The organism is Pseudonocardia sp. N23 (assembly GCF_002583555.1).
In the GTDB taxonomy this organism is placed as follows: Bacteria; Actinomycetota; Actinomycetes; order Mycobacteriales; family Pseudonocardiaceae; genus Pseudonocardia.
Genome location: NZ_BEGX01000114.1, coordinates 396,997 through 454,667, shown reverse-complemented (window position 1 = coordinate 454,667; position 57,671 = coordinate 396,997). Strand labels below are relative to the sequence as shown.

The 57,671-nt window shown below is 72.9% G+C and carries 50 protein-coding genes, 2 tRNA genes and 1 pseudogene (1 of these 53 running past the window's edge); 34 read left to right on the top strand and 19 right to left on the bottom strand.

What is annotated here, in order from left to right; translation table 11 throughout:
- Positions 1–635, top strand: the 3' portion of a protein-coding gene (locus TOK_RS26480) for a ferredoxin reductase (protein WP_098960665.1). Its footprint begins 430 nt before the window's first position; 635 of the gene's 1,065 nt are visible here — the last part of the coding sequence; its start codon lies beyond the left edge, outside the window; it ends in the stop codon at positions 633–635.
- A gap of 18 nt (positions 636–653) precedes the next feature.
- Positions 654–1,817 carry an acyl-CoA desaturase gene (locus TOK_RS26475; RefSeq protein ID WP_098960664.1) on the top strand — a complete coding sequence of 388 codons (1,164 nt, stop codon included), beginning with the start codon at positions 654–656 and terminating at the stop codon, positions 1,815–1,817.
- A 96-nt stretch (positions 1,818–1,913) separates the two neighbouring features.
- On the opposite strand, the gene TOK_RS26470 is transcribed toward TOK_RS26475, so the two are convergent.
- On the bottom strand, positions 1,914–3,065 hold the full coding sequence (locus TOK_RS26470; protein WP_098960663.1) for a helix-turn-helix domain-containing protein: 1,152 nt from the start codon (positions 3,063–3,065) through the stop codon (positions 1,914–1,916).
- A complete protein-coding gene (locus tag TOK_RS26465) occupies positions 3,066–3,725 on the bottom strand; it encodes an ACT domain-containing protein (protein WP_098960662.1) in 660 nt (219 codons plus the stop codon).
- A 347-nt stretch (positions 3,726–4,072) separates the two neighbouring features.
- On the opposite strand from TOK_RS26465, the gene gatC reads away from it, so the two are divergent.
- Genes gatC through gatB form a run of 3 tightly spaced genes read left to right on the top strand, consistent with a single transcriptional unit; the run spans position 4,073 to position 7,406 of the window.
- Positions 4,073–4,396 (top strand): Asp-tRNA(Asn)/Glu-tRNA(Gln) amidotransferase subunit GatC, encoded by a 324-nt coding sequence (gatC, locus tag TOK_RS26460; RefSeq protein ID WP_098960661.1) that lies wholly within the window; start codon positions 4,073–4,075, stop codon positions 4,394–4,396.
- Positions 4,393–5,907, top strand: a complete 1,515-nt coding sequence (gatA, locus tag TOK_RS26455; RefSeq protein WP_098960660.1) for an Asp-tRNA(Asn)/Glu-tRNA(Gln) amidotransferase subunit GatA — start codon at positions 4,393–4,395, stop codon at positions 5,905–5,907. The genes gatC and gatA overlap by 4 nt, the downstream gene beginning before the upstream one ends.
- Complete coding sequence (gene gatB / locus TOK_RS26450) at positions 5,904–7,406, top strand: Asp-tRNA(Asn)/Glu-tRNA(Gln) amidotransferase subunit GatB (protein ID WP_098960659.1); 1,503 nt, start codon at positions 5,904–5,906, stop codon at positions 7,404–7,406. Before gatA ends, gatB begins: the two co-directional genes overlap by 4 nt.
- 90 nt (positions 7,407–7,496) lie before the next feature.
- On the opposite strand, the pseudogene TOK_RS26445 reads toward gatB, so the two are convergent.
- From TOK_RS26445 to TOK_RS26435, 3 genes and pseudogenes are all read right to left on the bottom strand, one after another.
- Positions 7,497–7,655, bottom strand: a pseudogene (locus tag TOK_RS26445) (SDR family oxidoreductase); the annotation flags it as partial.
- Positions 7,656–7,688: 33 nt separating this feature from the next.
- Complete coding sequence (locus tag TOK_RS26440) at positions 7,689–8,516, bottom strand: hydroxypyruvate isomerase family protein (RefSeq protein WP_098960658.1); 828 nt, start codon at positions 8,514–8,516, stop codon at positions 7,689–7,691.
- A 33-nt stretch (positions 8,517–8,549) separates the two neighbouring features.
- The gene (locus TOK_RS26435) at positions 8,550–9,713 is read right to left on the bottom strand and encodes a sorbosone dehydrogenase family protein (protein WP_253258648.1); all 1,164 of its coding nucleotides are present in this window, start codon (positions 9,711–9,713) and stop codon (positions 8,550–8,552) included.
- An 89-nt stretch (positions 9,714–9,802) separates the two neighbouring features.
- Here TOK_RS26435 and TOK_RS26430 point away from each other — a divergent pair, with 89 nt between their 5' ends.
- Genes TOK_RS26430 through TOK_RS26420 form a run of 3 tightly spaced genes read left to right on the top strand, consistent with a single transcriptional unit; the run spans position 9,803 to position 12,144 of the window.
- Positions 9,803–10,720, top strand: coding sequence for a 2-hydroxyacid dehydrogenase (locus TOK_RS26430; RefSeq protein ID WP_098960657.1), 918 nt, complete (start codon positions 9,803–9,805; stop codon positions 10,718–10,720).
- Positions 10,721–10,774: 54 nt separating this feature from the next.
- Complete coding sequence (locus TOK_RS26425; protein ID WP_098960656.1) at positions 10,775–11,368, top strand: DoxX family protein; 594 nt, start codon at positions 10,775–10,777, stop codon at positions 11,366–11,368.
- Positions 11,365–12,144 carry a phosphotransferase gene (locus TOK_RS26420; RefSeq protein ID WP_172457795.1) on the top strand — a complete coding sequence of 260 codons (780 nt, stop codon included), beginning with the start codon at positions 11,365–11,367 and terminating at the stop codon, positions 12,142–12,144. The genes TOK_RS26425 and TOK_RS26420 overlap by 4 nt, the downstream gene beginning before the upstream one ends.
- Positions 12,145–12,176: 32 nt before the next feature.
- Here TOK_RS26420 and TOK_RS26415 read toward each other — a convergent pair whose 3' ends face one another.
- The 3 genes from TOK_RS26415 to TOK_RS26405 all read right to left on the bottom strand — a co-directional run bounded on the left by TOK_RS26415 (position 12,177) and on the right by TOK_RS26405 (position 15,249).
- Positions 12,177–12,830, bottom strand: a complete 654-nt coding sequence (locus TOK_RS26415) for a dihydrofolate reductase family protein (protein ID WP_098960655.1) — start codon at positions 12,828–12,830, stop codon at positions 12,177–12,179.
- A gap of 132 nt (positions 12,831–12,962) precedes the next feature.
- Positions 12,963–14,804 carry a dihydroxy-acid dehydratase gene (gene ilvD, locus TOK_RS26410; RefSeq protein WP_098960654.1) on the bottom strand — a complete coding sequence of 614 codons (1,842 nt, stop codon included), beginning with the start codon at positions 14,802–14,804 and terminating at the stop codon, positions 12,963–12,965.
- 4 nt (positions 14,805–14,808) lie between these two features.
- Positions 14,809–15,249, bottom strand: coding sequence for a PH domain-containing protein (locus tag TOK_RS26405; RefSeq protein ID WP_141566564.1), 441 nt, complete (start codon positions 15,247–15,249; stop codon positions 14,809–14,811).
- Between the two features lie 265 nt (positions 15,250–15,514).
- Here TOK_RS26405 and TOK_RS26400 point away from each other — a divergent pair, with 265 nt between their 5' ends.
- From TOK_RS26400 to TOK_RS26375, 6 genes are all read left to right on the top strand, one after another.
- Positions 15,515–17,452 carry an acetolactate synthase large subunit gene (locus tag TOK_RS26400; protein WP_098960652.1) on the top strand — a complete coding sequence of 646 codons (1,938 nt, stop codon included), beginning with the start codon at positions 15,515–15,517 and terminating at the stop codon, positions 17,450–17,452.
- A 7-nt stretch (positions 17,453–17,459) separates the two neighbouring features.
- The gene (ilvN, locus tag TOK_RS26395; protein ID WP_098960859.1) at positions 17,460–17,966 is read left to right on the top strand and encodes an acetolactate synthase small subunit; all 507 of its coding nucleotides are present in this window, start codon (positions 17,460–17,462) and stop codon (positions 17,964–17,966) included.
- 43 nt (positions 17,967–18,009) lie between these two features.
- A complete protein-coding gene (gene ilvC, locus TOK_RS26390) occupies positions 18,010–19,014 on the top strand; it encodes a ketol-acid reductoisomerase (RefSeq protein ID WP_098960651.1) in 1,005 nt (334 codons plus the stop codon).
- Between the two features lie 89 nt (positions 19,015–19,103).
- Positions 19,104–20,105, top strand: coding sequence for an LLM class flavin-dependent oxidoreductase (locus tag TOK_RS26385; protein ID WP_172457794.1), 1,002 nt, complete (start codon positions 19,104–19,106; stop codon positions 20,103–20,105).
- A 181-nt stretch (positions 20,106–20,286) separates the two neighbouring features.
- The gene (gene serA, locus TOK_RS26380) at positions 20,287–21,888 is read left to right on the top strand and encodes a phosphoglycerate dehydrogenase (RefSeq protein ID WP_098960650.1); all 1,602 of its coding nucleotides are present in this window, start codon (positions 20,287–20,289) and stop codon (positions 21,886–21,888) included.
- Positions 21,889–22,141: 253 nt separating this feature from the next.
- Positions 22,142–23,179 (top strand): 3-isopropylmalate dehydrogenase, encoded by a 1,038-nt coding sequence (locus TOK_RS26375; protein WP_098960649.1) that lies wholly within the window; start codon positions 22,142–22,144, stop codon positions 23,177–23,179.
- Positions 23,180–23,256: 77 nt separating this feature from the next.
- Here the strand turns inward: TOK_RS26375 and TOK_RS26370 are convergent, their stop codons facing one another.
- Both TOK_RS26370 and TOK_RS26365 read right to left on the bottom strand, forming a co-directional pair.
- A complete protein-coding gene (locus tag TOK_RS26370; protein ID WP_098960648.1) occupies positions 23,257–23,571 on the bottom strand; it encodes an EthD family reductase in 315 nt (104 codons plus the stop codon).
- Between the two features lie 170 nt (positions 23,572–23,741).
- Positions 23,742–25,025: an FAD-dependent oxidoreductase gene (locus TOK_RS26365; protein ID WP_098960647.1), complete on the bottom strand. Its 1,284-nt coding sequence runs from the start codon at positions 25,023–25,025 to the stop codon at positions 23,742–23,744.
- 57 nt (positions 25,026–25,082) lie between these two features.
- Here TOK_RS26365 and gltX point away from each other — a divergent pair, with 57 nt between their 5' ends.
- The 3 genes from gltX (at position 25,083) to TOK_RS26350 (ending at position 26,837) form a co-directional block, all read left to right on the top strand.
- Positions 25,083–26,576, top strand: coding sequence for a glutamate--tRNA ligase (gltX, locus tag TOK_RS26360; RefSeq protein WP_098960646.1), 1,494 nt, complete (start codon positions 25,083–25,085; stop codon positions 26,574–26,576).
- A gap of 69 nt (positions 26,577–26,645) precedes the next feature.
- A tRNA-Gln gene (locus tag TOK_RS26355) sits at positions 26,646–26,717 on the top strand.
- A gap of 47 nt (positions 26,718–26,764) precedes the next feature.
- A tRNA-Glu gene (locus tag TOK_RS26350) sits at positions 26,765–26,837 on the top strand.
- A 484-nt stretch (positions 26,838–27,321) separates the two neighbouring features.
- Here TOK_RS26350 and TOK_RS26345 read toward each other — a convergent pair.
- Together TOK_RS26345 and TOK_RS26340 are read right to left on the bottom strand one after the other, a co-directional pair.
- The gene (locus TOK_RS26345; RefSeq protein WP_098960857.1) at positions 27,322–29,070 is read right to left on the bottom strand and encodes an Hsp70 family protein; all 1,749 of its coding nucleotides are present in this window, start codon (positions 29,068–29,070) and stop codon (positions 27,322–27,324) included.
- Between the two features lie 263 nt (positions 29,071–29,333).
- Complete coding sequence (locus TOK_RS26340) at positions 29,334–30,035, bottom strand: IclR family transcriptional regulator (RefSeq protein WP_098960645.1); 702 nt, start codon at positions 30,033–30,035, stop codon at positions 29,334–29,336.
- 80 nt (positions 30,036–30,115) lie between these two features.
- Between TOK_RS26340 and leuC the strand changes: the two genes are divergently transcribed.
- The 3 genes from leuC to TOK_RS26325 all read left to right on the top strand — a co-directional run bounded on the left by leuC (position 30,116) and on the right by TOK_RS26325 (position 32,845).
- On the top strand, positions 30,116–31,534 hold the full coding sequence (leuC, locus tag TOK_RS26335) for a 3-isopropylmalate dehydratase large subunit (RefSeq protein WP_098960644.1): 1,419 nt from the start codon (positions 30,116–30,118) through the stop codon (positions 31,532–31,534).
- A complete protein-coding gene (leuD, locus tag TOK_RS26330) occupies positions 31,534–32,130 on the top strand; it encodes a 3-isopropylmalate dehydratase small subunit (protein WP_098960643.1) in 597 nt (198 codons plus the stop codon). Before leuC ends, leuD begins: the two co-directional genes overlap by 1 nt.
- Before the next feature lie 148 nt (positions 32,131–32,278).
- Entirely contained in the window at positions 32,279–32,845 is a 567-nt protein-coding gene (locus TOK_RS26325; protein ID WP_098960642.1) for an HU family DNA-binding protein, read from the top strand.
- A 3-nt stretch (positions 32,846–32,848) separates the two neighbouring features.
- Here TOK_RS26325 and TOK_RS26320 read toward each other — a convergent pair whose 3' ends face one another.
- The 3 genes from TOK_RS26320 to cofC form a co-directional block, all read right to left on the bottom strand.
- Positions 32,849–33,778: an NUDIX hydrolase gene (locus TOK_RS26320; RefSeq protein ID WP_253258647.1), complete on the bottom strand. Its 930-nt coding sequence runs from the start codon at positions 33,776–33,778 to the stop codon at positions 32,849–32,851.
- On the bottom strand, positions 33,775–36,246 hold the full coding sequence (locus tag TOK_RS26315) for an RNA degradosome polyphosphate kinase (RefSeq protein ID WP_098960641.1): 2,472 nt from the start codon (positions 36,244–36,246) through the stop codon (positions 33,775–33,777). The genes TOK_RS26320 and TOK_RS26315 overlap by 4 nt, the downstream gene beginning before the upstream one ends.
- A 128-nt stretch (positions 36,247–36,374) precedes the next feature.
- Positions 36,375–37,097, bottom strand: coding sequence for a 2-phospho-L-lactate guanylyltransferase (gene cofC / locus TOK_RS26310; RefSeq protein ID WP_098960640.1), 723 nt, complete (start codon positions 37,095–37,097; stop codon positions 36,375–36,377).
- Positions 37,098–37,180: 83 nt separating this feature from the next.
- Here cofC and TOK_RS26305 point away from each other — a divergent pair, with 83 nt between their 5' ends.
- Genes TOK_RS26305 through TOK_RS26295 form a run of 3 tightly spaced genes read left to right on the top strand, consistent with a single transcriptional unit; the run spans position 37,181 to position 39,986 of the window.
- Entirely contained in the window at positions 37,181–37,894 is a 714-nt protein-coding gene (locus tag TOK_RS26305) for a 1-acyl-sn-glycerol-3-phosphate acyltransferase (RefSeq protein WP_098960639.1), read from the top strand.
- On the top strand, positions 37,891–38,901 hold the full coding sequence (locus TOK_RS26300; RefSeq protein ID WP_098960638.1) for an NAD(P)H-dependent glycerol-3-phosphate dehydrogenase: 1,011 nt from the start codon (positions 37,891–37,893) through the stop codon (positions 38,899–38,901). The genes TOK_RS26305 and TOK_RS26300 overlap by 4 nt, the downstream gene beginning before the upstream one ends.
- Entirely contained in the window at positions 38,898–39,986 is a 1,089-nt protein-coding gene (locus tag TOK_RS26295; RefSeq protein ID WP_098960637.1) for a cystathionine gamma-lyase, read from the top strand. The genes TOK_RS26300 and TOK_RS26295 overlap by 4 nt, the downstream gene beginning before the upstream one ends.
- 84 nt (positions 39,987–40,070) lie before the next feature.
- Here TOK_RS26295 and TOK_RS32055 read toward each other — a convergent pair whose 3' ends face one another.
- Together TOK_RS32055 and TOK_RS26285 are read right to left on the bottom strand one after the other, a co-directional pair.
- Complete coding sequence (locus TOK_RS32055) at positions 40,071–40,622, bottom strand: hypothetical protein (RefSeq protein ID WP_141566563.1); 552 nt, start codon at positions 40,620–40,622, stop codon at positions 40,071–40,073.
- A 107-nt stretch (positions 40,623–40,729) separates the two neighbouring features.
- Entirely contained in the window at positions 40,730–40,945 is a 216-nt protein-coding gene (locus tag TOK_RS26285; protein ID WP_098960635.1) for a hypothetical protein, read from the bottom strand.
- Between the two features lie 211 nt (positions 40,946–41,156).
- On the opposite strand from TOK_RS26285, the gene TOK_RS26280 reads away from it, so the two are divergent.
- Complete coding sequence (locus TOK_RS26280) at positions 41,157–41,750, top strand: HNH endonuclease (RefSeq protein ID WP_098960634.1); 594 nt, start codon at positions 41,157–41,159, stop codon at positions 41,748–41,750.
- Between the two features lie 104 nt (positions 41,751–41,854).
- On the opposite strand, the gene TOK_RS32050 is transcribed toward TOK_RS26280, so the two are convergent.
- On the bottom strand, positions 41,855–42,073 hold the full coding sequence (locus tag TOK_RS32050) for a hypothetical protein (RefSeq protein WP_141566562.1): 219 nt from the start codon (positions 42,071–42,073) through the stop codon (positions 41,855–41,857).
- A 120-nt stretch (positions 42,074–42,193) separates the two neighbouring features.
- Here TOK_RS32050 and TOK_RS26275 point away from each other — a divergent pair, with 120 nt between their 5' ends.
- The 6 genes from TOK_RS26275 (at position 42,194) to TOK_RS26250 (ending at position 49,985) form a co-directional block, all read left to right on the top strand.
- Positions 42,194–43,591, top strand: coding sequence for a DUF2252 domain-containing protein (locus TOK_RS26275; protein ID WP_253258646.1), 1,398 nt, complete (start codon positions 42,194–42,196; stop codon positions 43,589–43,591).
- Between the two features lie 431 nt (positions 43,592–44,022).
- Entirely contained in the window at positions 44,023–45,153 is a 1,131-nt protein-coding gene (locus TOK_RS26270; RefSeq protein ID WP_141566561.1) for a phenylacetate--CoA ligase family protein, read from the top strand.
- Positions 45,154–45,174: 21 nt separating this feature from the next.
- On the top strand, positions 45,175–45,387 hold the full coding sequence (locus TOK_RS26265; protein WP_098960632.1) for a hypothetical protein: 213 nt from the start codon (positions 45,175–45,177) through the stop codon (positions 45,385–45,387).
- 226 nt (positions 45,388–45,613) lie between these two features.
- On the top strand, positions 45,614–46,735 hold the full coding sequence (locus tag TOK_RS26260; RefSeq protein ID WP_141566560.1) for a glycosyltransferase: 1,122 nt from the start codon (positions 45,614–45,616) through the stop codon (positions 46,733–46,735).
- 372 nt (positions 46,736–47,107) lie between these two features.
- The gene (locus tag TOK_RS26255) at positions 47,108–48,613 is read left to right on the top strand and encodes a sugar transferase (protein ID WP_253258645.1); all 1,506 of its coding nucleotides are present in this window, start codon (positions 47,108–47,110) and stop codon (positions 48,611–48,613) included.
- Between the two features lie 25 nt (positions 48,614–48,638).
- Positions 48,639–49,985, top strand: a complete 1,347-nt coding sequence (locus TOK_RS26250) for a glutamate-1-semialdehyde 2,1-aminomutase (protein ID WP_253258644.1) — start codon at positions 48,639–48,641, stop codon at positions 49,983–49,985.
- Between the two features lie 12 nt (positions 49,986–49,997).
- Here TOK_RS26250 and TOK_RS26245 read toward each other — a convergent pair whose 3' ends face one another.
- On the bottom strand, positions 49,998–50,744 hold the full coding sequence (locus TOK_RS26245; RefSeq protein ID WP_098960629.1) for a GNAT family N-acetyltransferase: 747 nt from the start codon (positions 50,742–50,744) through the stop codon (positions 49,998–50,000).
- 259 nt (positions 50,745–51,003) lie between these two features.
- Here TOK_RS26245 and TOK_RS26240 point away from each other — a divergent pair, with 259 nt between their 5' ends.
- Genes TOK_RS26240 through TOK_RS26225 form a run of 4 tightly spaced genes read left to right on the top strand, consistent with a single transcriptional unit; the run spans position 51,004 to position 57,645 of the window.
- Positions 51,004–52,659 (top strand): hypothetical protein, encoded by a 1,656-nt coding sequence (locus tag TOK_RS26240; RefSeq protein ID WP_141566559.1) that lies wholly within the window; start codon positions 51,004–51,006, stop codon positions 52,657–52,659.
- Positions 52,656–54,119 carry an O-antigen ligase gene (locus TOK_RS26235; RefSeq protein WP_098960627.1) on the top strand — a complete coding sequence of 488 codons (1,464 nt, stop codon included), beginning with the start codon at positions 52,656–52,658 and terminating at the stop codon, positions 54,117–54,119. The genes TOK_RS26240 and TOK_RS26235 overlap by 4 nt, the downstream gene beginning before the upstream one ends.
- Positions 54,116–56,377, top strand: coding sequence for a glycosyltransferase (locus TOK_RS26230; RefSeq protein ID WP_098960626.1), 2,262 nt, complete (start codon positions 54,116–54,118; stop codon positions 56,375–56,377). Before TOK_RS26235 ends, TOK_RS26230 begins: the two co-directional genes overlap by 4 nt.
- Positions 56,374–57,645, top strand: coding sequence for a glycosyltransferase family 4 protein (locus TOK_RS26225; protein ID WP_098960625.1), 1,272 nt, complete (start codon positions 56,374–56,376; stop codon positions 57,643–57,645). The genes TOK_RS26230 and TOK_RS26225 overlap by 4 nt, the downstream gene beginning before the upstream one ends.
- Positions 57,646–57,671: the final 26 nt, after the last annotated feature.

Here is a 57,671-nt window from a genome sequence, read left to right as displayed (position 1 = left end):
TCGTGACCGCGGGCAGCGGCATCACGCCGGTCATGGGCATGCTCCGGACGCTGGCGGCCACCCAGCCGGCCGTGCTCGAGGGCGCCGTCCACGTGCACAGCGACCGTACCGCCGCCGACGTCGTGTTCGGGCCGGAGCTGCGGGCCGTCGCGGCGCGGACCGGGCTGCGGCTCGTCGAGCGGCACACGGCGACGGCGGGCCGTCTCGATCCCGACTCGCTCACCGACCTGGTGCCCGACTGGGCCGCCCGTGAGGCGTGGGCCTGCGGGCCCACCGAGATGCTCGACGACCTGACTGACCACTGGGCGCGGGCGGGTGACCCGGCGGCGTTGCACGTCGAACGTTTCCGTCCGCCGACCTGGGACGACGCCACCGGCACCGGTGGCCGCGTCACGTTCGCGGCCAGCGGGGTCAGCGCCGACGCCGCGGAGGGCCAGCCGCTGATGGCCGCCGGGGAGGCCGCGGGGGCGCTGCTGCCCGCGGGCTGCCGCATGGGCATCTGCCACACGTGTGTCGGTCCGCTGCGCTCCGGCGCCGTGCGTGACCTGATCACCGGCGACACGCACGACACCGCGGGCGAGGCCGTCCGCACCTGCGTCTCCGCTCCGCTCGGCGACGTCACCATCGATCTCTAGAGCATCCGTAGGAGAACCGTGCCCACAAGGAACGGCGTCGCCGACGCCCACCTGACCGACGAGCAGATCGACGCCCTGGGCGAGGAGCTCGACGCGATCCGGGCCGGCGTCGTCGACACGCTCGGCGAGGCCGACGCCCACTACATCCGCACCGTTGTGCGTGTGCAGCGCGGGCTGGAGGCCGGCGGCCGCACGCTGCTGCTGTTCTCGCGCGTGCCCGCGGCGTGGGTGGCCGGGACCGCGGCGCTGTCCGTCGCGAAGATCCTGGAGAACATGGAGCTGGGCCACAACATCCTGCACGGCCAGTGGGACTGGATGCGTGACCCCGACATCCACTCGACGACGTGGGAGTGGGACCACGCGTCCCCGTCGGAGATGTGGAAGCGCTCGCACAACTACGAGCACCACACGTTCACGAACGTGCGTGGCAAGGACCGCGACCTGGGGTACGCGATCATGCGGATCACCCCGGAGCAGCCGTGGCACCCCGCCTACCTGCTGCAGCCGATCTACAACCTCGGGCTGTCGGCGTTCTTCGAGTGGGCCATCGCGATCTACGACATCGAGTTCGACCGCGTCCAGGAGGGCACGAAGTCCTGGGACGAGGCCAAGGCCGAGATGAAGACGATCTGGCGCAAGGCCCGTAAGCAGCTCGCCAAGGACTACATCCTGTTCCCGCTGCTGTCGGGCCGCGGCGCGGTGTCGACGCTGACCGCGAACGCCACCGCCGCGCTGGTGCGCAACGTGTGGTCGCACGCGGTGATCTTCTGCGGGCACTTCCCGGACGGCGTCGAGACCTTCGACGAGGCGCGCCTGGACGGCGAGAGCCGCGGGCAGTGGTACATCCGGCAGCTGCTGGGTTCGGCGAACCTCACCGGCGGCCCGCTGTTCCACATCATGACCGGCAACCTGAGCCACCAGATCGAGCACCATCTGTTCCCCGACGTGCCGAGCAACCGCTACCACGAGATCGCGCCGCTGGTGCGGGACGTGTGCCGGCGCTACGGGCTGCCCTACAGCGCGGGGTCGCTGCCGCGGCAGTACGGCACGGTGCTGCGCCGGCTGGCGCGGCTGGCGTTCCCGGGTGGACACAAGCGCTACGGCGGCTCCCCGGCACCGGTGCGCAAGCTGCGTCCCCGCACGGGCGTGCGCCTGCCCCCGGTGACGCGCCGCGCGGCCTGACCGCCCCAGAAACCCACGAACGGCACAGTGGCCACGAACGGCACAGTGGCGCAGTCCAGTTGCGCGACTGTGCCGGTCGGTCGGCTCCGGCAGGGCTCAGCGGCCGCCGCCCTCGCAGGCGCGCAGGGCGAGGGTGAGCTCCAGGCGGCGGATCGGGTCGTCGAGGGCGTCACCGAACACGTCGCGCAGCCCGGCGAGGCGGTAGCGGACGGTCTGCGGGTGCACGTGCAGGGACGCCGCGGTGGCGGTGACGTCGCCGTGCGCGTCGAGCCACGCCCGCAGCGTCTCCTCGGCGCGTGAGCCGGCGCCCGCGGGCAGGGCACGCAGGGGCGCGAGGGCGCGGTCGCACAGGTCGGTGGTGAGCCCGGCGTCGGCGGCGAGCAGCAGGGTGACGAGATGGTCGTCGGCGCGCACCACGGGCCGGTCACCCAGGGTGCCCGCGACGTGCAGCGGCCAGGCGGCGCGGGCACGGGCGACGGAGCGGGCGACGTCACCGGGTGCGACGGCCGGCCCGAGGACGGCGCGGCGTCCACGGACGGCGCGGCGCACGACGTCGGCGAGGTCGTCGCGGTCGCCGTGGAGCACGACGCCGAGCGGCTCGATCCGGGCTCCGACGGCACCGGGCAGCCGGCCAGCGATCTCGACGGCGTCGTCGACGACCACGGGGACGATCGAGGTGGGCAGCGTCCAGCCGGCCGCGGCGGCGGCGCGGTCGAGCTCGGCGGTCGTGGGGGGCGGGGTGCGCAGCAGCAGCTCGACGAGCTCCTGGCGGCGCGCCCGCAAGGACCCGGCGACCGTGGCCTCGGCATGTGCCCACCCGACCACCGAGGCGGCGGAGAGCTGCTCGATGAACCCGAACAGCGCCTCGGCGAGGGCGAAGACGTCGTCGGGTTCGAGGCGGCGGGCGGTCTCGCCCCGGGTGATGGCCTGCCAGACGCTCCGGCTGCCGACCTGGTACGCGGCCTGCAGCGCCGCGAGGGTGCGGCCCTCGCGGTGCTCGACGAGGCCCAGGTCGTGGTAGACGCGGGTGTCGGGCAGGTCGGCCTCGGAGCCGAGGAGGGCGACGAACTGTCGCAGGGCGACGGTGACGCCACGGGTGATGCGCTCGCCGAAGCGGCCCTCGAGCGGGCGGGCGTACTCGGGGACCTGGGCGCGGACGGCGGCGATGATCGAGTCGGCCGCGGCGAGCAGGTCGGGGGCCAGTGCCGGACCGACCCATCCGGGCACGTGCGCCCAGGGCCGGTCCATCTAGCCGCCCAGCACCGAGGTGACGATCCCGGCGAGGTGGCTCAGCCGGGCCAGCTCCGACGCCCGGAACGCGGGGCCACCGGGCCGGCCGACGACGAGCACCTGCAGCACCGACGCCGCACCGAGCGGCGCGGCGGCGAGCTCGGTGTCGAGCGCCCGCCACGGGTCGGGGACCCAGTGCTTCTCGGGGTCGATGACGATGGCCTTGGCCAGCGGCAGCCACGGCAGGTCGCCCGCGCGGGTCTCGGGTGCGGCCGACGACTCGGCGAGCCGCCACGACCGCGTCCCCTCGCGGACGGCGACCAGCGCCCAGCCGGCGCGGAACAGCCGCGGCACCTCCTCGGCGAGCAGCTGCAGGCCGTGAGCGGGTTCGCCGGCGATGCGGTCGACGAGCTCCAGCTCGCGGTGGGTGTCGAGACGCCCGGAGTAGGGCCGCACGGACTCCACCTGCACGTCGCGGACCGACTCGGCCGCGGTGATGAGCACGTCCGGCGGGCGGCCGGAGGGGAGCTCGACGGTGAGGTCGTCGACGGCGATCCCGTCGACGCGTTCGACGACGTCGACACCCAGGATGTCCGCACCGGCCTCGCCGAGGGCGGATGCGACCGCTCCGAGACTGCCCGGTCGATCCGGCAGCACCACGCGGAGCAAGAACGTCACCCGGTCATGCCTCCTCACCTGGCCCACGCGACCCCGATGGCCGGGCGGGGCGCCGCGCGCGCCCCAGGGGTGTGCCCCGTTGGCGGCCGACGCGGCACATCGGCGATCCTGCCAGGCGCGGCCGGGTCCCACAGCACCCACCGTGGCGTGACGCGTGTGACGTAACGTGCCGCTGCGGTCGCGGGGCGTGCCGATCCGGTGGTCGCGGGTGCGCGGGAACCCGGTCGACGGGGGGTCCTAGACTCGGCATCAGGCCCGGTCGTGACGCCGCGCGCCGGGTGGCTCCGGCTGCCGCGAGCGTTCGCAGCCCGCGTGGGCACCGATCCGTCGTTGCACCCTGGAGGGACATGTCTCCCGATTCCCCGTCGTCCGGCGGGGCCATCACCCGTGACGAGGTAGCGCACCTCGCGCGGCTGGCCCGCCTCGCCGTGACCGACGACGAGCTGGGCGTGTTCGCCGGCCAGCTCGACGTGATCCTCGGCGCGGTCGCCCGGGTGGGCGAGGTCGCGGCCGACGACATCCCGCCGACGTCGCACTCCGTCCCGCTGGAGAACGTGTTCCGGCCCGACGAGCGCCGCCCGAGCCTCACGCAGGAGCAGGCGCTGTCCGGGGCTCCGGCGGCGGAGGGCGGCCGTTTCCGCGTCCCGCAGATCCTCGGGGAGGAGCAGTGAACGACGATCTGACGCGCCTCTCCGCCGCGGAGCTGGCCACCAGGATCCACTCGCGCGAGGTGTCGGCCGTCGAGGCCGCGCAAGCGCACCTGGACCGGATCGAGGCCGTCGACGGCGACGTGCACGCGTTCCTGCACGTCGGGGCCCAGGCGGCGCTGGAGTCGGCCACGCTGGTCGACGAGTCGCTCGCCGCCGGCACGGCCCCGGCATCGCCGCTGGCCGGCGTCCCGCTGGCGCTCAAGGACGTCCTGACGACGACGGACATGCCGACCACCGTCGGCTCCCGGATCCTCGAGGGCTGGCGGCCGCCGTACGACGCGACGGTGACGTCGCGGCTGCGCGCCGCGGGCATCACGATCCTGGGCAAGACGAACATGGACGAGTTCGCGATGGGCTCGTCGACGGAGTACTCGGCCTACGGGCCGACGCACAACCCATGGGCGCTCGACCGGATCCCGGGTGGTTCGGGCGGCGGCTCGGCGGCGGCGCTGGCGGCGTTCGAGGCGCCGCTGGCGATCGGCACCGACACCGGCGGCTCGATCCGCCAGCCGGCGTCGATGACCGGCACGGTCGGGGTGAAGCCCACCTACGGCGGGGTGTCGCGGTACGGGCTGGTGGCGTGCGCGTCGTCGCTCGACCAGGCCGGCCCCTGCGCCCGCACGGTTCTCGACGCGGCGCTGCTGCACGAGATCATCGGCGGGCACGACCCGCTGGACTCGACGTCGATCGACGCACCCGTGCCGGCCGTCGTCGAGGCCGCCCGCCGCGGTGCCGAGGGCGACCTGCGGGGCCTGCGCGTCGGTGTCGTCCGCGAGCTGACCGGCGAGGGCTACCAGGCCGGCGTCCAGGAGAACTTCGACGCCGCGCTGCGCGAGCTGGAGAAGCTGGGCGCGGAGGTCGTCGAGGTCAGCGCCCCGCACTTCCAGTACGGGCTCGCCGCGTACTACCTGATCCTGCCGAGCGAGGTGTCGTCGAACCTCGCGCGGTTCGACGCCATGCGGTACGGGCTGCGCGTCGACAAGGGCGCCAGCGCGGAGGAGGTCATGGCCGCGACCCGCGAGGCCGGCTTCGGCCCCGAGGTCAAGCGCCGCATCATCCTCGGCACGTACGCGCTGTCGTCGGGCTACTACGACGCCTACTACGGCCAGGCCCAGAAGGTGCGGACGCTGATCAGCCGCGACTTCGCCGCTGCCTTCGAGCAGGCCGACGTGCTGGTCAGCCCCACCGCGCCGACGACGGCGTTCCCCATCGGGGACAAGGTCGACGACCCGCTGGCCATGTACCTCAACGACCTCGCCACGATCCCGACCAACCTCGCCGGGACGGCCGCGATGTCGGTGCCGAGTGGCGTCGCCGCCGAGGACGGGCTGCCCACGGGACTGCAGATCATGGCCCCCGCACTGGGCGAGGCCGTCATGTACCGGGTGGGCGCGGCATACGAGGCGGCCCGCGACGCCGCCGACGGGTCCGCATTCGCCACCCGGGCTCCCGAGCTGGAGGTGCGGGCATGAGCGCCCCGACGCTGGTCGACTTCGACGACGTCGTCGACCGCTACGACCCGATGCTGGGTCTCGAGGTCCACGTCGAGCTGTCGACGAACACCAAGATGTTCTGCGGTTGCCCCACCGAGTTCGGCGCCGAGCCCAACACGCAGGTCTGCCCGACGTGCCTGGGCCTGCCCGGTTCGCTGCCGGTGGTCAACCGCACCGCGGTCGAGTCGGCCATCCGCATCGGGCTGGCGCTGAACTGCGACATCGCGCCGTGGGGCCGGTTCGCGCGGAAGAACTACTTCTACCCGGACATGCCGAAGAACTTCCAGACGTCGCAGTACGACGAGCCCATCGCCGTGAACGGGCACCTCGACGTGACGCTGGAGGACGGCACCGTGGTGCGCGTCGAGATCGAGCGCGCGCACATGGAGGAGGACACGGGGAAGTCGCTGCACGTCGGTGGCGCCACCGGTCGCATCCACGGCGCCGAGTACTCGCTGCTCGACTACAACCGCGCGGGCGTCCCGCTGATCGAGATCGTCACGAAGATGATCCCCGACACCGGTGCCCGCGCCCCGGAGGTGGCCCGCGCCTACGTCACCGCGCTGCGCGACCTGATCCGTTCGCTCGGCGTCTCCGACGTCCGCATGGACCAGGGCTCGATGCGCTGCGACGTGAACCTGTCGCTGTCCCCGCGCGGGAGCGGGATCCTGGGTACCCGTAGCGAGACCAAGAACGTCAACTCGCTGCGTTCGGTCGAGCGGGCCGTCCGCTACGAGATGTCGCGCCACGCGGGCGTGCTCGACGCGGGCGACAAGGTCGTCCAGGAGACCCGGCACTTCCAGGAGGACACCGCATCCACCCGGTCGGGCCGGATCAAGGAGACCTCGGAGGACTACAGGTACTTCCCGGAGCCCGACCTGGTCCCGATCGCGCCGTCGGCGGAGTGGGTCGAGGAGCTGCGCGGCACCCTGCCCGAGCTGCCCTGGGAGCGGCGCGCCCGCATCCAGCGGGAGTGGGGGCTCTCCGACGCCGAGCTGCGCGACCTGGTCAACGCCGAGGCGCTCGACCTGGTCGCCGCGACCGTCGACGCCGGGGCCCCCTCGGGCGACGCCCGCTCGTGGTGGGTGTCGTACCTGTCGCAGCAGGCCAACACCCGCGGGGTCGTGCTCGACGCGCTGCCGATCACCCCGGCCCAGCTGGCCCGGGTCATCGAGCTGGTGACGTCGGGGGAGCTGAACAACAAGCTCGCCCGCCAGGTCGTCGACGGCGTGCTGGAGGGCGAGGGCGAGCCCGACGAGGTCGTCGCGAAGCGTGGGCTGGCGGTCGTCTCCGACGACGGCGCGCTCATCGCCGCCGTCGACGAGGCCCTGGCCGCGCAGCCCGACGTCGCGGAGAAGATCCGCGGCGGCAAGGTCGCGGCGGCCGGCGCGATCGTCGGTGCGGTCATGAAGGCCACCAAGGGCCAGGCCGACGCCAAGCGGGTCCGCGAGCTGATCATCGAGCGCTGCGGAGCCTGACCCTTCTGCAGCAACGGCACTGTCCCGCAACCCGGGTGCGGGACAGTGCCGTTCCTGCTGTCGGGAGGACCGCCCCGTCGCCGGTCGCGGTCAGGGCAGGATCGCGTCGACGTAGCCGCCGTCGACGCGGACCGCCCCACCCGTCGTCGCCGAGGCCAGGTCCGAGCTGAGGGGGACGACCATGTTCGCGATCTCCTCGGGCTCGATGAGCCGCCGCAGCAGCGACTGCGGGCGGTGCTCGAGCATGAACCGGTGCCGTTCGTCCGGGGCCGTGCGTTCGGGTCAGGGGTGCAGCGGCTGCAGGTGCGCCACGCCGTCGAGCCAGCCCAGCGACTCCTCGGTCGGCACGGTCGGCGTGTACTCCGCGGCCACGGCACCGCGGTATCCCTTGTCCCACAGGCGGTCCACGACCGCCGGGACGTCGACGGTCCCCGTCCCCGGCTCACCGCGGCCCGGCGCGTCAGCGATCTGGACGTGTGAGATCAGCTCGACGTGCGCATCGACCGCGGCGAGGAGGTCGTCGCCGCTCGTCGTCAGATGGAAGGTGTCGAACAGGAACCCGACCGCCTCCCCACCCGCGTCGCGGACGGTCTCGACGACCCGCGCCGCGTCGGCCGCCGTCTCGACCGGGTAGGCGCCGTTGAGCCCACGACCGAGCGCCTCGACGAGCGCGGTGCCCCCGACCTCGCCGAGCCGGCGTGCGGCGAGCGCCAGGTTGGCGACGGCCGTCGCATCCTGCCCGGCCTCGGGGAGGTCGGGGCGGCGCTGGCCGTAGAGGGTGTTGAACACCGGGCAGCCGGTGCGCCGGGCGATGGCGACGACGGCGTCGAGGTTGGCGTCGAACTCCTCACGCCGGCCTGGGTCGGACGCGATGCCGCGGACCCCTGCGCCCAGGTCGCCGCCGAAGAGGTTGAGCCCGGCGAGGCGCAGCCCTGCCGACTCCAGCGCGTCGACCAGGAAGTCCTCGCCCCCGGGCGGGGGTGTGGCAGTGGGCCACGGCCACCAGGTCTCGACAGCGTCGAACCCTGCCGCCGCGGCGCGTGCGAACCGCTGCTCATAGGGGACCTCGGCGAACAGCAGGGAGATGTTGGCGACGAGCGGAAGGGTCACGTTCGCAGCTTCCCACCCGTTCCGAACGGGCGATCACGCCCGACTCGCGCCGCCGCCCGTCGGTGGCTGGATGCGGACGACGCGGTCGTCGTTGGGCTTCGGCGCCGCGCCCGCGCCGCCGTCCTTGTTGACCGTCCCCAGCCACAACAGGCCGTCGGGGCCCGGTGCGGTGGCGAAGAGGCGGCCGTAGGCGTCGGGCAGCAGGGTCTGCGGGTCGCCCGTGAAGGTGCCGTTCTCCCCGGGACGCAGTGCGAACAGCGACTTCGTGCCGGTCAGCGCGATGGCCAGCACCCCGGCGGTGGCGGTGCAGCCGGCGACGCCGGGCCGGTCGGGCCACGTCCACGCCGGCGCGGGCAGGGTGCCGGGGGTGACCCGGTGCAGGACGTCGCGGCCCGGGGCGCGGTCGGTGACCCAGGTGGTGCCGTCGGCGCCGGTGCACATGCCCTGCGGGCTGTTGAGTCCCGAGGCGTAGACGGCGGTGCCGCCGGGGTTGCCGGCCACGGGCCTGCCGAGGGTGTCGATGCGCAGGACCTTCCCGGCCAGCGAGGAAGGATCGGTGCTCGGACCGCCGGTGGCGACGAGCAGCGCGCCAGTCGCCGGGTCGACCCCGAGCGCGCCTCCGGGGCCACGGGGGATCCCGGTGAGCACGGGTTTGGGCGGCTCGCCCGCGGAGATGCGCACGACGCGCAGGTCGGTGCCGGTGGCGGCCAGGGCGTAGACGAGCTCGTCCTCGGCGTAGCTGGGGGAGAGCACGAGCCCGGCGAGGCCGCCCGCGGCGGCGTCGACGGAGACGGTGGCGACGACCTGCGGCGCGGTGCCCCGCTGCACACGCAGGACACGGCCGGTGGCGCGCTCGGCGACGAGGGCGGAGGTGGCGTCGGGCAGGACGGCGATGGCGGAGACCGGCCCGAGGCAGGTGGCGACGACCTGTGGATCCGGGTCGACGCAGCCCGCGGGCTGCTGCGGCGCGGAGCTCTGCGGCGGCTGGCTCCGGCCGCCGCCCGGGCTGCCGGGCGGGGGCGGCTGCTGGACCGAGGGCGGGCCGCCGAGCTCCCCGGAGTTCTCGACCTGGTCGGTCCAGGCCCGCTGCCCGTCGTCGGGGAAGTCGGCGCAGCCGGCGACGAGGACGAGCAGTGCGACGAGCATCACCCACAGCCCGCCGCCCCGACGCCCGCTGGCGACCCGACCGTGCCCCATGCCTCCAGGCTAGGGCGGCGCCGGTGATCCCCCCGTGAGTGCTGCCACCGGTGCTCGATCCCGGTGACCCGGCGGAATAGCGTGACGGCGTGCCTGACATCGACGTCCTGGTGTGTGACGAGGAGGGCCACGCGGCCCTCGAACAGCTCCCCGGGGTGCGCCCGGTCCACTACGACCCGGACGCGCCGCTCCCGCCCGAGGCGGCGACGGCCGAGATCCTGGTCCCGCCCTTCCTGTCCCCGGCCAGCGGCGTGAAGCTCGCCGAGCAGATGCCGGAGCTGCGGCTGGTCCAGCTGCTCACGGCGGGCGCGGAGATCTGGGTCGGCAACCTCGCCGAGGGTGTCGCGCTGTCGGACTGCAAGGGCGCGCACGGTGGCGCGACGGCGGAGTGGATCGTCGGCGCCCTGCTCGCGATCTACCGCGACTTCCCGGCCTTCCAGCGTGCGCAGGAGCAGGGCCGCTGGGACTACCACCGCACCGAGGAGCTCGACGGCAAGAGCGTGCTGGTCGTCGGCGCCGGCGACGTCGCAGCGCAGACGGTCGCGCGGCTGACGCCGTTCGGGGTGTCGACGACGCTCGTCGGGCGCCGGGCCCGTGACGGCGTGCACGGCATCGACGAGGTGTACGACCTGCTGCCGCACTGCGACGCCTGCGTCGTCATCGTCCCACTGACCGACGACACCCGCGGCCTGATCGACGCCCGTTTCCTCGCGGCGATGGCCGACGGCGCGGTCCTGGTCAACGCCGCGCGCGGCCCGGTGGCCGACACCGACGCGCTGGTGGCGGAGCTGACGTCGGGGCGGCTCCGGGCGGCGGTCGACGTCACCGACCCGGAGCCGCTGCCAGAGGGGCATCCGCTGTGGTCGGCGCCCGGGCTGCTGCTCACCCCGCACGTCGGCGGGAGCGTTCCCGGTGCGATGCGGCGCGCCTACGGGATCGCCGTGGAGCAGATCGCGGCGTTCGTCCGCGGGGAGGCGCCGCCGAACCTCGTGGAGAACGGTTACTGACACGCCGCCCCGGCTCGATCGACCGGTGACCTGCGACGACTACTGTTGCGCGACATGAGCGAACCGACCCGGTCGATCGACTTCGGGACCTTCGACTCCGAGCCCGCGACGTCGACGACCCGGCCGGAGCGGCGGCCGGTCCCCTCGAACGGCGCCGCGGACATCGGACTGCTGATCCTGCGTTTCGCCGTCGGCGGGCTTTTCCTCGCCCATGGCGCGCAGAAGGTCTTCGGGATGTGGGGCGGGCTGGGCATCACCCGGACCGCCGAGAACCTGGCGGCGTACGGGTTCGTCGCGCAGCAGACCAGCCTGGCCTGGGCGCTGGGGATCGTGGAGCTCGCGGCGGGCGCGTTCCTCGTCCTCGGGCTGTTCACCCCGCTCGCCGCGGCGGGCCTGCTGGCCATCAAGGTCGTGGCGCTGCTGGTCAAGGTGCCGGCGGTGTACTTCTTCGCGGCGCAGGCGCCCGACGCGATCGAGCTCGACATCCTGATGGGCGCGGGCGCCGCGACACTGCTGTTCGCGGGTGCGGGCCGGATCGCGCTCGACAACGGCCGGACCTGGTTGCGACGCCCGATGCCCTACGCGGTCGTCTGCCTCGTCGTGACGGTCGCGGTCGTCCTCGTGGTGATGCTGACGCTGCGGCGTTGATCCCCGACGACGTCTGGCTGCCGGCCCTCACCCGCCGCCGCGGCCCGCTGACCGTCACCGGCCGCGAGGTTCTGACCGGCGGATACGCGTCAGCGGGTGCGGAGCGCGTGGACCTGTCAGACGGGACGTCCGTCGTCGTCAAGGAGGCCGCGGCCCGCGAGGTGGCGGCGCTGCGGGCCGTCGCGGTGGTTCCGGCCCTCGACGAGCCCGTCCTGCTCGCCGCAGGCACCGGCTGGGTGGTCGTCCCGTTCCACGGCGGCGGCCCGCTCACCGACGACGAGCCCGTTCCCGCGACGGTGCTCACCGCGCTCGCGAACGTGCACGCGCACTGGCGCGGCAGGCGGCCGCGCACGGTCCCGGTCGCCGACGCCGCGTGGTGGCGCGAGCTGTGCCTGGAGCGGACCGCCCCGGCGGTCGACGCCCTCCCCGAGGTGGCGGACGTCGCGGAGGCGTTGCGTGCCTGGGCCGACGACCCCCGCGCGCTGCACGCCGCCACGGCGACCCCGCGCACCCTCACCCACGGCGACCCGCACCGCGGCAACGTCGTCGGCGGGCGGCTGATCGACTGGGGCAACGCCCGCGTCGCTCCCGCGGGCTTCGATCTCGCGGTGCTGCGCGCGCAGGGCACGGACGTGTCGACGGGGGACCCGGCCGAGGACGGCTGGTCCGACCTCGCGATGGCCGTCGCCTACCTGGGCTTCGCGGCCGACCACCTGGGCCCGGCACGCGTCCGGGAGCTGGCGGACATGGCGGAGGGGGGCCGACAGGCCCTGTGAGTGGCGATGGTCGCCATGGCGACCATCGCCACTCACGACCCCGTCGAGGCGGGCGTCGTCCGGTTCCACAGCTGATGGACGAGCCCGCTCGGCGAGGTGACCGACTCGACCGTGAAGCGGTCCTCGGTCCCGCTCACCCCGTCCCACAGCGACGTCCCGCGCCCGAGGGTGATCGGCACCGTCACCAGGTGCAGGAAGTCCACGAGGTCGGCCTGCAGGAACTGGCGGACGGTCGAGGGCCCGCCGCCGAGGCGGACGTCGAGACCCCCGGCGGCCTCCTGGGCCAGGCGCAGTACCTCCTGCGGTGACCCGTCGACGAAGTGGAAGCTCGTCCCGTTCGCGAACTCGATCGGCGGCAGTGCGTCATGGGTCATGACGAACACGGGTGTGCGGAAGGGCGGCTCGTCGCCCCACCAGCCGCGCCAGTCGTCGGGCCGGTCGGCGAGGGGTGGGCCGAACTTGGCGCGGCCCATGATCTCGGCCCCGATGCCCTGACCCCACAGGGTGGCCAGTGCCCGGTCCAGCGTGACGGGGGCCTCGACGGAGTCGATCCCGTGGATGAACCGCCCGTCGAACCCGCGGAAGAGGGCTTCCGCGCCGCCGATGGGGGCGTCGACGGTCACCGTCCCGCCGGCTGCGTAGCCGTCGAGGGAGATGTTGAGGTTGTGCACGCGGGTGCGGGGCATGGCGCCTCCTGGGAGCGACGGGGGTCGACGGACAGACCGGTCCGGAGGCCCGAACTCATCGCGCCCGGGTAACCGCAGCCCGGAGGTCGTGAGTGGCGATGGTCGCTCCAGCGACCATCGCCACTCACAGGGTCACGGGACCCTGCGGACCGCGCCGGTGTCGGCCGAGGTGGCCAGGGCGGCGTAGGCGCGCAGGGCCTGCGAGACCTGGCGCTGCCGGTCGGCCGGCTGCCACGGCCGCTCGGAGGCCTCCATCTTCGCCCGACGGGCGGCGAGGATCTCGTCGTCGACGAGGAGCTCCACCGCGCGGGCACGGACGTCGAGCAGGATCCGGTCGCCGTTCTCGACGAGACCGATCAGCCCGCCTGCGGCCGCCTCGGGGGACACGTGCCCGACCGAGATGCCGCTCGACCCGCCGGAGAAGCGGCCGTCGGTGATCAGCGCGCACTTGGCTCCGAGGCCCGCGCCCTTCAGGAACGCGGTGGGGTGCAGCATCTCCTGCATCCCCGGCCCGCCGGCGGGACCCTCGTACCGGACGACGAGGACGTCGCCGGGCTGGATCTCCTTGTTCAGGATGACCGAGACCGCCTCCTCCTGGCTCTCGACGACCCGCGCGGGGCCCTCGAAACGCCAGATGTCCTCGGGGATGCCGGCGGTCTTGATGACGGCACCCTTCTCGGCGAGGTTGCCGCGCAGCACGGCGAGGCCACCGTCGGCGGTGTAGGCGTGCTCGCGGTCGCGGATGCAGCCACCGGCGGCGTCGGTGTCCAGCGACGACCAGCGGTTCTCCGTGGAGAAGGCCTGCGTGGTCCGGACCCCGCCCGGTGCGGCGTGGTAGAGCTCGACGGCACGCTCCGACGGCGCGCCGGCGCGGATGTCCCACTCGTCGAGCCAGGCCTCCAGCGTCGGCGAGTGCACGGTGTGGACGTCGGTGTCGAGCAGCCCGGCGCGGCGCAGCTCGCCGAGGATGGCGGGGATTCCGCCGGCCCGGTGCACGTCCTCCATGTGGTAGCTGGAGTTCGGCGACACCTTGGCCAGGCACGGCACGCGCCGGGAGATGGCGTCGATGTCGGCGAGGGTGAAGTCGACCTCGCCCTCCTGTGCGGCGGCGAGGATGTGCAGCACCGTGTTCGTCGAGCCGCCCATGGCGACGTCGAGCGCCATCGCGTTCTCGAACGCGGCGCGGGTGGCGATGTTGCGGGGCAGCGCGGAGGCGTCGTCGTCGCGGTACCAGCGGGTGGCCAGGTCCATGACGGTCCGGCCGGCCTGCAGGAACAGCTCGCGGCGCGCGGCGTGGGTCGCGAGGGTGGAGCCGTTGCCCGGCAACGACAGCCCGAGGGCCTCGGTGAGGCAGTTCATCGAGTTGGCGGTGAACATGCCCGAGCAGGAGCCGCAGGTCGGGCACGCAGACCGCTCGACGATGTCGAGGCCCTCGTCGTCGACCTCGGTGGACGCCGACGCGGAGATCGCCGTGATCAGGTCGGTGGGGGCGTGGGCGACGCCGTCGACGACGACGGCCTTGCCGGCCTCCATCGGCCCGCCGGAGACGAAGACCGTCGGGATGTTCAGCCGCATCGCGGCGTTGAGCATGCCGGGGGTGATCTTGTCGCAGTTGGAGATGCAGACGAGCGCGTCGGCGGCGTGACCGTTGACCATGTACTCGACGGCGTCGGAGATGACCTCGCGGCTGGGCAGGGAGTAGAGCATCCCGCCGTGGCCCATGGCGATGCCGTCGTCGACGGCGATGGTGTGGAACTCACGGGCGGTGCCGCCGGCCTCGCGGACCGCACCGGCGACGAGGTCGCCCATGTCCTTGAGGTGCACGTGGCCGGGCACGAACTGGGTGTAGCTGTTGGCGATGGCGACGATCGGCTTGCCGAAGTCGTCGTCGGTCATCCCGGTGGCGCGCCACAGGGAACGCGCACCGGCGGCATTGCGGCCATGGGTGGTGACACGGGAACGCAGGGCCGGCATCGGCTCACTCTCCAGCCGGATCGGGCAGCCTGCCGCCGCTTGCGGCGGCGAGCTGGGACAGGTCACGGACGTGCACGGCGGGCAACGGGAGCTCCCCGCCGCTGGTCAGCACCGCGCTGACGCGGGCACCCCGGGACCGGGTGGCGGGCTGCAGGCGCAAGGAGCTGATCGACTCCCACGGTACGCGGCGGCTGCCGAACGGCCTGCGGACGGTCACGGCCTCGGTGTCGACGACGGTGCGGGTGCGCGCGAGCCAGTAGACGATGCCGACGGGCACGACGTAGACGAGCCAGAACCACGGCGCGCCGAAGGCGGCGGGGATCGCGAAGACGGCGAGCGCGATCGGGAAGAGGTAGCCGAGCCGCGCGGGCCGGAAGGCGGCCCGGGCGGGCGCCTCCACCGGGGTGCTGTCGTCCTGGTCGGGCCGCCGTCCCGTGCTGTTCACACGCCCCATCGTCGCACCCGGCGGGGTGACGTCCACCGCGGGTCGACGATCCGCCCGACGATGCGGTGCGCCACCGTGCTAGCGTCGGCACATGTTCGTTTCCGGAGTCCTCGTAATTCGCAGGCGCGTTCTCGCCTGAGTTCTGATCGAGTTCTCGGACGACGACGCGCCACCCTCGTTCCGCCACGGCGGCGAGGGTTTTTTCATGCCCTGACGACAGCTCCAGCAATGACCGCATCGTCCACGACGCAGCGAGGCTGACCGAATGACCACCGCCACCTCCCGCTCCGGAGCCACCGGACCCAGACCGGCACCGCCGCCCGGCCGCCCGGGTGACCGGGCCCGGACCGACGGCGTCCGCACCGACGTGCCCGGCCCCCGTATCGGGCCCGAGCCGATGACCGGGGCGAAGTCGCTCGTGCGTTCACTCGAGGAGATCGGCTGCGAGGTCGTCTTCGGCATCCCCGGCGGCACGATCCTGCCCGCGTACGACCCGCTGCTCGACTCGACTCGCGTCCGTCACGTCCTGGTCCGCCACGAGCAGGGCGCGGGCCACGCCGCCACCGGGTACGCGCAGGCGACCGGCCGCGTCGGCGTGTGCATGGCGACGTCGGGGCCGGGCGCGACCAACCTCGTCACCCCCATCGCCGACGCCTACATGGACTCGATCCCGATGGTGGCGATCACCGGTCAGCAGTCCCGCCCGCTGATCGGCACGGATGCCTTCCAGGAGGCCGACATCACCGGCATCACCATGCCGGTGACCAAGCACAACATGCTGGTGACCGAAGCGACGGAGATCCCGCGCGCGATCGCCGAGGCCTTCCACCTGGCGTCGACGGGCCGACCCGGCCCGGTGCTGGTGGACATCCCCAAGGACGTCCTGCAGGAGCAGACGACGTTCACGTGGCCCCCCGAGCTGAACCTGCCCGGCTACCGGCCGACGACCCGGCCGCACGGCAAACAGATCCGGGAGGCCGCGAAGCTGATGACCTCGGCGCAGCGGCCCGTGCTCTACGTCGGTGGCGGCGTGCTCAAGGCCGAGGCGTCGCCGGAGCTGCTGGAGCTCGCCGAGCTGACGGACATCCCGGTCGTGACGACGCTGATGGCGCGCGGGGCGTTCCCCGACAGCCACCCGCAGCACGTCGGGATGCCCGGCATGCACGGCACGGTGTCGGCCGTCGCGGCGCTGCAGGAGGCCGACCTCCTGGTCGCCCTCGGGTCGCGCTTCGACGACCGCGTCACCGGGAAGCTGTCGTCGTTCGCGCCGCACGCCGCGGTCGTGCACGCCGACATCGACCCGGCCGAGATCTCCAAGAACCGCCGCGCGGACGTGCCGATCGTCGGCGACTGCAAGGAGGTCATCGTCGACCTGCTCGAGGCGGTGCGCGCCGAGCGCGAGGACGGCACGGCCGACCTCACCGCCTGGTGGACCCGGCTGAACCACCTGCGCGAGACGTTCCCGCTGGGCTACGACTGGCCCGACGACGGCGCGCTGTCGCCGCAGTACGTCATCGAGCGGATCGGCGCGATCGCCGGACCCGACGCCGTCTACGCGGCGGGGGTCGGCCAGCACCAGATGTGGGCGGCCCAGTTCGTCAAGTACGAGAAGCCGCGCTCCTGGCTCAACTCCGGTGGCCTCGGCACGATGGGGTTCGCGGTGCCCGCGGCGATGGGTGCCAAGATGGCCCGGCCCGACGACGTCGTGTGGTGCATCGACGGAGACGGCTGCTTCCAGATGACCAACCAGGAGCTCGCGACCTGCGCGATCGAGAACATCCCGATCAAGGTCGCGATCATCAACAACGGCAACCTGGGCATGGTCCGGCAGTGGCAGAACCTCTTCTACAAGGAGCGGTACTCCAACACCGACCTCGGCACCCACAAGCACCGCATCCCCGACTTCAAGCTGCTCGCCGAGGCGATGGGCTGCGTCGGGCTGCGCGCGGAGTCCAAGGACGAGGTCGACAAGGTCATCCGGCAGGCCATGGAGATCAACGACCGGCCCGTCGTCATCGACTTCACCGTCGGCGCCGACGCGCAGGTCTGGCCGATGGTCGCCGCGGGGACGTCGAACGACGAGGTCATGTCCGCCCGCGGCATCCGTCCCCTGTTCGAGGGCGACGAGCTCGCCGCGGACGTCGCAGAGGTCGACGCCGTCACCGAGCGGGCCCTGGAGCACAACGACCAGGCGGGGGAGTAGTCCGATGATGCACACCCACACGCTGTCGGTCCTCGTCGAGGACAAGCCCGGCGTCCTGGCCCGCGTCTCGGGCCTGTTCTCCCGGCGCGGCTTCAACATCATCTCCCTGGCGGTCGGCCCGACCGAGCAGGAGGGCATCTCGCGGATGACGATCGTCGTCGCCGTCGAGGACCTGCCGCTGGAGCAGGTGACCAAGCAGCTCAACAAGCTGGTCAACGTCATCAAGATCGTCGAGCTCGACCCGGTCGCCTCGGTGCAGCGCGAGCTGCTGCTCGTCAAGGTCCGTGCCGACGCCGCCATCCGCAGCCAGGTGCTCGAGGCCGCCGAGCTGTTCCGGGCCAAGGTCGTCGACGTGGCCCCCGAGGCGCTGACCATCGAGGCCACCGGCACCGTCGACAAGCTCGCTGCGCTGCTGCGGATCCTCGAGCCCTACGGCATCCGCGAGATGGTCAAGTCCGGTCTGGTCGCCGTCGGCCGCGGACCCCGGTCCATCACCGCCGCCGCGGTCCGTTAGAGACTTGCCCGAACCCACCCTCGGAGAGGACGTAACACCCGTCATGAGCGTGAACATCTACTACGACGACGACGCCGACCTGTCGATCATCCAGGGCCGCAAGGTCGCCGTGATCGGCTACGGCTCCCAGGGGCACGCGCACGCACTGTCGCTGCGCGACTCGGGCGTCGACGTCAAGATCGGGCTGCCCGAGGGGTCGAAGAGCCGGCAGAAGGCCACCGACGAGGGCCTCGAGGTCCTCACCCCGGCCGAGGTCTCGGCGTGGGCCGACCTGATCATGATCCTCGCGCCCGACACGAAGCAGCGCTTCATCTACGCCGAGGACATCGCGCCCAACCTGAAGAGTGGCGACGCCATCTTCTTCGGGCACGGCTTCAACATCCGCTACGACCTCATCAAGGCGCCGGCCGACGTCGACGTCGCCATGGTCGCCCCGAAGGGTCCGGGCCACCTGGTCCGCCGCCAGTTCGTCGACGGCAAGGGCGTGCCTGCGCTCATCGCGGTCGAGCAGGACGCGACCGGCAACGCCAAGGCTCTCGCCCTCTCCTACGCGGCCGGGATCGGCGGCGCCCGCGCGGGCGTCATCGAGACCACCTTCAAGGAGGAGACCGAGACCGACCTGTTCGGTGAGCAGGCCGTCCTCTGCGGTGGCGCGGCCGCGCTGGTCCAGACCGGTTTCGAGGTCCTCACCGAGGCGGGCTACGCCCCGGAGATCGCCTACTTCGAGTGCCTGCACGAGCTCAAGCTGATCGTCGACCTCATGTACGAGGGCGGCATCGCCAACGAGCGCTTCTCCATCTCCGACACCGCCGAGTACGGCGACCTCACCCGTGGTCCGCGCGTCGTCAACGCCGCGACCAAGGAGGAGATGAAGAAGATCCTCGCCGAGATCCAGGACGGGCGCTTCGCGTCCGAGTGGGTCGCCGAGGACGAGGCCGGCCGCCCGAACTACACCCGCCTCCAGCAGGAGGGTGCCGAGCACCCCATCGAGGTCGTCGGTGAGAAGCTCCGCGGCCTGATGAGCTGGGTCGGCGAGAAGGCCAAGTGACCTGTGAGTGGCGATGGTCGCCATAGCGACCATCGCCACTCACGAGGCCGGTCCGGAAGAAGTTCGGGTGGGGAGGCGTTGGGCAGGACGTGCCCGACGTCTCCCTGCCGCCCCTGTCGATCCTCGATCTCGCCCTGGTCTCCCCGGGTGAGTCGGTGCGCGAAGGGCTCGACGCGACCGTCGAGCTGGCCCGCCGCGCGGAGCGATGGGGCTATCAGCGGATCTGGTACGCCGAGCACCACAACATGCGCGCCATCGCGTCGTCGGCGACGAGCGTGCTGATCGGGCACGTCGCCTCGCAGACCGAGCGGATCACCCTCGGCGCCGGCGGCATCATGCTGCCCAACCACTCGCCGCTGCAGGTCGCGGAGCAGTTCGGCACCCTCGCCGAGCTGTACCCGGGCCGTATCGAGCTGGGCCTGGGCCGCGCCCCGGGCACCGACCAGGCCACCTTCCGCGCGCTGCGCCGCGACCCGAACGCGTCCGAGACGTTCCCGCAGGACGTCCAGGAGCTGGCGGGCTTCCTCGGCTCGGCGTCGCTGGTCCCGGGTGTCGACGCGTTCCCCGGCAAGGGCACCGAGGTCCCGCTCGTCATCCTCGGGTCCTCGCTCTACGGTGCGCAGGTCGCCGCGTTCCTCGGCCTGCCCTACGCGTTCGCCTCGCACTTCGCGCCGGAGCAGCTGGAACGCGCGGTCGACCTGTACCGGGAGAAGTTCCGGCCGTCGCCGCAGCTCGCGGCGCCGCGGGTGCTCGCGGGCGTCAACGTCATCGCCGCTGACGACGCGGCCGACGCCGACGAGCTGCTGCGGATCGCGAAGCTCGACCGGGTCAAGCGCTTCCTGTCCCGCGGCGGGCACGACCTGACCGACGAGGAGGCCGCCCTCGCGATCGACATGCCGCAGGGACAGCAGATCCTCGACATGATGCGCTACACCGCCGTCGGCACCCCGGATGTCGTCGAGGACTACCTGACGGAGTTCGCGACGCGCGTCGGCATCGACGAGCTCATCGTCACCAGCCCCGCGGTCGACCGGACGGCGTGGTACCGCTCGTTCGAGCTGCTCGCCGCCCGGGCGGCCGTACCGGCCTGACGACTCCGGTCTGCCGCCCACCGGAATCGTGGTTCCGGTGGGCTGCCTCCGCAGTCCCTTTCGTCCGGATCCGCCCCACCCGTGTATCGCGCCGCTCACGGTGGGGAGACCCGCGCCGAGCAGCGCATCTAGGATCGGCGAGGTACCCCAGCCGACACCGATCCGGGAGCCCTGCAGCGTCGTGAGCACCGCCGCCACCCGTCCAGTCGTCCTGCTCGCCGAGAAGCTCGCACCGTCCGCGGTGGAGCTGCTGGGCGACGACGTCGAGATCCGCCACGTCGACGGAACCGATCGGCCCGCGCTGCTGTCCGCGGTCGCCGACGCCGACGCCCTCCTCGTGCGTTCCGCCACCAAGGTCGACGCCGAGGTCCTCGCCGCGTCGACCCGGCTCAAGGTCGTGGCCCGCGCGGGCGTCGGCCTCGACAACGTCGACGTCCCCGCCGCCACCGCGCGTGGCGTCATGGTCGTCAACGCGCCGACCTCCAACATCGTGTCCGCCGCCGAGCACGCCATCGCGCTGCTCTTCGCCGCGGCCCGCCACATCCCGCCGGCCGACGCAGCGCTGCGCCAGGGCCAGTGGAAGCGCAGCGCCTACACCGGCGTCGAGCTCAACGGCAAGACGGTCGGCATCGTCGGGCTGGGCAAGATCGGCCAGCTCGTCGCGCAGCGCCTCGCCGCCTTCGGGGTCACGTTCATCGCCTACGACCCCTACGTCGCGCCTGCCCGTGCGGCCCAGCTCGGCATCGAGCTCACCTCGCTCGAGGACGTGCTGCGCCGCGCCGACGTCATCTCCATCCACCTGCCGAAGACCCCCGAGACCCTGGGTCTGATCGGCAAGGACCAGCTCGCGATCACCAAGCCGGGGGTGATCATCGTCAACGCCGCGCGCGGTGGGCTGGTCGACGAGGTCGCCCTCGCCGAGGCCGTCCGCTCCGGGCACGTCGGCGGCGCGGGCATCGACGTCTACGTCACCGAGCCCACCACCTCCAGCCCGCTGTTCGAGCTGGAGAACATCGTCGTCACCCCGCACCTGGGCGCCTCCACCGACGAGGCCCAGGACCGCGCGGGCACCGACGTCGCGCGGTCGGTCCAGCTCGCGCTGGCCGGCGAGTTCGTCCCCGACGCCGTCAACGTGCAGGTCGACGGCGCCGTCGGCGAGGAGGTGCGCCCCTACCTGCCGCTCGTGCAGAAGATGGGCACGGTCCTGCACGCACTCGCGGGCCGCGTGCCGACGTCGATCACCGTCGACGTCGCGGGCGAGCTGTCGGGCGACGACGTCTCGATCCTGCCGCTGGCCGCTCTGCGCGGGGTGTTCACCCACGTCGTCGACGACCAGGTGACCTTCGTCAACGTGCCCGCCCTGGCCGCCGAGCGCGGCGTCTCCGTCGAGCTCACCACGGCCCCCGAGAGCGCCAACCACCGCAGCGTCGTCCAGCTGCGCGCCGCCATGCCCGACGGCGAGGCGATCACCGTCTCCGGCACGCTCACGGGCCGCGCCCAGGTCGAGAAGCTCGTCGAGATCAACGGCCGGCACTTCGACCTGCGTGCCGAGGGTGAGATCCTGCTCCTCGAGTACGCGGACCGGCCGGGTGTCATGGGCCGCGTCGGGTCCCTGCTCGGCGAGGCCGCGGTGAACATCGAGGCCGCGCAGATCAGCCAGACCACCGACGGTGCCGACGCGATCATGCTGCTCCGCATCGACCGCTCCGTCGACCAGGTGGTGCTCGACCCGATCGGCGCGTCCGTGGGCGCGCGGACGATCAAGCTCATCTCGCTCGACTGAGCGCGACCCGCCACGGGCGGGTGATCGGACCTGACGGCGGCCGCCGGGACACCCCGGCTGCCGCCGTCCCATGTGTCGGGCGGACAATCAGACCCGCTCGGGGGCGTGTCGCGCCCCCGGTTACGCGGTTCCGCCGCGCGGCGGGCGCCCGAACCACCGGGTCGGGTGACCTCGAAAGAGTGATCGACCGCCGGTCGGCGGTGTTGCAGCGGGTAGCGTGCTGCGACTCCCCAAGCAGAGAGGAACCCTTGACATGCGCCTTGCGGTCATTCCCGGCGACGGCATCGGGCCGGAGGTCATCGACGAGGCGCTCAAGGTCCTCAACGAGGTCTCGCCCGGCGTCGAGACCACGAACTACGACCTCGGCGCCGCACGCTGGCACTCCACCGGCGAGCTCCTGCCCGAGTCGGTCCTCACCGAGCTGCGCGGGCACGACGCGATCCTGCTCGGCGCCGTCGGTGACCCCTCGGTCCCCAGCGGCATCCTCGAGCGCGGCCTGCTCCTGCGCCTGCGCTTCGAGCTCGACCACCACGTGAACCTGCGCCCCGCGCGGCTCTACCCGGGTGTCCGCGGCCCGCTCGCCGGCAACCCGGAGATCGACCTCGTCGTCGTCCGCGAGGGCACCGAGGGCCCGTACGTCGGCACCGGTGGGCTGCTCCGCAAGGACACCCCGCAGGAGGTGGCCACGGAGGTCAGCACCAACACCGCGTTCGGCATCGAGCGCGTGGTGCGCGACGCCTTCGCCCGCGCCGAGCGCCGTCCCCGCAAGCACCTCACGCTCGTCCACAAGACGAACGTGCTCGCCTTCGCCGGGGCGCTCTGGTCGCGGATCGTCGAGGAGGTCTCGCTCGAGCACCCCGACGTCACCGTCGCCTACCAGCACGTCGACTCGACGACGATCCACCTCGTCACCGACCCGTCGCGCTACGACGTGATCGTCACCGACAACCTGTTCGGCGACATCCTCACCGACCTCGCGGCCGCGGTGACCGGCGGCATCGGCCTCGCGGCCAGTGGCAACATCGACGCCAGCGGCAAGAACCCGAGCATGTTCGAGCCGGTGCACGGCAGTGCTCCCGACATCGCCGGGCAGGGCATCGCCGACCCGACGGCCGCCATCCTGTCGGTCGGGCTGCTTCTCGACCACACCGGCAAGCGCGACGCCGCCCGCCGCATCGAGGCCGCCGTCGCCTTCGACCTGGCGACGCGCGACCACGGCGCCAACAGCCACACCCGCTCCATCGGCGACCGGCTCGCCGCGCTCGTCAGCCAGGCTGCCGCGCCGGCCTGATCCCGCGCACGCACGACGACGGCGGCGGGACCCCGAGCACGGGGTCCCGCCGCCGTCGTCGGGTGCGGGGTGGGTGGTCAGACGACCGCGGTGCTGGGGCCGGTCAGCATCGTGACGCCGGCGCCCGCGAAGTTGTCCAGGTCCGCGACGGCCTCCTTGCCTGCCTCGCTCCCCAGCGACGCGCCCGCCGCCTCCGCCGAGTCCCAGACCAGCACGGCGATCAGGTGGTAGTCGGGCTTCGTGCCGTCGGGTCCCGGCTGCGGGCGGGAGATGCTGAAGCTCCGCACGTCGGGCAGCTTCGCGGCGAGCACCGCGTGCACGTCGTCGTAGTGCTTGTCGAACGCCGCGACGTCGGAGGGGTGGTTGTACAGAGCGGTGAGCTGGTAGGACACGAATGCCTCCCGATCGGGGCCACGACCTCGGTGTCGACGGCCTCGCCCGCCATCATGCCCACCCGCGCCGGATCGCGGGCCCCCGAACGTGCAGTGCCTCCGCAGGTGCGGCGCACCTGTGCCGGTGCCTCGCCCTGCCCCGCCGGGAACGAACGGCTCGGTGACGCCACTCAGTCGCGCGACTGGGCCGTTCCTCCGGGAGGAGTGGGGCGGCGTGCCCAGGCCGGTGCGCGCTCGGGCAGCGGGCCGATGGCCACCAGCCGCGCCGGGATGCCCTGCAGGAGGGGGAACCGCTGCGTGATGCGGATCGGCAGGGGGAGGGTGCCCGTCGTCGTAGCCGGGAGGTCCTGGTCGGCGCTCAGCGCCTTGCCGAGCACCGCGCGGTGCGCCAGCCGCTGCCCGCCCTGCACCAGCGCCGTCGGCCACCAGCGACGCAGCTGGACCCGGCGCAGCGCCGCCGTCGACGCCGTCCCGCCGCGGCGCAGCTCCGGCGCGAGGATCCGGGCCGCGGCCACCGCGTCGGCCACCGCCAGGTTGATCCCGACGCCCCCGACCGGCGACATCGCGTGTGCCGCGTCGCCGATCAGCAACAGGCCGTCGGCGAACCAGCGGCGCAGCCGGTCGAGCCGGACGTCGAGCAGCTTGACGTCGTCCCACGACTCCAGGGTGTCGACGCGGTCGCCCAGCCACGGGACGAGCCCGGCCATCCGCCGCCGCAGCTCACCGATGCCCTTCGCGCGCAGCTCGGCGTCGCTGCCCTTGCGGATCATGTAGGCACACTGCCACTGGTCCCCGCGGTCGATGAGGACGCAGAAGTGCCCGGCGGTGAAGCGGCCGAGCCCGCCGGCGACGTCGTCGGCACGGCGGGGGAGCCGGAACCACCACACGTCCATGGGGACGCCGAAGCCGCGTGGGCGCAGTCCGGCGGCGGTGCGCACCGCGGAGTGCCGGCCGTCGCAGGCGACGGTGAGCGCCGCCGCGAGCTCGTGCTCCTCGCCGGTGGCGCGGTCGGTGTAGCGGACGCCGGTGACGCGGCCGCTCTCGCGCAGCAGGCCCGTGACGTCCGCCCGGCGCAGCAGCGTGAACGAGGGCTCGTCGGCCGCGGCGGCGGCGAGCAGGTCGAGGAAGTCCCACTGCGGGACCAACGCGATGTGCTGGTGGGCGCCCGGCAGCCGGCTCATGTCGGCGATCTGGACGAGCCCGCCGTCCAGCTGGGCGGCGACCCGGTCGAGGCGACGCTGCGGGATGGCGGCGAAGCGTTCACCGAGCCCGAGGTCGTCGAGCAGGGTGAGGGTGGAGGCGTGGACGGTGTCGCCACGGAAGTCACGCAGGAAGTCGGCGTGCTTCTCCAGGACGGTGACCTCCACCCCGGCCCGGGCGAGCAACAGCCCCATGACCATACCGGCGGGTCCGCCTCCGACGACCGCGACGGTGGTGCGCTCGTTTTTCCCCATGTGTTGAATAGTATCCCCGGTTCCGGGGCCGGTCGAGGGGTGCGAGACCATGGGGAGGTGAGCTCTCCCTCCCAGGTCCGGGTGCGGTTCTGCCCGTCGCCCACCGGCACGCCGCACGTCGGCCTCATCCGCACCGCGCTGTTCAACTGGGCCCACGCCCGGCACAACGGCGGCGCGTTCGTCTTCCGGATCGAGGACACCGACGCGGCGCGCGACAGCGTCGAGTCCTACGAGGCGCTGCTCGACGCCCTGCGCTGGCTGGGACTCGACTGGGACGAGGGCCCCGAGGTCGGCGGCCCCCACGGCCCCTACCGGCAGAGCGAGCGTTCCGACCTCTACCGCGACGCCCTCACCCGGCTGACCGAGGCGGGCGAGGTCTACGAGTCGTTCTCCTCCGCCGAGGAGATCGAGGCCCGCCACCGCGCCGCCGGCCGCGACCCGAAGCTCGGCTACGACAACGCCGACCGTGCGCTGACCGACGAGCAGAAGGCGGCGTTCCGGGCCGAGGGTCGCAAGCCCGTCTTCCGGCTGCGCATGCCAGACCACGACATCACCTTCGCCGACCTCGTCCGCGGCGACGTGACGTTCAAGGCCGGGACCGTGCCCGACTTCGTCCTCGCCCGCGGCGACGGCAGCCCGCTCTACCCGCTCACCAACCCGCTCGACGACGCCCTCATGGGTGTCACCCACGTCCTGCGCGGCGAGGACCTTCTGTCGTCCACCCCACGCCAGATCGCGCTGTTCGAGGCGTTCCAGCGGGTCGGCATCGGCACCGGCGCCCCCAGCTACGCGCACCTGCCCCTCGTCACCGGCGAGGGTGCCCGGAAACTGTCCAAGCGCGACCCCGAGTCGAACCTGTTCCACTATCGCGACCGCGGATTCCTCCCCGAGGGACTGCTCAACTACCTCGCATTGCTGGGATGGTCGATCGCCGAGGACCGCGACGTCTTCTCCCTCGACGAGATGGTCTCCGCATTCGATGTGTCGCGCGTCTCGTCGAATGCGGCCCGCTTCGACCTCAAGAAGGCGGAGGCGATCAATTCCGCGCACATGAGGCTGCTCCCTGTCGACGAGTTCGCCCGCCGGGTCGTTCCCTACCTGGCGGCCGAGGGTGTGATCACCGGCACTCCCACCGAGGCGCAGTCCGCGCTCCTCGCCGCCGCCGCCCCGCTCGTGCAGGAGCGCAGCGTCGTCCTGTCCGACGCCGCCCGCATGCTCCGCTTCCTCTTCGTCGACGAGGACGGCTTCGCGATCGACGACGACGCCGCCGCCAAGAACCTCGGTGCCGACGCGGCCCCCGTCCTCGACGCGGCCCTGACCGGCCTGAACAGCCTCGACGACTGGTCCGCCACCGCGATCGAGGAGTCTCTCAAGGCCACGCTCGTCGACGGACTGGGCCTCAAGCCGAGGAAGGCGTTCGGCCCCGTGCGCGTCGCCGTCTCGGGTCGGACCGTGTCGCCGCCGCTCTACGAGAGCATGGAACTCCTGGGGCGTGAGCGGTCGATGCGGCGACTGGGGGCCGGTTTGGAGCGGGCTCGGGGCGTGGTCTAGAGTTCTCTTCGCAGGGCGCGGGAAACCGGGCCGGCGGGAAACCGCAAGGCCCGGAGAACGCGATCCCTTTGGGGTATGGTGTAATTGGCAGCACGACTGATTCTGGTTCAGTTAGTCTAGGTTCGAGTCCTGGTACCCCAGCGGAAACGCCTCCAGCGCTTTCCAGTAAGATAATCGAAGAAGTTCCTGGCCCCGTCGTCTAGCGGCCTAGGACGCCGCCCTCTCAAGGCGGTAGCGCGGGTTCAAATCCCGTCGGGGCTACAACGAAAGGCCCCCGCTCTCCGGAGCGGGGGCCTCTTTCGTGTGCGGTGACGCCAATGGACGAGCCCCAATGCCGAATGTGGTCCGGGACGCCCATCGAGCCCGGACGGCGGCGTGGTGCAGCCGCGTCCTCAGCGCAACCGCATTGCCGTGTTCGGCCCCAGGTGAGCAAATGGGGCCCTCTGCGACGCCGGAACGCGGCCGCGAGCGCCGCGTGCGCCGAGACCGACGTGAGTGCTGTTCTCGACCCTTCGGGCGACATTGACGTAGGTCTCGGCGGCGCCTAGCGAGGCCCGTCGCGGGCACCGCCGAGGACGGAACCAGCAGACATCACGCCGAACTCGACACAAGACCGCCCGCGTCGATGATCGAGGCAGTCCGGAGTCGAACTCGCGGGAGTTGGTGATCGAGCAGGTCCGGCGATGCGCCCGCCGGGGGTCGTGAGTGGGGATGGTCGCCATGGCGACCATCCCCACTCACAGGATCAGGGGGCCGTCGTGACCGGCGGCGGCGGAGAGCTGGTGACCGGCGGCGGAGGGGAACTGGTGACCGGCGGCGGCACGGAGCTGGTGACCGGAGGCTTCGTCGACGTCACTGGCGGCGGTACGACCTTGGTCGTCGTGCGGACGACCGGGGGAGGCACGTTGTTGCGGGAGGACTCGGTCTCCGGCGGGACCTCTGTCGTCGTCGGGGCCGCTTCCGTCGTGGTGACGGCCTCCGACGGGACGATGCGGGTGTTGGCGGCGCTGGTGGGGTTGCTCTGGGGCCAGAAGAGCACGGCGGCGATGACACCGAGGGCCGCGAGCACGCCACCGGCGGCGACGAGGAGGACCGGGGTGCGCCGCGGAGGGGCGTCGCGGTCCAGGTCGGGGGAGGCGTAGGGGTCGCCGTAGCCGCCGGGGCCGGCCATGGGCGTCCCGTCGCGGGGAGGCGGCGGGGGCGGGGCGACGGGCGGGTGGTAGCCGCCGGAGGCGGCGATGCGGCGGACGTCGACGGTGGGCAGCTCGTCGGTGGCGGGCGAGTGCGCCATGGCAGCGGCCCCCATCGCGGCGGCGCCGAGCGCACCGGCCCCGAGCGCGGCCGCGCCCATGCCGGGGGGAGGCCCACCGTGTGCGGGATGGCCGCCGGTGCCGTTGCCGCCGGGTGCGGGTGGGGCGACGGGCTGCTGCGGGGCCAGCGCGATGGCGGCGCCCTTGGCGATGGCGTTCTTGGGGTCGGCGTCGACGGCGACGGGCCTGCCGAACTCCTCGGAGACGGTCTGTGCGACGAGCGGGATGCGGGAGGAGCCGCCGACGAGCAGGACGGCGGAGGTCTCGTCGGGGGTGAGCCCGGCCGAGGCGATGGCGCGGCCGAGCGCGGCGACGGTCTCGTCGATCTGCGGCCCGATCATCTGCTCGAACTCGCTGCGGTGGAGCCGGACGGAGCCCTGGCTGCCGGGGAGCATGACGGCGACGGAGGCCTCGGTGTCGGAGCTGAGGGCTTCCTTGGCCTCGGTGCAGTCGCGGCGGATGCGGGCGACGGCGGAGAGGACGGCGGGGTCGGCCTCGTCGAGATCGGCGAAGGCGTCGGGCATCCCTTCGACGACGTGGTCGAAGACGACCTGGTCGAAGTCGATGCCGCCGAGGCGTTCGAGGCCCTCGGGGCGGCCGAGGAGGCCGAAGTTGCCGTCCTTGCGGACGACGGCGGCGTCGAAGGTGCCGCCGCCGAGGTCGTAGACGGCGATGGTGGCGCCTTGCTCGACGCGCTCGGAGGAGGCGTAGTGCAGGGCGGCGGCCTGGGGTTCGGCGAGGAAGGTGACGGTGAGCCCGACGCGGGCGAGGGCGCCGGCGAAGAGTTCCTTCTTGTGGCCGCCCCAGGATGCGGGGTGGGTGACGGAGATGCGGTCGGCGACGCCGCCTTCGCGGGCGGCGACCTGGTCGACGACCCAGCGGACGAGGCGGGCGGAGAGGTCCTCGGGGGTCCAGGGCTGGCCGGCGACGTGGATCGGGGTGGGGTCGCCGACGCGGCGCTTGAACTCGCGGACGACGCGGTCGGGGTCGGTGAGGGCGCGGCGTTCGGCGGCCTCTCCGACGACGACGCCGCCGTCGGCTCCGATGAACAGGACGGACGGCACGTGGACGGAGCGGTCGCCGAGGTTGACCATCTCGGTCTCGACGATCCGCCCCCCGTCGAGGCGGGTGATCGCCGCCGCGGTCCGAGTGGTGCCTACGTCGATGCCGAGCAGGTAGCTCATCGTCACCCGTCTTTGTCCGGTTCCCCAACCAATGCGACTCTCCGTGTCCATCGAGCCGGAGCGACGTCACGTTAGCGTCACGATGCCCGGACTCCGGCAACCGGCCCGGGGTCGCGGCGTCGAGCGGTGCCGCTGGGTCCGTGCGTGGTGCGGAGGGTCGCCCCCCGACGAGGATGCCAGGGCCGCGGCGGATGGGCGGCGGGTCACGGCGGCCGTGGCCGAATCGGGACCCGGGACGTGGCCGGGTGCTCGTCCGCGCGCTCCTAGAGGCGGTGCTGGAGGGCCTCGGCGGCGGCGAGGAGGTCGGCGGCCCAGCGGACGCCTGGGCGGCGGCCGATGCGGTCGACGGGCCCGGAGACGGAGACGGCGGCGACGACCTTGCCGGCGCCGTCGCGGACGGGTGCGGAGACACTGGAGACGCCGGCTTCGCGTTCGGCGACGGACTGGGCCCAGCCGCGGCGGCGGACGTCGAGCAGGACGCGTTCGGTGAAGGTGGCCTCGGCGAGGACGGCCCGCTGGGTGGCGGGGTCGGCCCAGGCGGCGAGGACCTTGGCGCCGGATCCGGCGGTCATGGGCAGGCGGGTGCCGACGGGGACGGTGTCGCGCAGGCCGCTGACGGGTTCGGCGGTGGCGATGCAGATGCGATGGGTGCCGTCGCGGCGGTAGAGCTGGACGCTCTCGCCGGTGATGTCGCGCAGCCGGGGGAGGACGGCGGCGGCCGCGTCGAGCAGGGGGTCGCCGTGGCCGCTGGAGAGCTCGGCGAGGGTGGGGCCGGGGCGCCAGCGGCCGTCGGCCCCGCGGTGGAGCAGGCCGTGGACCTCGAGGCCGACGGCGAGGCGGTGGGCGGTGGCGCGGGGCAGGCCGGTGCGTTCGCAGAGCTCGGTGAGGCCGCACGGTTCGGCGGCCGCGGCACGAAGTACGCCCACGGCCTTGTCGAGTACGCCGATCCCGCTAGACTGTCTCACGCCTCGATACTAGCTTCCCAATATCTGGGAGGCTAGGTCGATCCACCACCACATGAGGCGAAACGCGAGGAGGCGGCGCCGTGAACCAGGCGCGCACGCTGGCCGAGAAGGTCTGGGACCGGCACGTGGTCCGCAAGGGGGAGGGGCAGGAGCCCGATCTCCTCTACATCGACCTGCACCTCGTGCACGAGGTCACGAGCCCGCAGGCGTTCGACGGGCTCCGGCTCGCGGGCCGCCCGGTGCGCCGGCCGGACCTCACGATCGCGACCGAGGACCACAACGTCCCGACGAAGGACGTGCACCTCCCGATCGCCGACGAGGTGTCCCGGACGCAGGTGGAGACGCTGCGGCGCAACTGCGCGGAGTTCGGCGTCGACCTGTACCCGATGAACCACGCCGAGCAGGGCATCGTCCACATCATCGGCCCGCAGCTGGGGCTGACCCAGCCGGGCATGACGGTGGTCTGCGGCGACAGCCACACCTCGACGCACGGCGCGTTCGGCGCGATGGCGTTCGGGATCGGCACGTCGGAGGTCGAGCACGTGCTCGCCACGCAGACGTTGCCGCTCAAGCCGTTCAGGACGATGGCGATCAACGTCAACAGCGCCGACGGCACGCTGCGCCCGGGCGTCACGAGCAAGGACGTGGTGCTGGCGATCATCGCGAAGATCGGCACCGGCGGCGGGCAGGGCTACGTCCTGGAGTACCGGGGCAACGTCATCGAGAACCTCTCGATGGAGGCCCGGATGACGATCTGCAACATGTCGATCGAGGCGGGCGCCCGCGCGGGCATGATCGCGCCGGACCAGGTCACCTACGACTTCGTCGAGGGTCGTGACCACGCGCCGAAGGGCGCGGAGTGGGACGCCGCGGTGGCCGACTGGACGACGCTGCGCACCGACGAGGGCGCGACGTTCGACGCCGAGGTCGACATCGACGGCGACGAGCTGACGCCGTTCGTCACATGGGGCACCAACCCGGGGCAGGGACTGCCGCTGGGTGCCGACGTGCCCGACCCGGCCGCGATCGTCGACGAGAACGAGCGGGCCGCCGCCGAGCGGGCGCTGGAGTACATGGGCCTCGACGCGGGGATGCCGCTGCGCGAGGTCCGCGTCGACACGGTGTTCGTCGGCTCCTGCACCAACGGCCGCATCGAGGACCTGCGTGCTGCGGCCGAGGTGATCGACGGTCGGACGCTGGCGGAGGGCGTCCGGATGCTGGTCGTGCCCGGGTCGATGCGGGTGCGCTTCCAGGCCGAGGACGAGGGACTGGACAAGGTGTTCACCGCCGCCGGCGCGGAGTGGCGTTCGGCGGGCTGCTCGATGTGCCTCGGGATGAACCCCGACCAGCTCGCCCCGGGTGAGCGCAGCGCGTCGACGTCGAACCGCAACTTCGAGGGCCGCCAGGGCAAGGGCGGCCGCACCCATCTCGTCTCGCCGGTCGTGGCCGCGGCCACCGCCGTCCGCGGGACCCTGTCGTCGCCGGAGGACCTGGACTGATGGACGCGATCAGCACGCACACCGGGATCGGCGTTCCGCTGCGCCGGTCCAACGTGGACACCGACCAGATCATCCCGGCGGTCTACCTCAAGCGCGTGACCCGCACGGGCTTCGAGGACGGCCTGTTCGCGGCCTGGCGCCAGCACCCGGACTTCATCCTCAACACCGAGCCGTTCTCGCGGGGGTCGGTGCTGGTCGCCGGTCCGGACTTCGGGACCGGCAGCTCCCGCGAGCACGCCGTGTGGGCGCTGATGGACTACGGCTTCCGGGTCGTGATCGCGGCGCGCTTCGGCGACATCTTCCGCGGCAACTCGGCCAAGGGCGGGCTCGTCGCGGCGCAGTGCGAGCAGCACGACGTCGAGCTCCTGTGGAAGCTGCTGGAGAACGAGCCGGGTACGGAAGTGACCGTCGACCTGCAGGAACGCACCGTCCAGGCCAAGGACCTGACGTTCGCGTTCCAGATCGACGACTACACCCGCTGGCGGCTGCTGGAGGGTCTCGACGACATCGGCCTGACCCTGCGCCACGAAGCCGACATCACGACGTTCGAGGCGAGCCGGCCTGCGTGGCTGCCGGTCACCACGCCGGTCGGCTGAGGCGCCGTCCGTTCGGTACCGAGCGGGCAGTGGATCGCCCGGACACGTTGCGGCACAGTCCACGAACAGGGACTGTTGTTGCACGGCAAGGGTTTTTCTTGGCCTGATCTCTGGTGTGAGCTGCGAGAACACTCTACCGTGCGCAGTCATGAACAAGACGCAGCTCGTGGACGCGCTCGCGGCGCGGCTCGGCGACCGGCGGACCGCGGCGTCCGCGGTCGACGGAGTGCTCTCGATCATCGTGGACACGGTCGGCTCGGGTGGCTCGGTGTCGCTCACCGGGTTCGGCGTCTTCGAGGCGCGTGCCCGGGCTGCGCGTGTCGCGCGGAACCCGCGCACCGGTGACACGGTCGCCGTCCCGCCGACGGTGGTGCCCGCCTTCCGGCCGGGCATCGCCTTCAAGGCGACGGTCTCCGGCAACGGTGCCGCGGCGGAGGCCGCCAAGCCGGCTCCGGCCCGCCGCCCCCGTGGCACCGCGGCCGCCGCAGCCGCTCCGGCCGCCCCCGCCAGGGCGACGCGCAGCCGGGCCAAGGCGACGACGTCGTTCGCCGAGAAGCCGGCGCCGAAGTCGGCCAAGGCGGCGGCGCCGAAGACGGCGGCGGCAGCGAAGCCGAAGCCGGCTCCGAAGGCCGCCGCGGCCACCAAGGCCGCGCCGGCGAAGGCGGAGAAGCCCGCTGCCGCTGCCAAGGCCAAGAAGGCCAAGGCGAAGAAGTAGCTCTCAGCCCGCCGGGTCGCGGTAGTAGTCCGCGCTCCGGGGGGTGAGGTCGGCGCCGAACCCGATCACCCACGTACTCGCCTTGCGCGTGGGGATCGCCGCGCCGCCGGGGCGTACCCGGTCGGCCAGCGGCGTCCCCGCGGTCAGGGTGTCGACGAGGTCGGGGATGACGCCGCCCTGGCTGCACAGCACCGTCACACCCGGCTGTGCGGCGATCTCGCGGACCCGCGTGGTCGCGGCGGCCGGGTCGTCGGCGTGCGCGATCTCGCCCAGCGCCGGTTCGTCGGCGAGGTCCACTCCGGTCTCGGTGGCCAGCGTCTGCACGGTCGCGCGGCACCGCACGGGTGGCGCGGACGCGACGCGGTCGGCCCCGAACAGCCGCAGGAACGGCGTGAGGCGGGAGACCTGGGCGCGGCCGGTGGCCGACAGCGGTCGGTCGAGGTCGTCGCCGTCCCAGCCGTTGCGGCTGCCGGCCTTGGCGTGGCGGACGAGGACCAGCGTCGAGACCGGGCGCGGGTACGCCGCGAAACGCCGCAGCACAGCCCGGTCGTGGTCGTAGGTGAGCAGGCCGGACGCGGCGGCGGGGGCGAGGAACCGCAGCTCGTCGGTCTCGTCGTTGGGCTCGAACTCGCCGCCGAGCGACTCGCCCGCCCAGTACCGGACGACCTTGGAGCCTTCGGCCACGTCGTAGCGGGTGTCGCCGAGGCGGCACCCGATCCGGATGCGGTGGCCGGTCTCCTCGAGCACCTCGCGGACGGCCGCGGCGGCGAGGTGCTCGCCGCGGTCGAGCTTGCCCTTGGGCAGGGACCAGTCGTCGTAGCGCGGGCGGTGGACGAGGCCGACCTCCGGCCCGAGCGGCCCGGCCCGCCACAGCACGGCGCCGGCGGCCAGTACGTCGACCCCGAGGGCCCCGGCGAGGTCGGTGCGGGTCACTCGGTCTCGACGATCGCGGCGGCGGCGTGCCGGGCCATCATCTCGGCCTGGTGGTCGCGCACCCGGTCGATGTCGGAGCCCGGCGGCGGCGACGGCTCCCAGCTGCCGTCGGCCTGCAGGGTCCAGCAGCGGGTGGCCGGGTCGAGGCAGGACTCGAACAGCTCGGTGAGCTGGCCGGCCAGCCGCGGCTCGGCGACGCGCAGCAGCACCTCGACGCGGCGGTCGAGGTTGCGGTGCATCATGTCCGCGCTGCCGATCCAGTACTCCTCGGCGGCACCGAAGTGGAAGATCCGCGAGTGCTCGAGGAAGCGGCCGAGGATCGAGCGGACCCGGATGTTCTCCGACATGCCCTCGCGTCCGGGGCGGATCGCGCAGATGCCGCGGACGACGACGTCGACGGGGACGCCCGCCTGTGAGGCGCGGTAGAGCGCGTCGATGACCTGCTCGTCGACGAGGGAGTTGACCTTGATCCGGACGCAGGCCCTGGTGTCGCCCTCGCGGAAGGCCTCGATCTCGTCCTCGATGCGCCGCACGATGCCGCGCCGCACGCCGTAGGGGGCGACGAGCAGGCTGCGGTAGGACGTCTGCCGGGAGTAGCCGGTGAGGGTGTTGAACAGGTCGGTGAGGTCGGCGCCGATCGTGGGGTCGGCGGTGAGCACACCGATGTCCTCGTAGAGCCGGGCGGTCTTGGGGTGGTAGTTGCCGGTGCCGATGTGGCAGTAGCGCCGGATCTGCGAACCCTCCTGGCGCACCACCAGCGACGTCTTGCAGTGGGTCTTGAGGCCGACGAGGCCGTAGACGACGTGCACGCCCGCCTTCTCCAGCTCGCGGGCCCAGCGGATGTTGGCCTGCTCGTCGAACCGCGCCTTGATCTCGACGAGCGCGACGACCTGCTTGCCCGCGGCCGCGGCGTCGACGAGCGCGTCGACGATCGGGGAGTCGCCCGAGGTGCGGTAGAGGGTCTGCTTGATCGCCAGCACGTCGGGGTCGGCGGCGGCCTGCTCGATGAACCGCTGCACGCTGGTGGAGAACGAGTCGTACGGGTGGTGGACGAGCACGTCGCCCTCGCGCAGCGTCGCGAAGATGCTGCGCGGGGTCTCGCGCTCGGCGAAGGCGGGGTGGGTGGCGGGGCGGAACGTCTCGTCCTTGAGGTCGGGCCGGTCGACGCCGTAGACCTCCCACAGGCACGTGAGGTCGAGCAGGCCGGGCACCGTCACGACGTCGCCGGGGTCGACGTCGAGCTCGCGCAGCAGCAGCTCCAGCACGTGGTCGCTCATGGTGTCGACGACCTCGAGCCGCACCGGCGGCCCGAACCGGCGGCGGGCGAGCTCGCGTTCGAGGGCCTGCAGGAGGTCCTCGTCGCGGTCCTCCTCGACCTCGAGGTCGGCGTTGCGGGTGACGCGGAAGGCGTGCACCTCGGCGACGTCCATGCCGGTGAACAGCTTGCCCAGGTGGGCGCCGATCAGGTCCTCGATGGGCAGGAACGTGACGCCGCGCTCGTCGTCGCCCGCGTCGCGGGTGACGCGGACGAGCCGCGGCACGTTGTTGGGCACCTTGACGCGGGCGAACCGCTCGGTGCGGCCCTCGGGGTCGCGGACGGTGACGGCGAGGTTGAGCGAGAGCCCCGAGATGTAGGGGAAGGGGTGGGCGGGGTCGACCGCGAGCGGGGTGAGCACGGGGAAGACCTGGTCGGTGAAGTAGTCCGACAGGCGCTCGCGCTGGTCGTCGGAGAGGTCGGTCCAGCGGCGGATGTGGATGCCGTACTCGCCGAGCTCGGGGCGCACCTCGTCGAGGAAGACGCGGGCGTGGGCCTCGGAGAGGACCTGGCTGCGGGCGGTGATGCGGCCGAGCTGCTCGCGGGGGGTGAGCCCGTCGGCGCTGCGGACGGCGAGGCCGGTCTCGTCGCGGCGCTTCAGCCCGGCGACGCGGACCATGTAGAACTCGTCGAGGTTCGACGCGAAGATCGCCAGGAACTTGGCCCGTTCGAGCAGCGGCTGGCTGGGGTCCTCGGCGAGGGCGAGGACGCGGGAGTTGAAGTCCAGCCAGGACAGCTCGCGGTTGAGGTAGCGGTCCTCGGGCAGCGGTGGCGCGGCCGACGTGGCCGGGGCCGTGGTCGGCGCGGGTGGCCCGATGGGCGCGGCGCCGGGTGCGGGCGGGGTGGTCGCGGTGGTCGACGCGGCCTCCGGGGGCGCCGCGGGAGTCACGGTCGCGGGTTCGGGGGCGGTGGTGCGGGTCGACGACGTGGTGGCGGTGGCGGCCGTGGACCGCCGGGCGGCGGCGCGCGTCCGGGTGGCCGGGGCAGCGCTGGACGCGGCGGCGGAGCGGTCGGACGTGGCCGCGACCCTCCTGCTCGACGGCCGCGGCGCACGCCGGCCGGTACGACGGGTACGCGCGGGGGTGCCGGACGCGTCGTCGGCGCCTGCCTGTCCGGCCTCGGCCTGGTCCGGGTTCCGTGCGTCGTCACTCACGGCGGAGATTCTTCCCCAATCGACGCCCTGCGCCTCGCGCAGGCACGTGGCATCCGAGTGAACTCTGGGCAACGTGATGACGACGCAGTCGTCGCGGAGCGTTGCGGCGCAAGGGTCTCACGCCGGAGTCAGGCGCCGCGGGCGACGACGGGCAGCGCGGCCGCGGTGTGCGGGCCGACGCCGAGGGCGACGGCGTGGCGCAGGTCGGCCGGAGTGTCGACGTCGCGGCGCAGGCCCGGCAGCGCTGCGCCGACGGGAACCGCCCCCGCCGCGGCGTGCCGGGACGCCGATCCGGGCCCGAACGCCGGGGCCAGCGCGGTGCCGGGGGCGGCGAGCAACAGCGTCGTCCCGTCACCGGGAGTGTCGGCACAGAAGGCGGCGACGGCGCCGTCGGCGAACCGGGCGACGGCCTCGGCGAGGGCGGCGCGCAGCTCGTCGGGGCGCAACGCGGGCAGGTCGGCCTGCAGGGCCCCGACGGTCGACGACGGGTCCTCACCCCGCAGGACGGCCGCCCCGTGCGCCAGTGCGGCGTTGAGGCCCGGCGCCGGGCCCTCGGGCAGCACCTGGAGCAGCGCGTTGTCGCCGCCGTCACCCATGCTGTCGATCACGGCGGGTGTGGTCACGGCGGCGATCCGCCCGACGGCGGCCGCGACGTCCGGATCCGAGCTGACGACGAGCAGCCTGCGCACCCCCGACCGGCGGGCGGCGCCCAGCGTGTCCAGCAGCAGCGCGAGCGTCAGCTGCCCGTGGGCGCCCGGATCCCCGGCGCCGCCGTCGGCCGCGCCGCGCAGCCGCGACTTGGCCGCCGACAGCCCTTTGACGGGCACGACGAGATCGACCGGCGATGGCACCCCACCATCGTGCAACACCCGCGGGTGGACCCGCGGCGCCCGTCCCGGAAGACTCACCCGGAGATCGTGGACGGGAGGCGTGGGTGAGGCGTGAGAAGGGTGGCTTCTGGGTCGGGTTCGCGGCGGCGGTCTTCCACCCGCTCGCCTTCCTGACCGGGGGCAAGCGTTACGAGGGCCGCGACCGGCTGCCGAGACCGGGCACGGGTGGCGCTCTCGTCGTGGCCAACCACATCTCCTATCTGGACCCGGTGCACACGTCGCTGTGGGTGTACTCGTCGCGGCGGGTCCCGCGGTTCCTGGCCAAGGCCAGCCTGTGGAAGGTCCCGGTCCTCGGGCGGGTGCTGCTCTCGACCGGGCAGATCCCGGTCTACCGCGAGTCGGTCGACGCGCAGAACAGCCTGCGCGAGGGTGAGGAGGCGTTGCGGGCCGGCAGGATCGTCGTCATCTACCCCGAGGGCACGATCAGCCGCGACCCCGACGGCTGGCCGATGCACGCGCGCACCGGGGTGGCCCGGCTCGCGCTGGGCGCCGACGTGCCGGTGATCCCGTTGGTGCACTGGGGGACCCGTGAGGTCTACGACCACTACGGCAAGCGGTTCCGGCCGCTGCCGCGCCGCGAGATCGTCGTGCGCGCAGGCGATCCGGTGGACCTGTCCGACTACCGCGGCCGCCCGATCGACGCCGCCCTGCTGCGTGAGGTGACCGACCTGCTGATGGTCAGGGTGCGAGACCTGCTCGCCGACGTCCGGGGCGAGGCCGCGCCGGCCGAGTTCTTCCGCAAGGGCGGTGCAGTGTGAGCCACGCGGTGCAGCGCGTCGCGGTGCTGGGAGCCGGGTCGTGGGGGACCGCGTTCGGCAAGGTCCTCGCCGACGCCGGCCGCGACGTGACGCTGTGGGCGCGCCGCCCCGAGGTCGCCGACGCCGTCAACGAGACCCGTGCCAATCCCGGCTACCTGCCCGGCGTGGAGCTCCCGTCCCGGCTGTCGGCCACGACCAATGCGGCGGCCGCGCTCGACGGCGCCGACGTCGTCGTACTGGCCGTCCCGTCGCAGACACTGCGCGGCAACCTGTCCGGCTGGGCAGGTCTGCTGCCGCCGGGGCGCACGCTCGTCAGCCTGGCCAAGGGGATCGAGCTGGGGACGCTCAAGCGGATGAGCGAGGTCGTCGCCGAGGTCGCCAACGTGTCGCCCGAGCAGGTCGCCGTCGTGTCGGGGCCCAACCTGGCCCGGGAGATCGCGGGGGAGGAGCCGACGGCCACCGTCATCGCCTGTACCGACCACGACCGTGCCGTCGCCCTGCAGAACGCCTGCACGACCGACTACTTCCGCTCCTACACCAACACCGACGTCGTCGGCTGCGAGCTGGGCGGGGCGGGCAAGAACGTCATCGCGCTGGCCGTCGGCATCGCGGCGGGGATGGGGCTGGGGGACAACAGCCGGGCGTCGGTGATCACCCGCGGGCTCGCGGAGATCTCGCGGCTCGGCGCGGTGCTCGGTGCCGACCCGATGACGTTCGCGGGCCTCGCCGGGCTGGGCGACCTCGTCGCCACGTGTTCGTCGCCCCTGTCGCGCAACCGGACGTTCGGGGAGCGCCTCGGTCGCGGGGAGAGCCTCGCGAAGGCCGAGGAGGCCAACCACGGGCAGGTCGCCGAGGGCGTGAAGTCGTGCTCGTCGATCTGCGAGCTGGGTGCGCGCCACGGTGTCGAGCTGCCGATCGCCGACGCCGTGCGCCGCGTCTGCCACGAGGGACTGTCCGCGTCGGCGATGGCCAAGGAGCTGATCACCCGGGCGCCGAAGCCGGAATGACGGAGCTGGGTGACGGGACGCGCTGCGTCCACGGCGGCGGGCCCGCGCCCGGCGTCGGGGAGCCGCTGCACCCGGGCCCGGTGCTGTCGTCGACGTTCGAGCTGGGCCTGCCGGGCGACCCGGCCGGCGCCGACTTCTACGGCCGCGCCGGCAACCCCACGTGGCGGGTGCTGGAGTCCGCGATCGGCGGGCTCGAGGGCGGGGACTGCACGCTGTTCGCGTCGGGCATGGCGGCGACCGCCGCGGTCCTGCTCTCCTGCGCACGCGGAGGGGAGGTCGTCCTGCCCTCCGACGGCTACTACCTGGCCCGCGCGCTGGCCGCCGACCTCGGCCTGCCGGTGCGCCTCGTGCCGACGACCCTGGCCGCGGAGGCGCCGATGCACGACGTGGCCCTGGTCCTGCTGGAGACGCCGTCGAACCCCGGGCTCGACGTCTGCGACATCGTCGTCGTCGCCGCCCGCGCGCACGCCGCAGGGGCGCTGGTGGCCGTCGACAACACGACCGCGACGCCGCTGGGGCAGCGACCGCTGGAGCTGGGCGCCGATCTCGTCGTCGCGAGCGACACGAAGGCGCTGGCCGGGCACGGCGACGTCGTCCTCGGCCACGTGACCACGGCCGACCCGGCGCTCGCCGCGCGGCTGCGCGACACCCGCACCCGGGGCGGGGCCGTCCCGGGGCCGATGGAGGTGTGGCTCGCGCACCGCGGGCTCGGCACGCTGGACCTGCGGCTGGAACGCCAGGCGGCCAACGCCCGCGCGCTCGCCACGGCGTTGCGGGGGCATCCGGCGGTGCGTGACGTCCGCTGGCCGGGGCTGGCCGACGATCCCGCGCACGCGGTCGCGGCGCGCCAGATGCGCCGGTGGAACGGCGTCCTGCGGTTCACCCTGCGCGACCCGGCCGCTGTCGGGGCGTTCCTGGCGGCCTCGCGGTTCGTCGAGTCGGCGACGAGCTTCGGCGGGCTGCGCACCTCAGCCGACCGGCGGGAGCGTTGGGGTGACGACGTGGCGTCGGGGCTCGTGCGGCTCTCCGCGGGCTGCGAGGACACCGCGGATCTGGTCGAGGACGTGCTCGCGGCGCTGGACTGATCTGGGGATCAGCTCTCCGGCCCCGGTGCCGCGCCACCACCCTCGCCGACGCTGCCGACCGGTGCCTGTCCACCACCACCATCGTCAGGAGCTCATCACCGCGGCGAAGCGGGCGGAGACGGCGGGACTCGACGACATCTCGATCCACGGCGCCTTCGGCTGGATCCTGTCAAACGCTGCGGGCTGCTGCTCGACGAGCTGCGTGACATCGCCGCCGAGATCCTCGACAAGGAGATGATCGGCTACCTGGACCTGGCGCTGTGGGGTTCCCGCCAGATCGTCCAGGACGGGACGTTCCGCGGGAGGACCATGCTCAGCGTGTTCGCGGAGCTGCCGCGCAAGGGCGTCCGGCTGGGTGTGGGGGGCAAGGTCCACAGCGCCGAGCGATGCGGAGAGCTGATGGACGAGGGCAGCGACGTCGTGCTGATCGCCCGGGCCGGCATCCTCGAGCGGGACTTCCCGCGCCTCGTCGCGAAGAACCACCGGCACGAGAGCCCGCGGACCCCGGTTCCGGCGCAGTTCCTGCGCCCGGGCGGGCTGAGCGAGCGCATGATCGACCACATGCGGGGACGGCGTACCTCGTCCAGCGTGGCACCCCGTGAACTGTTCCGGGGAGTCCCGGTAGGTCGCCGTCACGAGGTGTCCGTCGGCCCTCTCCGCGGCCGAGCACCGCGGAGGGGGCGATGACGGGTTCGTGGACGGCAGGCCTGGCCAGAGGGCGGGTGCCCGGGCCGGCGGGCAGGTCAGGACGCGGACTGGAGCAGGTGCACGTCGCGCCACGAGACGCGCATGCCGTGGGCCTCGCCGAGACGGCCGGCGATGAACGAACGGGCCTCGTCCTCGGTGCGGCTGCCCTCGAGACGGAACGTCCCGCACAGCAGCTCCCCGTCCGACGCCTCGACCACGTAGTCCACGTAGCCGACAGCTGTGGGACGGACCCCGATCCGACCGAGCTTCATGAAAGAAGGTTCGCGCTTCAAGGACCCCACGTTACAAGACACTCCATGTGTCGCGGGCCACACCCAGGCAACCGATCTTGAACGACCGCTCGGCGGCATGCTCCGTGCGTTCGTCGCCATCGTCCGGCCACCTGTGGGACACGTCGAGATCACAGTCGCGCCGAGCACCCTCCGTATGGTCGACTAGGTGCGACGAGCGGGAGGTGGTCGCGTGCCCCATCGACAACCCGACCCCATCGACGCCCACCCCGATCCAGGGGAGGTGTCGCGGATCGCGCCGAGCCCGGGCGTGGTCCCAGCGGGGTCCAGGGTGCTCCTGCTGAACGCCAGTTTCGAACCACTGGCGGTCGTCACGGCGAAGCGCGCGATCGTGCTGATGCTCAGTGGCAAGGCGGAGTGCGTGGAGGCCGTCCTCGACGGCGCGGCCTTCCACTCGGAGAACCTCACCGTCCCGGCTCCCTCGGTGATGCGTCTCTCGCGCTATGTGCGCGTTCCCTACCGGCGTGCGGTGCCGATGACCCGCTCCGGTGTCCTGCGACGTGACAACCGGCGCTGTGCCTACTGCGGCACCCGCGCCGACACGATCGACCACGTGATCCCCCGCAGTCGCGGCGGAGCGCACTCGTGGGACAACTGTGTCGCGGCCTGCCGCGCCTGCAACTCGCGCAAGGCCGACCGGCTGCTCGAGGAGCTCGGCTGGACCCTGCCCGTCCCCCCGGCTCCTCCGCCGCGTGCCGGGGGGATCCTGGTGATGGCCGTGGAACCTCACCCCACCTGGGAGCCCTGGCTGTCTGCCGCCGCGTAGGAAAGTCGACGACCCGGCTGCGCGACTCTCTCGACCCGATGCCGCGTGCGATGCACCGTGAGCGGTGGGGCCGCCTTCTGCAGACGCTGCAGGTCGTGCGGGTGTCACGTCGCGATCAGCGCGAGGACGAGCTGCTCGACGTTCGGGTCGAGGCCGGGGAGACGTTCACCGTGACGAGGAACGGCCGACCGGTCGCAGACATCGTTCCGCACGGACAGCCGCCGCGTCGTCGGATCACGCTCGCCGAGGCGCGCGAGCTCTTCGCCCTCGTCAAGGGCGAGGCGCTGATCGTCAGCGCGATCACGCTCGGCGAGCTGGCGCACCGCTGGTCGACGTCATCCCGATCGCCTGAAGGCTCCCCCACGTGGGTGGCGGCAGGCGGCGCCACTGCGACGATGATCGCGACGCCCATCGTCCGATCCGTTCGTCGCCAGGAGTCCGTTGTGCCGATCCCGCAGGGTCATGCCGTGCTCGGTGAGGGCGCCCCACCCGTCGACCGGGCCGCGTTCGGTGCGCTGTCACGCCCGGCCGTGCCGCGGGCCGAGCGGACGGCGATCGGGCGGTCGCTGCGCCAGGCGACCCCACGCAGCGCGTTGGGGGAGTGGACGGCGTCGCCGGACCGGGTCGACGTCCTCACGCATCTCGCGAGGGCACACAAGGGCCGGGTGTCGGAGCTGGTGCGGGTGCGGCTGGAGCGGATGGCCGCCTCGCCCTACGGGTTCCTGCGGGGTGCCGCGGGGATCAACGCCGCCGACTTCGCGACGTTGCCCGCCACCGGTATCCAGCCCGTCATCTGCGGCGACGCGCATCTGGGGAACTTCGGCTTCTACGCGTCCCCCGAGCGCGACCTGGTGTTCGACCTCAACGACTTCGACGAGGCCCACCCCGGCGCCTGGGAGTGGGACCTGCGCCGGCTCGTCGCGAGCACGTGGGTGGCGGGCAGGTGTGCCGGCGCGTCGGAGCAGGATTGTGAGCACGCCGTGTACCGATGCGTGCGCGCCTACCGTCGCAACCTTCGACGCCTGGCCGAGGAACCGTTGCTCGCCCGCTCCTACGAGCGCATCGACGCCGACACCATGCACCGCTACGTCAGCGGCCGGTCGAGCCGTGAGGCCGTCCGCCAGGCCGCCGACCGCGCTCGACGCCGCACCAGCGACCGGGCGCTGCCGCGGTTCACCACCGACCAGGGCGGGGTGCGCCGCATCGTCACCGAGCCGCCCCTGATCACCCGGCCGGCGCCCGCGGAGTACGAGGCGCTGCTCGCGGGCCTCGACCAGTACGTGACGACGCTGCCCGCGCACTGGGCGCGCGTCGTCGGCGGATATCACGTCGTCGACATCGCCCACAAGGTCGTCGGGGTGGGCTCCGTGGGGCTGCGGGCCTACCTGGCGCTGTGCGAGGGGTCGACGCCCGGCGACGTGCTGTTCCTGCAGCTCAAGGAGGCCCGCCGGTCGGTGGTGGCGTCGTTCGTCCACGGCGACTCGGCCTGGCACGCCCACCAGGGGCAGCGGGTCGTGGAGTACCAGCAGGCGTTGCAGACGGTGTCGGACCCGCTGCTGGGCTGGACGACCGTCGGCGAGCGGCAGTTCTACGTCCGGCAGTTCCGGGACATGAAGGGCGCGATCGTCCTCGACGGTATCGACGCCGCCGCCCTCGCCGACTACGCCGCCGTCTGCGGGCTGATGCTGGCCAAGGGGCACGCACGGACCAGCGGCGCGTCGATGATCGCGGGGTACTGCGGGCACGGCGACAACCTGGAGCGCGCGCTCTGCGCGTTTGCGCGCTGCTACGCCGACCAGACCGAGGCCGACCACGAGGTCGTCCGCCGCTCGATCGGCTGAGCGGGGTGGGTGGGCCGTCGCGTCGTGGGCGAATCCCGGGGCGGGGCCGCACGATGTCGCGGTGGCGGAGAGGCGAGTGCCGGGGCGGCCCCACCTCCCCGCGCCCGTTCCGCTCGTCTACATGTGCACGGGCGACATCTGCCGCTCGCCGAGGTCCTGACCGCAGCCCGTCGTTTGATGCCTGCGACGCCCTTTCGTCGGTTTCATCCCTGAGAATTCGAACCGGAACGCTGGCCTGGCGACGGTTTCGCGGTGATGATTTCTCGATGAATCGGATTCGGCCCGTCGGGCTGTTTCCCGGAGCCCTGCCGGGAGGACGAGATGGCATCGCCGAGACAGTTCTCGATGTTGCTCGGTCCGGCCCGTTCGGAGCCGATCGGCCAGGTCGGGCACCGGCCGCGAGGTGACGGTCCCGCCGAGGTGCGGTGGGCATGCCCGCTCTCACCTGGGCGGATGCACGCAGTGCCCGGGAAGTCACGGTGAGTTCGTCGGTACGGGCCGCGGCCGAGGCCGGCCGTCGCACGTTGGCTGCGCCCATTCGGCGGAATCTGCAACGATTGTGGTCGTGCAGTGACGACGAGCTACGCGCCCGCGAATTCATTGGCCTCCGAAAGACATTTCGAAACGCTCGTGATCTCGAGGGATACCGGGCGATCCGTCCCGATCTTGTCTCTGCCGAATCCGGTAGAGATGTCCGATTGATCCTCGAATGTCTGCCTCGGCTCGAAAAGTCTGACATCGTCGGACGCGAGCGCGCCTACCAACGGCGGCTGCCCGGCCTCGACGCCACGACCAGCGGCACGACCGGCACCCCTCTCGCACTGCGCCGCTCCGTGGGCAGCGTCCTCGTCGAGGAGGCGTGGATCAGTCACCACCGCGGATGGGCGGGCCACCGGCCCGGCGACGTCACCGCGGTGATGCGCGGCGAGGTCGTCGCCGACGCCACCGACGCCGCCGCCTACCGCTACGTCCCGGCGCGACGCACCCTGCTGCTGTCCTCGTACCACGTCAGCGAGCGCGCGGTCGCCGGTTACCTCGACGCCCTGCGCACGCACCGGGTGAAATGGCTGGCGGCATACCCGTCGTCGATCGCCTCGCTCACCGCCGTCGCACTCGCCCGCGGGCTGGCGCTGCCGCCCCTCACGGCGATCTTCACCTCGTCGGAGACACTCGCACCGCAGACGCGAGAGGCGATCGAATCGGCATGGGGATGCCGCATCTGGGACCACTACGGCCACGCGGAGCGGACCGTCGCCGCGATGGAGTGCGAAGAACGGCGCTACCACCTGGTGCCGGGGTACGGGATCGTCGAGCAGGTCGACGACGGGTTGCTCACCACGAACCTGACCAACTCCCTGATGCCGCTGCTGCGCTACCGGGTGACCGACACCGTCGAAGGGTGGGACACCGGACGTTGCGCCTGCGGCCGCGCCGGACGGCACTTCGCGACGGTCGCGGGGCGGATGGAAGACGTCGTGATCGGGGAGGGCGGCCGCCGGATCGGCCGGCTCGACTTCGTGTTCAAGGGCGTCGAGGGTGTGCTTGCAGGGCAGATCTGCTAGGAGACCGACGGGTCGATCGAGGTGCGGGTCGTCCCGCGCGGGAACGTCGTCGACCGGGTGGAGCTCGTCGAGCTGCTGCGGCGGAAGACACTCGAACGGGTCGGTGCCGTGGAGGTGCGTGTCGAGGTCGTCTCCGAGCTGGAGCGCTCGAGGACAGGAAAGACCCCCTTCATCCTCCAGCGGATGACGGTCCCGCGGCTGCGGGCCGTGCCGGTGGGCGACGTCGAGAGGTGACGGCCTGGTCGCCCCGCGGCCGTCGCGGTCCGAGTACCGGTTCTCCTGTGGTCGACGAGGGCCGGGGCTCAGCGGTGCAGGTCCCGATCGGGCTCTGCACGCCGGGAGGGGAGTCCATGACCGCGCGCAGGCCGTGACGGCGGAGCCGGCTCGGTAACACTTCGCGGTCGTCGACGGACCCATCCAGGGACGCGGTACCGGCCGCGCGCGAGAGGAAGGCGGTCACGTGAGCAGGGTGAGAGCACTCTTCGTCGCGCCGAACCTCGAGGTCGGCGGAGCCGAGCGGCAGTGGAGCGTCCTGCTCCCGATGCTGGCGGCCCACGACGTGGAGCCCGTCGTCCTCACCCTCGACGGCCGGGGCCCCTTCTACGACGAGATCCGCGACGCGGGCATCGAGACCCACTGCGCGGGCTGGACCTCGCGCCGCGACGTCCTCGGGCTGGCCCGGTTCGTGCGGGCCGCGGGGATCCGCGCCGACGTACTGGTGGCCCGTGGCCTGAGCGCGCACACGGCGTCGAACCACCTGTCACGCACGATGCGGGTGCCCTACGTCGTCACCGAGCACACCTTCTACGACCTGATGCCCCACGACCGTCGCCGCGCCGCCATGCTGCGGCTGCTCTGCCGGCGCGCCGACAGGGTCGTCGCGCTGACGTCGCGGCAGGTCCCCGGACTGATCCGGCAGGGCTACCGGGCCGACCGCGTCGTGACGATCCCCAACGGTGTGGGGCTCGCGGCCGCCGTCGCCGACTCCGACCGCGACCGGCTCCGCGCGGAGCTCGCGCCGGACGGCGAGGTACTCGTCACGCTCGTCGCCGCGTTGCGCCCGGAGAAGCGGGTCGCCGACTTCGTCGACATGATCGCGGCCGCGAACGACGGCGGGGTCCGGGTGCGGGGGGCCGTCGCGGGCGGCGGGCCGGCCCTCGACGAGCTGCGCGCCCGCGCGGCCGCGGCGGGCGGGTCAGTGACGCTCCTCGGTCACGTCGCCGACGTCCCCGCGCTGTGGGCGGCGTCCGACATCGCCTGCCTGACCAGTGAGTCCGAGGTGCTGTCGATGAGCCTGCTCGAGGCGATGTCGCACGGGCTCCCGCTGGTCGCCACCGATGTGGGTGGCAACGGCGATCTCTGCGTCGAGGGTGTCAACGGGTTCCTGGCCGGCGTCGGGGACGTGCAGGCGCTGGCGGGTGCGGTCGGGAAGCTTGCGGCCGACGCTGGTCTGCGTGCGGAGATGGGTGCCGCGAGCGCGCGGGCCCGGGCGACGCGCTTCTCCGCCGACACGATGGCGGCGTCGTTCGCCTCTCTCCTCGCCGACGTCTCGGCCCGGCGCTCCCGCATCGCCCGCCGCTGAGACGTCGCCACTCGGGACAGGCGGGTCGCTGTCCGTGTACGGATGGCCACCGACGTCGCCGATCCGCCCGTTCGAGCAGTTCCCGACCGTCCTCACACGAGGCTCGCAGGCCTCGCCGCACCTCGTCGACGCCAGAAGTGCAGCACCTGATATAACGCAGTGTAATCAAATGGCGTCGTGCGGTGCGTCTGAAAGAGGGTACAGCCGTAGAGCCATTAGGCTGAACGGGATTCTCACGTTCGAAGATGGTGACGCGTCGTAACAGTCGTACGGGGCGGGACGAGTCATCTGGCAGAACGGCCAGACGGACCCCGGCTGTCCGACGTGGGCACCCCGACCAGTGAGGCAGACGCAGTGACGTTCGATGTGGGAGTGAGCGGGTCCGGAGCGGGACTCGACCCGCAGCGGATTCCGCGGTGCAGGGCGCCCGAGTCGCCGGCACCGCACCGCGACCCGCTGCCCGGCGGCGCCGACGCGATGCGCTGGGAGCGGCACTACGTCGCGGCGGTCGTCGGCAACGACCTTGTCGTCCTCGTCGTCGCCGTCGTCGTCGGCCACCTGCTCGGCTACGGCACGACCGTCCCGCGGCTCGGTGAGGTCTCGCCCCTCGTCGGGATCGCCGCGGCCGTCCTCGTCCTCATCTCCCTGCTCGCCTTCCGCGCCTGGGAGCCCCGCATCCTCGGCAAGGGCTCGGAGGAGTTCAGCAGGCTGATCCGCGGGTTCGTCATCGGGGCGGTCGCGATCGGACTCGTCGGTCTCGCGACCGAGTCCCTCGCCGCCCGCCCCTGGGCGTTCGGCCTCATCCCCGCCGCGGCCCTCCTCGCGGCGCTCGGCCGTTTCGCGCTGCGCAAGAACCTGCACCGGCTGCGTGGTCTCGGCCGGTGCACCCTGCCCGTCCTGGCGGTCGGGGACGCCGAGGCGCTGGTCGACCTCATCGCGCGGACCCGCCGCGACCCCTCCCAGGGGTGGGTCGTGACCGGGGTCTGCACCCAGACCGGAACCGGCACCGGCGGCACGGACGACGTGCTCGGCGTTCCGGTGGTCGGCGACCTCGACTCGGTCACGACGGCGGTCGCGCTCGGCCGGCACCGGATCGTCGCCGTCGTCCCGACCCCGGGCTGGACCCCGGTCCGGTTGCGACACCTGGCGTGGAACCTCGAGGACACCGGTGCCGAGCTGGTCGTCGACCCCGGTCTGATGGAGGTCGCAGGCCCGCGCCTGCACGTGCAGCCGGTCGACGGGCTCCCGCTCCTGCGACTCACCAAGCCCACGTTCAACGGCGTGTCCTGGCTGATCAAGCACCTCGTCGACCGCGTCGGCGCGCTGCTGCTGATCGTGCTGACGCTGCCCGTCCTGGTCGCCGCGGCGATCGCCGTGAAGCTCGACGGCGGGCCGGTCCTGTTCCGGCAGCAGCGCGTGGGCAGGCACGGGCGCGAGTTCGCGATGCTCAAGTTCCGCTCGATGGTCGTCGACGCCGAGTCGCGCCTCACCGAGCTCACCGACACCCACGACGGGGCCGGGCTGCTGTTCAAGCTGCGCGAGGACCCGCGGGTGACCCGGGCCGGCCGCGTGCTGCGTCGCTACTCCGTCGACGAGCTGCCGCAGCTGTTCAACGTGCTCGCTGGTCGGATGTCGCTCGTCGGACCCCGCCCGCCTCTGCCCAGCGAGGTGGCCCGCTACGAACGCGACGCCGCCCGCAAGCTGCTGGTCAAACCCGGCCTGACCGGGTTGTGGCAGGTCAGCGGCCGCAGCGACCTGTCGTGGGAGGAGTCGGTCCGGCTCGACCTGCGCTACGTCGAGAACTGGAACCTCGCGCTCGACGCGCTCATCCTGTGGAAGACTCTCGGCGCCGTCACCAAGGGTGCCGGTGCGTACTGACCAGTAGCGGCCGACAGTGATGAGCGTGTTCGACATTCCCTTCACCCGCTCCACCGAGCTCCAGACGCGACTGCACGATCTCGTCCCCGGCGGCGCCCACACGATGGCGAAGGCGTCGGACCAGTACCCGGTGGGCATGGCGCCCGTGCTCGTCCGCGGCAAGGGCGCGCGGGTCTGGGACGTCGACGGCAACGAGTTCGTCGAGTACGGCATGGGTATGCGGGCGGTGACCCTCGGGCACGGCTACGAGCCCGTCGTGGAGGCCGTGCGCGCCACGCTGTCCGACGGTGTGTCGTTCACCCGGCCCACCGAGATCGAGCTGCTCGCGGCCGAGGACTTCCTCTCGGTGGTGCCCGGCGCGGACATGGTCAAGTTCACCAAGAACGCCTCGGACGCAACGTCGACGGCGGTGCGGCTGGCCCGTGCCGCGACCGGTCGCGACCTCGTGGCCTACTGCCACGACCAGCCGTTCTTCAGCGGGCAGGACTGGTTCGTCGCGACGCTGCCGATGAATGCCGGCGTGCCACGCTCGGCCCACGACCTGTTGCGCGGCTTCGCCTTCAACGACCTCCCCGGCTTGGAGGCCCTGCTCGACGAGGAAGGCCGGCGCATCGCGTGCGTCGTGCTCGAGGCCGCGACCGCCACGGCCGAGCCGGCGCCGGGCTACCTCGAGGGCGTGCGCGCCCTGTGCGACCGCCACGGCGTCGTGCTGGTGTTCGACGAGACGATCACCGGTTTCCGCTGGGCGCTCGGGGGAGCGCAGGCCGTCTACGGGGTCGTCCCGGACCTCTCCGCGTGGGGCAAGGCGATGGGCAACGGCTTCTCGGTGTCGGCGCTCGCCGGTCGCCGGGAGCTCATGGAGCTGGGTGGGCTGCGGGCCCCGGCGGACCGGGTGTTCGTGCTGTCGAGCACGCACGGCGCGGAGACGACCGGCCTCGCCGCGTTCCGCGCCGTCGTCCGCGCCTACCGGGAGACCGACCCGATCAGGGCGATGGAACGGCAGGGCGCCGCGCTGGCCGCCGGTGTGACCGAGGTCGTCGCGCGGGCAGGTCTCGCCGACCACGTCTCGGTCGTCGGCCGTCCGTCGTGCGCGGTGTTCCGTACGTGCGACGCGGACGGGCGGCCGTCGCAGGTCATGCGCACGCTGTTCCTCGACGGGCTGCTCCGCGGTGGTGTGCTCGGGCAGTCCTTCGTCGTCTCCGCCGCCCACACCGACTGCGATGTCACCCAGACGGTCGAGGCCGTCGAGAGCCTGCTGGGGCGCTACCGGCGTGCGCTGGAGAGCGGCCGTCCGGAGGACCACCTGAGGGGTGCCCCGGTCGCGCCCGGGCATCGCGCCCGCGCCGAGCCTCGCAGGCTCGACCCGCGCTGACGCGGGGTGGGGTCAGCCGCCCGCGGTGACGGTCCTCCGGGACGACACTGCAGTCGTGGCGGTCCAGCGCCGCAGGACCGCTGCGGCGAACCCGCCCTCGGGCCGGTCGTCGGTGGTGAGCGCGTAGAGGTCGTGGTCGCGGCGTTCCCCGCCGACGTCCATGTAGCCGGGGACGCGCATCTCCGGCCGGAAGCCCAGGCGCCGCGCGGCGCGGCCGGCGGCGAGGTTGGTCGTCGCGATCGGTGCCGTGATCCGGCGCAGGCCGAGCTCGTCGGCGACGTGGTCGAAGCCCATCGCGGGGGCGAGTTCGAAGACGCCGGTGCGCAGCAGGGCCGGGTCGAACCAGACCCCGGCCTCGGTGGTGCCGGTGCCTCGGTCGATCGCGGTGAACACGACCTCGCCCGCGAAGCGCCCGTCCACCTCCGCCACGAACGGCAGGGCCCGGCCGGCGCGGGCGAGGCCGCGCATCATCAGCACGGTCGAGACCCAGGACTCGACGGAATGCCGTGCGTCCCAGGGGGTCCCCGCAGTAGCCCAGAACCGCTCGATCCGGGCCTGCTCGCGCAGCCGGACGGCCCGCCACTGCTCGGCGTCGTCCAGCCGCGGCCGGCGCAACAGGACGGCGTGCCCGCCGAGGTGCATCGGCCCGGCGGTGGCGCCCCACAGGGACCGGGACTCGCGCCGGACCGCGCGTCCCGCCGCCCGGCGCAGCGGCCGCAGATGGAAGCGAGCGACCTCCGCGGCGACCCGGACGTCCATCGTGCTCCTCAAGGTTCCTTGTCCCGGCGAAGCCGCGACTCGTCACACAGAGTCGGATTCTGCGAGGTTTGCGTTACTCCGTTCGAGATAACAATGCTTCGGTGTCGAGAATATCGCCACCGCAGGTAACGATCTCCGGCCCAAGGCGAGCAACAGAGTAAAGGAAGGGCGCCTGAGAGCCTGCCTCGTACCCGAGGCCGACGACTGCGCGTCGCGACGGAACCCGGGTGTCGCCGGGTCGTGTACGAGAGGGTCTCCGATGACGCCGCTACGGGCTCATGGCGAACGGATTCGCAGGCGGGCATGGCTCGTCCTGCTCATCACGCTGATCGCCGTTGCGGGTTCGGTGTGGTCGTCGCTGAACGCGGGCACCACCTACACCGCACGCGCGACGCTGGGGATCAGCTCGACCGGGCGCTCTCCCGACCAGGACGCGGTCCTCGCCTCCGGCTACATCGACATGTTCAACGACGCGTCGTACCTGTCGCAGGTCCGCGAGCAGTCCTCGGCGCCCGCCGGCGTGACGCTCGCCGCCCGCACCGCCGCCGCGAGCCCGATCATCTACATCGAGGCCTCCGGGAAGAACGCCGACGACGTCGCCCGGCTCGCACCCGCCGCCGCGTCCGCGTTCCGCGACGACGTCAACGCAGGCCTCAAGCGTGACCGCGACGCCCGCGTCGACACCATCCAGCAGGAGATCGACAAGCAGACCGCGATCCTCTCGACCCGCGACACCACCCCGCAGGCCGCCGATCTCGCGACGCGCGCCATCACCGACCTGCAGGGCCGCATCAACGACATCCAGTCCGACAGCAGCAACCAGCTCCAGGACCTCCAGCTCGCCAGCGGCGTCTCCGCCAGCGCCTCAGGGCTCGTGACCAGCGCGGGTCTCGCGCTCGTCGGTGGTCTCATCCTCGGCTGCCTCGCCGCGATCGGGCTCGCCTACGCGCGCAACCGTGTCGAGACCGAGAGCGACGTCCGCGACCGGCTCGGCGTCACCCCGCTCGGCACGATCGCCACCGGTCGCTCCGTGCGCGCCCGCCACGAGCGCACCCAGCAGTACAAGCGGCTGTCCAACCTCGTCGCGTCCTCGCCCAAGCGTCCGATCGTCGTCGCCGTCGTCTCCGCCACCCGCAACGCCGGCACGACCGACGTCGCGACCGCGCTCGCCCGGTTCCGGGCCGCGCAGGGGGAGCGAACCCTGCTCGTGCACACCGATCCGCTCGCCTCGTCGGTCGACGACGCCGCGCTGCCGGGAGTCGTCGACGTCCTCGCCTCCGCACCGCCCGCACTCCTCGACGATGCGATCGTCGCGGGCCGCGACGGCGCGTTCGACGAGCTGCCCGCCGGCTGCCGCGAGGACGACCCGTTCGCCGTCTTCACCGCGCCCCGGTGGAACGCCGTGATGGAAGCGGCCACGTCTCGGGTCGACGTCGTCGTCGTCGCCGTCGTACCGCTCCTCGAGGCGGCCGAGGGGCAGACCATCTGCGCCGCCGCCGACACCACCGTCCTCGTCGTGGAGAAGGACGGGACCCACCTGCGCGACGCCCGCGCCGCGCTGGACCTGCTGGCGCAGGTCGACGTCGATCCGCTCGGGGTCGTGCTGGTGGGTCCGCCCCACTCCGACGGCCGCCCTGCCGACCCTGCGGCGACGAACGACTCGACCGGTGGGATCACCGGCGGCAACCGTGCGGTGACGAGTGGTGACACGGTCGCCGAACCGGCGGCCGAGGACCGCGCCGCGACCGACGCGGCCGCCAACATGACCGCCGACACCGTCCGGGTGCAGGCGGTCACCCCGACTCAGCGATCGCGGGTCGAGGCACCGGCCGACCTCGCCGTCGACCCGGGTGCCGGCAGGGCCGCCGACACCGGGCGTCGCACCCAGCCGGAAGACGCCGGCGTGCGCCGATGAACCGGTTGACGATCGCCGTCGTCGCGACGGTGGTCATCCTCGTCGCCGCGATCGGGGTCGTTGCACCCGACCGTGGCGGCCTGCTCATCCTGGCCGCCGGGGTCGGCGCCGCGCTGTGCGCCGGCGGCCTCGGCAACCCGGTGCTCGCGATCGTGCTGTTCCTGGTCTCACAGTTCTTCAGGCTCGCCCTGACCGGCAAGTTCCCCGTCGACCTGCTCCTGCCCGCCTTCGTCGGGGTGATCCTCGCGATCTGCCTCGGCGTCGCGCTGCGCCGCGTCCGCATCCCGCGGTTCGGCCTCGTCGAGTACGCGATGATCGCCTACGTCCTGTGGAACGTCGGGTCCGCGATCGCCCCGCACCAGTACGAGGCCGTCGTCCCCCTGATCAGCCAGACGGTCCCGGTCACGCGCTTCATCCTCATCGCGGTCGTCATGCCGTTCGTGCTCTACGTCGTGGCCCGCACCGTGGTGGTCACCGAGGCCGCGATCCGCGCCGTCATGTGGCTCGTCCTCGCCCTCGCCGCCTACTCGGTCGCCGTCAGCCACATGCAGTTCTACGGTCCGACGGCGCTCGTGTGGCCGAGCTACATCGTCACCAGCCCCGGCTGGGAGGGCCGCGCCGTCGGCGTGTTCAACCAGCCCGTCGTCAACGGCCTCGTGCTCGTCCTGGGCTTCTGCGCCGCGCTGTTCATGGTCTCCCACGTCATGCGCCGCACGACGAAGGTGGCGCTCGTGCTGCTCGCGGCCGGCTGCGGGTACGGGGTCTTCCTCACCCACACCCGCGCGATCTGGCTGGCGTTCGCCGTGATCCTCGTCGTCGGCATCGTCATGCCGACCCGGTCCCGTGCCGGCTACCTGCTGACGTTCGGCGTCTGCGCCGTCGCCATCGCAGCGAACTGGTCGACGTTCATCTCCTCCGACCGCGCCGACGGCGGCGTCGGATCGGCCAACGAGGTCGACGACCGGCTCAACATCATCGAGACGTCGCTGTGGGCGATCCGGGAGAAGCCCGTCTTCGGCTGGGGCATCGCGCGCTTCTCCGTCGTCAACACCTACCACCACCAGCAGTGGTCGAGCGACATCCCGTGGCTGCGGGGCTACGGGCTGTCCTCGCACCTCAACGAGCTGGGCATCGCCGCCGAGCTGGGGCTGCCGGGCCTCGCGCTGTGGCTGCTCGTCAACGTCGCGCTGATGGTCGGGATCGTCCGGGCCTGGCGCAGGCTGCCCGTCGACGGGCTGACCGGCCGCGGCCTGGTCCTGGTCGCGGGCGGCGCCTACCTGACCCTCGTCATCGCGGGGATCACCGTCGACCTCCGCTTCTACGACTACCCGATCACGATCGTCATGGTCCTGCTCGGCGCGGTGGCCGGTATCGCCGACCGCATCACCGGTCCACCCCGAGGGGCGGTGCCGACGCCCGTCGCCACACGTCGGCGGGAACTCCAGGAGGCTGTCGCATGACCCGCTCCCGACCCCGTGTGCTGTGGGTCTCGACGTCGCCGGAGACCCGCGGCGGAATCGGCGCCTACGTCCGTACGATGCGGTCCACCACGCTCTGGCGCGACTGGGACGTCCGGCACGTCACCACCCACCGCGACGGCAGCACCGCCGCCCGGATCGCCACCTTCGGCACCGGGCTCGTCCGGGTGTGCGCGGCCCTGGTGCGCCGGCCGGCCGCCGTGCACCTGCACACCGCCTCCTACGGCAGCTTCGTCCGCAAGGCGTCGCTGACCTGGATCGCGCGTGCCGCGCGCGTCCCCGTCGTCCTGCACGTCCACGGCGGAGAGTTCGTCAGGTTCCACGACCGCTGCCCGGCGCCTGCCCGCGCGGTCATCCGCGCCACGCTGCACACCGCCGACACTGTCGTCGCGCTCGGCGACCGCTGGGCCGCCCGGCTCGGCGAGGTCGCACCGCGCGCCCGGATCCTGGTGGTGCCCAACGCCGTCCGGATCCCCGAGCAGCCGAGCCGGACCGCCGGAACCGGCGGCGTGCACGTCGTCGCCGTCGGCGACGTCAGCGACGCCAAGGGCACCTTCGTGCTCCTCGACGCGTGGGCGAAGCTCACCGCGGAGCTGCCGCCCGCCACGGCCCGGCTCACGATCGCCGGTGCCGGCGAGGTCGACCGTGCCCGTGCCGCCGTCACCGAGCTCGGCATCGGCGACAGCGTCGAGGTCACCGACTGGATCCGGCCCGGAGCCGTTGCCGACCTGCTCGCGTCCGCGGCCGTCCTCGCGCTGCCCTCACGGGCGGAGGGCCAGCCGATGGCGGTGCTCGAGGCGATGGCCCACGGGCTCGCCGTCGTCGCCACCGACGTCGGCGGCATCCCCGACCTGGTCGGCCCCGAACAGGGGATACTCGTCCCGCGCGACGACCGGGAGGCCCTCACCGACGCGCTGCGCGACGTCGTCACCGACGACGCCCGTCGCACCGCGATGGGCGCGGCCGCGCTCGCCGCCGTCCGCGACCGTTTCGACGTCGACGTCGTCGTCGCTCGCCTCGACGCCCTCTACCGCCGGGTGACCGGCCGCGAGCCCACCGTTCGCGCCGCCGCCGCGCCGTCCCGGCCGCTGGTCCTCACCGTCGTCCTGGACCGGACCGGTTTCGGCGGCGCCGAGATCGTGCTGCTCGAGACGGTGCGCCACCTCGACCCGGCCCGGGTCCGCGCGCGGTTGGTCTGCCTGCGCGACGGGGGCGCCCTCGCCGACGACTTCCGTGCCGCCGGGGCCGAGGTCGAGGTCCTCGAACGCAACGGGCGCTACGATCTGAGCACCCTCCCGAAGCTCGTCTCGGGCCTGCGCAGATCGGGTACCGACGCGGTCCTCGTCACCCACCACCACCGGGCGTCGCTGCTGCTGGGCCGCATCGCCGCGCGGCTGACCGGCGCCGTGAGCCTCGTCGCCGTCCACAACATGGACCTCGTCGCCCAGGGCGGCCGCTGCCTCCCGCGCTCCACCGTCGAGACCCTCGCGCTCTCCCAGGCGCTCGTCCTGCTCTCGCAGAGCCAGGGCGAGTACCTGCACCGCGAGGAGGGTGTCGGGTCGCGGCCGTGGCGCCGCACCCGGGAGGCCGTGGTGCGCAACGGCATCACCATCGGTCCCGCCCCGACCGCAGCCGACCGGGCGTGGGCCCGCGCCGAGCTCGGCCTCGGCGACGACGACGAGGTCGTCATGATCGTCGCCCGGCTCTACCCGGAGAAGGCCCACGAGGTCCTGTTCGCAGCGATCGCCGAGCTGCTCCCGTCCCGGCCCCGGCTGCGGCTGGTCGTCGTCGGTGACGGGGCCCGCCGCCCCGAGCTGGAGGCCCTCGCCGGGCGACTCGGTATCGCGGGCATCACCACCTTCACCGGAGTCCGGCGCGACGTGCGCAAGCTCCTCCCGGCCATCGACGTCTCGGCGCTGAGCTCGACGCACGAGGCCGCACCGCTCGTCCTGCTCGAGGCGATGGCCGCGGCGAAGCCGATCGTGTCCACCGACTGCGGGGCGGTCGCCGACCTCGTGTCCGACGGGACGGACGGCCATCTCGTCCCGATCGGCGACCACATCGCGATGGCGGACCGGATCGGGCGAATCCTCGCCGACCCCGTCCTGCGCGACGCCATGGGGGCCGCCGCCTATGACCACGCGGTGCGCGAGCACCGCATCGAGACCACCGCCGACGACCTCACCGCGCTGGTGGAGGACCTGTCGGGTGACCCACGACCGCGGGAGCACATGCGATGAACCGACCCCGGGTACTGATCCTCGTCGAGAACCTGTCCGTCCCCTTCGACCGCCGCGTGTGGCAGGAGAGCCGCGCCCTCACCGAGGCCGGCTACGACGTCACCGTCATCTGCCCGCAGGGGACCAAGCAGGACAAGGAGCGTGAGGCCACGATCGACGGCGTCCGCATCCTGCGCTACCCGCTCGAGGCCGCCACCGGCGGACCGGCCGGCTACGTGCGTGAGTACGGGTCGGCGATGTGGCACACCCTGCGGTTGGCGCTCAAGGTCCGCCGCGAGGCCCCCGTCGCGGTCGTGCAGGCCTGCAACCCGCCCGACCTGCTGTTCCTCGTCGCGCTCGCGCTCAAGCCCGGCGGCGCCCGGTTCGTCTTCGACCACCACGACCTGGTTCCCGAGCTGTTCCTGTCGCGGTTCGCCGACGGCGGCGGGGGAGTCGCGGGCCGGGCCCTCATGCGCGGCGTGCGGGTGTTCGAGCGGCTCACCTTCCGCAGCGCCGACGCCGTCATCTCCACCAACGAGAGCTACCGCCGGATCGCGATCGAACGCGGTGGCAAGCGCCCCGAGGACGTCGTCGTCGTCCGCAGCGCACCCGACCTCTCCCGGTTCGTCCGCCGCGAGCCCGACCCCGCCCTGCGCAACGGCCGTCGTCACCTCGTCGCCTACCTCGGCGTCATGGGACCGCAGGACGGCGTCGACTACGCACTTCGGGCGCTGGCCCACCTGCGCGACGAGTTCGGCCGCGACGACGTGCACGCGATCTTCATGGGCTCCGGCGACGCCTTCGACGACATGGTCGCCCTGCGCGACGAGCTCGGGCTGGCCGACCGCGTCGAGTTCACCGGTCGGGTCCCGGACGAGTTCGTGCAGCGCTGCCTGTCGACCGCCGACGTGTGCCTCTCGCCGGACCCGCGCAACCCGCTCAACGACGTGTCGACGATGAACAAGGTCGTCGAGTACATGGCGATGGGCAAGCCGCTCGTGTCGTTCGACCTGATCGAGGCCGAGGTGTCGGCGGGCGACGCGGCGGCCTACGCACCGGCCAACGACGAGAAGGCGTTCGCCGCCCACGTCGACGCCCTGCTCGACGACCCGCAACGTCGCGCGACGATGGGCGCCCTCGGTCGTGAACGGGTCGAACGGGAGCTGTCCTGGTCGACCTCGGCCCGCAACCTGCTCGGCGTCTACGCACGCGTCGCGCCGCTGCCCCGCACGACCGCCGCCGCCGACCTCCGCGTCGCCGAGTCGGTCGAGTCAGCGGTCGGCGCGTAGGAGTATCGCCCCGTCGCCGGCGGGGA

Bases quoted from the DNA above. Each gene is read 5' to 3' on its own strand.
- TOK_RS26470 (WP_098960663.1), bottom strand. From the start codon at position 3,065: ATGGACCGGCCCTGGGCGCACGTGCCCGGATGGGTCGGTCCGGCACTG.
- gatC (WP_098960661.1), top strand. From the start codon at position 4,073: ATGTCTCCCGATTCCCCGTCGTCCGGCGGGGCCATCACCCGTGACGAG.
- gatB (WP_098960659.1), top strand. From the start codon at position 5,904: ATGAGCGCCCCGACGCTGGTCGACTTCGACGACGTCGTCGACCGCTAC.
- TOK_RS26435 (WP_253258648.1), bottom strand. From the start codon at position 9,713: ATGGGGCACGGTCGGGTCGCCAGCGGGCGTCGGGGCGGCGGGCTGTGG.
- TOK_RS26425 (WP_098960656.1), top strand. From the start codon at position 10,775: ATGAGCGAACCGACCCGGTCGATCGACTTCGGGACCTTCGACTCCGAG.
- TOK_RS26415 (WP_098960655.1), bottom strand. From the start codon at position 12,830: ATGCCCCGCACCCGCGTGCACAACCTCAACATCTCCCTCGACGGCTAC.
- ilvD (WP_098960654.1), bottom strand. From the start codon at position 14,804: ATGCCGGCCCTGCGTTCCCGTGTCACCACCCATGGCCGCAATGCCGCC.
- TOK_RS26400 (WP_098960652.1), top strand. From the start codon at position 15,515: ATGACCACCGCCACCTCCCGCTCCGGAGCCACCGGACCCAGACCGGCA.
- ilvN (WP_098960859.1), top strand. From the start codon at position 17,460: ATGCACACCCACACGCTGTCGGTCCTCGTCGAGGACAAGCCCGGCGTC.
- ilvC (WP_098960651.1), top strand. From the start codon at position 18,010: ATGAGCGTGAACATCTACTACGACGACGACGCCGACCTGTCGATCATC.
- TOK_RS26375 (WP_098960649.1), top strand. From the start codon at position 22,142: ATGCGCCTTGCGGTCATTCCCGGCGACGGCATCGGGCCGGAGGTCATC.
- TOK_RS26365 (WP_098960647.1), bottom strand. From the start codon at position 25,025: ATGGGGAAAAACGAGCGCACCACCGTCGCGGTCGTCGGAGGCGGACCC.
- TOK_RS26345 (WP_098960857.1), bottom strand. From the start codon at position 29,070: ATGAGCTACCTGCTCGGCATCGACGTAGGCACCACTCGGACCGCGGCG.
- leuD (WP_098960643.1), top strand. From the start codon at position 31,534: ATGGACGCGATCAGCACGCACACCGGGATCGGCGTTCCGCTGCGCCGG.
- TOK_RS26325 (WP_098960642.1), top strand. From the start codon at position 32,279: ATGAACAAGACGCAGCTCGTGGACGCGCTCGCGGCGCGGCTCGGCGAC.
- TOK_RS26295 (WP_098960637.1), top strand. From the start codon at position 38,898: ATGACGGAGCTGGGTGACGGGACGCGCTGCGTCCACGGCGGCGGGCCC.
- TOK_RS26285 (WP_098960635.1), bottom strand. From the start codon at position 40,945: ATGAAGCTCGGTCGGATCGGGGTCCGTCCCACAGCTGTCGGCTACGTG.
- TOK_RS26270 (WP_141566561.1), top strand. From the start codon at position 44,023: ATGCCCGCTCTCACCTGGGCGGATGCACGCAGTGCCCGGGAAGTCACG.
- TOK_RS26245 (WP_098960629.1), bottom strand. From the start codon at position 50,744: ATGGACGTCCGGGTCGCCGCGGAGGTCGCTCGCTTCCATCTGCGGCCG.
- TOK_RS26240 (WP_141566559.1), top strand. From the start codon at position 51,004: ATGACGCCGCTACGGGCTCATGGCGAACGGATTCGCAGGCGGGCATGG.
- TOK_RS26235 (WP_098960627.1), top strand. From the start codon at position 52,656: ATGAACCGGTTGACGATCGCCGTCGTCGCGACGGTGGTCATCCTCGTC.
- TOK_RS26230 (WP_098960626.1), top strand. From the start codon at position 54,116: ATGACCCGCTCCCGACCCCGTGTGCTGTGGGTCTCGACGTCGCCGGAG.
- TOK_RS26225 (WP_098960625.1), top strand. From the start codon at position 56,374: ATGAACCGACCCCGGGTACTGATCCTCGTCGAGAACCTGTCCGTCCCC.